At 63.2% G+C, this 56,543-nt stretch carries 55 protein-coding genes and 1 tRNA gene; 21 read left to right on the top strand and 35 right to left on the bottom strand.

The features are described 5' to 3' along the window. Positions 1-20: 20 nt before the first annotated feature. Positions 21-2,339, bottom strand: coding sequence for a DUF2298 domain-containing protein (locus tag Har1129_RS11275; protein ID WP_151100737.1), 2,319 nt, complete (start codon positions 2,337-2,339; stop codon positions 21-23). A 117-nt stretch (positions 2,340-2,456) separates the two neighbouring features. Here Har1129_RS11275 and Har1129_RS11270 point away from each other — a divergent pair, with 117 nt between their 5' ends. The 3 genes from Har1129_RS11270 to Har1129_RS11260 all read left to right on the top strand — a co-directional run bounded on the left by Har1129_RS11270 (position 2,457) and on the right by Har1129_RS11260 (position 3,855). After that, positions 2,457-3,224, top strand: coding sequence for a glycosyltransferase (locus Har1129_RS11270; RefSeq protein ID WP_151100736.1), 768 nt, complete (start codon positions 2,457-2,459; stop codon positions 3,222-3,224). Continuing rightward, on the top strand, positions 3,221-3,706 hold the full coding sequence (locus Har1129_RS11265; protein WP_191906157.1) for a GtrA family protein: 486 nt from the start codon (positions 3,221-3,223) through the stop codon (positions 3,704-3,706). The genes Har1129_RS11270 and Har1129_RS11265 overlap by 4 nt, the downstream gene beginning before the upstream one ends. A gap of 74 nt (positions 3,707-3,780) precedes the next feature. Then, positions 3,781-3,855: transfer RNA gene (locus Har1129_RS11260), tRNA-Met, on the top strand. Between the two features lie 324 nt (positions 3,856-4,179). On the opposite strand, the gene Har1129_RS11255 is transcribed toward Har1129_RS11260, so the two are convergent. From Har1129_RS11255 to Har1129_RS11155, 21 genes are all read right to left on the bottom strand, one after another. Further along, the gene (locus Har1129_RS11255) at positions 4,180-4,656 is read right to left on the bottom strand and encodes a hypothetical protein (protein WP_151100735.1); all 477 of its coding nucleotides are present in this window, start codon (positions 4,654-4,656) and stop codon (positions 4,180-4,182) included. A gap of 92 nt (positions 4,657-4,748) precedes the next feature. Next, positions 4,749-5,318 (bottom strand): hypoxanthine/guanine phosphoribosyltransferase, encoded by a 570-nt coding sequence (gene hpt, locus Har1129_RS11250; protein WP_151100734.1) that lies wholly within the window; start codon positions 5,316-5,318, stop codon positions 4,749-4,751. Positions 5,319-5,362: 44 nt separating this feature from the next. Next, complete coding sequence (locus Har1129_RS11245; protein ID WP_151100733.1) at positions 5,363-7,276, bottom strand: hypothetical protein; 1,914 nt, start codon at positions 7,274-7,276, stop codon at positions 5,363-5,365. Continuing rightward, a complete protein-coding gene (locus Har1129_RS11240; protein ID WP_151100732.1) occupies positions 7,273-7,761 on the bottom strand; it encodes a hypothetical protein in 489 nt (162 codons plus the stop codon). Before Har1129_RS11240 ends, Har1129_RS11245 begins: the two co-directional genes overlap by 4 nt. A 90-nt stretch (positions 7,762-7,851) precedes the next feature. Further along, positions 7,852-8,367 (bottom strand): type IV pilin, encoded by a 516-nt coding sequence (locus Har1129_RS11235; protein WP_151100731.1) that lies wholly within the window; start codon positions 8,365-8,367, stop codon positions 7,852-7,854. 264 nt (positions 8,368-8,631) lie between these two features. Continuing rightward, on the bottom strand, positions 8,632-9,213 hold the full coding sequence (locus tag Har1129_RS11230; RefSeq protein ID WP_151100730.1) for a hypothetical protein: 582 nt from the start codon (positions 9,211-9,213) through the stop codon (positions 8,632-8,634). A gap of 112 nt (positions 9,214-9,325) precedes the next feature. Continuing rightward, positions 9,326-9,781, bottom strand: coding sequence for a type IV pilin (locus Har1129_RS11225; RefSeq protein ID WP_151102136.1), 456 nt, complete (start codon positions 9,779-9,781; stop codon positions 9,326-9,328). A 136-nt stretch (positions 9,782-9,917) separates the two neighbouring features. After that, positions 9,918-11,744 carry a Na(+)/H(+) antiporter subunit D gene (locus Har1129_RS11220; RefSeq protein WP_151100729.1) on the bottom strand — a complete coding sequence of 609 codons (1,827 nt, stop codon included), beginning with the start codon at positions 11,742-11,744 and terminating at the stop codon, positions 9,918-9,920. Beyond that, entirely contained in the window at positions 11,744-13,432 is a 1,689-nt protein-coding gene (locus Har1129_RS11215) for a cation:proton antiporter (protein ID WP_151100728.1), read from the bottom strand. The genes Har1129_RS11220 and Har1129_RS11215 overlap by 1 nt, the downstream gene beginning before the upstream one ends. Further along, positions 13,429-14,928 (bottom strand): monovalent cation/H+ antiporter subunit D family protein, encoded by a 1,500-nt coding sequence (locus tag Har1129_RS11210; protein ID WP_151100727.1) that lies wholly within the window; start codon positions 14,926-14,928, stop codon positions 13,429-13,431. The genes Har1129_RS11215 and Har1129_RS11210 overlap by 4 nt, the downstream gene beginning before the upstream one ends. Continuing rightward, positions 14,921-15,277 carry a cation:proton antiporter subunit C gene (locus Har1129_RS11205; RefSeq protein ID WP_151100726.1) on the bottom strand — a complete coding sequence of 119 codons (357 nt, stop codon included), beginning with the start codon at positions 15,275-15,277 and terminating at the stop codon, positions 14,921-14,923. Before Har1129_RS11205 ends, Har1129_RS11210 begins: the two co-directional genes overlap by 8 nt. Then, a complete protein-coding gene (locus tag Har1129_RS11200) occupies positions 15,277-15,750 on the bottom strand; it encodes a Na(+)/H(+) antiporter subunit B (RefSeq protein WP_151100725.1) in 474 nt (157 codons plus the stop codon). The genes Har1129_RS11205 and Har1129_RS11200 overlap by 1 nt, the downstream gene beginning before the upstream one ends. Then, positions 15,747-16,292 (bottom strand): DUF4040 domain-containing protein, encoded by a 546-nt coding sequence (locus tag Har1129_RS11195; RefSeq protein WP_151100724.1) that lies wholly within the window; start codon positions 16,290-16,292, stop codon positions 15,747-15,749. Before Har1129_RS11195 ends, Har1129_RS11200 begins: the two co-directional genes overlap by 4 nt. Continuing rightward, a complete protein-coding gene (gene mnhG, locus Har1129_RS11190) occupies positions 16,289-16,609 on the bottom strand; it encodes a monovalent cation/H(+) antiporter subunit G (RefSeq protein WP_151100723.1) in 321 nt (106 codons plus the stop codon). The genes Har1129_RS11195 and mnhG overlap by 4 nt, the downstream gene beginning before the upstream one ends. Next, complete coding sequence (locus Har1129_RS11185; RefSeq protein ID WP_151100722.1) at positions 16,606-16,881, bottom strand: cation:proton antiporter; 276 nt, start codon at positions 16,879-16,881, stop codon at positions 16,606-16,608. The genes mnhG and Har1129_RS11185 overlap by 4 nt, the downstream gene beginning before the upstream one ends. Further along, positions 16,874-17,917, bottom strand: a complete 1,044-nt coding sequence (locus tag Har1129_RS11180) for a monovalent cation/H+ antiporter subunit E (protein WP_255518359.1) — start codon at positions 17,915-17,917, stop codon at positions 16,874-16,876. Before Har1129_RS11180 ends, Har1129_RS11185 begins: the two co-directional genes overlap by 8 nt. Before the next feature lie 151 nt (positions 17,918-18,068). Beyond that, positions 18,069-19,235 (bottom strand): bifunctional phosphopantothenoylcysteine decarboxylase/phosphopantothenate--cysteine ligase CoaBC, encoded by a 1,167-nt coding sequence (coaBC, locus tag Har1129_RS11175; RefSeq protein WP_151100721.1) that lies wholly within the window; start codon positions 19,233-19,235, stop codon positions 18,069-18,071. A gap of 51 nt (positions 19,236-19,286) precedes the next feature. After that, the gene (locus Har1129_RS11170; protein WP_151100720.1) at positions 19,287-20,852 is read right to left on the bottom strand and encodes a hypothetical protein; all 1,566 of its coding nucleotides are present in this window, start codon (positions 20,850-20,852) and stop codon (positions 19,287-19,289) included. Next, positions 20,849-22,174, bottom strand: coding sequence for a DUF58 domain-containing protein (locus tag Har1129_RS11165; RefSeq protein ID WP_151100719.1), 1,326 nt, complete (start codon positions 22,172-22,174; stop codon positions 20,849-20,851). Before Har1129_RS11165 ends, Har1129_RS11170 begins: the two co-directional genes overlap by 4 nt. Next, positions 22,171-22,914 (bottom strand): hypothetical protein, encoded by a 744-nt coding sequence (locus Har1129_RS11160; protein ID WP_151100718.1) that lies wholly within the window; start codon positions 22,912-22,914, stop codon positions 22,171-22,173. The genes Har1129_RS11165 and Har1129_RS11160 overlap by 4 nt, the downstream gene beginning before the upstream one ends. After that, a complete protein-coding gene (locus Har1129_RS11155) occupies positions 22,914-24,023 on the bottom strand; it encodes a DUF4129 domain-containing protein (protein WP_225307802.1) in 1,110 nt (369 codons plus the stop codon). Before Har1129_RS11155 ends, Har1129_RS11160 begins: the two co-directional genes overlap by 1 nt. A gap of 100 nt (positions 24,024-24,123) precedes the next feature. On the opposite strand from Har1129_RS11155, the gene Har1129_RS11150 reads away from it, so the two are divergent. Beyond that, complete coding sequence (locus tag Har1129_RS11150) at positions 24,124-25,185, top strand: M48 family metalloprotease (RefSeq protein WP_151100716.1); 1,062 nt, start codon at positions 24,124-24,126, stop codon at positions 25,183-25,185. Here the strand turns inward: Har1129_RS11150 and Har1129_RS11145 are convergent. After that, entirely contained in the window at positions 25,177-25,917 is a 741-nt protein-coding gene (locus tag Har1129_RS11145; protein ID WP_151100715.1) for an NAD(P)/FAD-dependent oxidoreductase, read from the bottom strand. The two genes, Har1129_RS11150 and Har1129_RS11145, sit on opposite strands and share 9 nt — an antisense overlap. 155 nt (positions 25,918-26,072) lie before the next feature. Here Har1129_RS11145 and Har1129_RS11140 point away from each other — a divergent pair, with 155 nt between their 5' ends. The 6 genes from Har1129_RS11140 (at position 26,073) to Har1129_RS11115 (ending at position 31,362) form a co-directional block, all read left to right on the top strand. Next, on the top strand, positions 26,073-27,287 hold the full coding sequence (locus tag Har1129_RS11140; protein ID WP_151100714.1) for a proteasome-activating nucleotidase: 1,215 nt from the start codon (positions 26,073-26,075) through the stop codon (positions 27,285-27,287). 127 nt (positions 27,288-27,414) lie between these two features. Continuing rightward, positions 27,415-27,996 (top strand): DUF420 domain-containing protein, encoded by a 582-nt coding sequence (locus Har1129_RS11135; protein WP_151100713.1) that lies wholly within the window; start codon positions 27,415-27,417, stop codon positions 27,994-27,996. A 61-nt stretch (positions 27,997-28,057) separates the two neighbouring features. After that, on the top strand, positions 28,058-29,281 hold the full coding sequence (locus Har1129_RS11130) for an HD domain-containing protein (protein ID WP_151100712.1): 1,224 nt from the start codon (positions 28,058-28,060) through the stop codon (positions 29,279-29,281). 21 nt (positions 29,282-29,302) lie between these two features. Next, a complete protein-coding gene (locus Har1129_RS11125; protein WP_151100711.1) occupies positions 29,303-30,319 on the top strand; it encodes an amidohydrolase family protein in 1,017 nt (338 codons plus the stop codon). A gap of 41 nt (positions 30,320-30,360) precedes the next feature. Next, the gene (locus tag Har1129_RS11120; protein WP_151100710.1) at positions 30,361-30,810 is read left to right on the top strand and encodes an SHOCT domain-containing protein; all 450 of its coding nucleotides are present in this window, start codon (positions 30,361-30,363) and stop codon (positions 30,808-30,810) included. A gap of 72 nt (positions 30,811-30,882) precedes the next feature. Continuing rightward, positions 30,883-31,362, top strand: a complete 480-nt coding sequence (locus Har1129_RS11115; protein ID WP_151100709.1) for a universal stress protein — start codon at positions 30,883-30,885, stop codon at positions 31,360-31,362. Between the two features lie 20 nt (positions 31,363-31,382). Here the strand turns inward: Har1129_RS11115 and Har1129_RS11110 are convergent, their stop codons facing one another. The 4 genes from Har1129_RS11110 to Har1129_RS11095 form a co-directional block, all read right to left on the bottom strand. Further along, a complete protein-coding gene (locus Har1129_RS11110; RefSeq protein ID WP_151100708.1) occupies positions 31,383-32,330 on the bottom strand; it encodes a biotin--[acetyl-CoA-carboxylase] ligase in 948 nt (315 codons plus the stop codon). A 63-nt stretch (positions 32,331-32,393) separates the two neighbouring features. Continuing rightward, positions 32,394-34,238 carry an acetyl-CoA carboxylase biotin carboxylase subunit gene (locus tag Har1129_RS11105; protein WP_151100707.1) on the bottom strand — a complete coding sequence of 615 codons (1,845 nt, stop codon included), beginning with the start codon at positions 34,236-34,238 and terminating at the stop codon, positions 32,394-32,396. A 139-nt stretch (positions 34,239-34,377) separates the two neighbouring features. After that, entirely contained in the window at positions 34,378-34,683 is a 306-nt protein-coding gene (locus Har1129_RS11100) for an acc operon protein (protein WP_151100706.1), read from the bottom strand. 2 nt (positions 34,684-34,685) lie between these two features. Beyond that, positions 34,686-36,236, bottom strand: coding sequence for an acyl-CoA carboxylase subunit beta (locus tag Har1129_RS11095; RefSeq protein WP_151100705.1), 1,551 nt, complete (start codon positions 36,234-36,236; stop codon positions 34,686-34,688). A 141-nt stretch (positions 36,237-36,377) separates the two neighbouring features. Between Har1129_RS11095 and Har1129_RS11090 the strand changes: the two genes are divergently transcribed. Continuing rightward, positions 36,378-37,001 carry a uracil-DNA glycosylase family protein gene (locus Har1129_RS11090; protein WP_151100704.1) on the top strand — a complete coding sequence of 208 codons (624 nt, stop codon included), beginning with the start codon at positions 36,378-36,380 and terminating at the stop codon, positions 36,999-37,001. A 55-nt stretch (positions 37,002-37,056) separates the two neighbouring features. Here Har1129_RS11090 and Har1129_RS11085 read toward each other — a convergent pair whose 3' ends face one another. Then, a complete protein-coding gene (locus tag Har1129_RS11085; RefSeq protein ID WP_151100703.1) occupies positions 37,057-37,848 on the bottom strand; it encodes a winged helix-turn-helix domain-containing protein in 792 nt (263 codons plus the stop codon). A 224-nt stretch (positions 37,849-38,072) separates the two neighbouring features. Here Har1129_RS11085 and Har1129_RS11080 point away from each other — a divergent pair, with 224 nt between their 5' ends. After that, complete coding sequence (locus Har1129_RS11080; RefSeq protein ID WP_151100702.1) at positions 38,073-39,053, top strand: DMT family transporter; 981 nt, start codon at positions 38,073-38,075, stop codon at positions 39,051-39,053. A 140-nt stretch (positions 39,054-39,193) separates the two neighbouring features. Continuing rightward, complete coding sequence (locus Har1129_RS11075) at positions 39,194-39,511, top strand: RPA12/RPB9/RPC11 RNA polymerase family protein (RefSeq protein ID WP_151100701.1); 318 nt, start codon at positions 39,194-39,196, stop codon at positions 39,509-39,511. A 203-nt stretch (positions 39,512-39,714) separates the two neighbouring features. Here the strand turns inward: Har1129_RS11075 and Har1129_RS11070 are convergent, their stop codons facing one another. The 3 genes from Har1129_RS11070 to Har1129_RS11060 form a co-directional block, all read right to left on the bottom strand. Beyond that, positions 39,715-41,052, bottom strand: a complete 1,338-nt coding sequence (locus Har1129_RS11070) for a sodium-dependent transporter (protein ID WP_151100700.1) — start codon at positions 41,050-41,052, stop codon at positions 39,715-39,717. Between the two features lie 113 nt (positions 41,053-41,165). Beyond that, the gene (locus Har1129_RS11065) at positions 41,166-41,876 is read right to left on the bottom strand and encodes an SDR family oxidoreductase (RefSeq protein ID WP_151100699.1); all 711 of its coding nucleotides are present in this window, start codon (positions 41,874-41,876) and stop codon (positions 41,166-41,168) included. Between the two features lie 90 nt (positions 41,877-41,966). Further along, positions 41,967-42,923 carry an NADPH:quinone reductase gene (locus Har1129_RS11060; protein ID WP_151100698.1) on the bottom strand — a complete coding sequence of 319 codons (957 nt, stop codon included), beginning with the start codon at positions 42,921-42,923 and terminating at the stop codon, positions 41,967-41,969. A gap of 400 nt (positions 42,924-43,323) precedes the next feature. On the opposite strand from Har1129_RS11060, the gene Har1129_RS11055 reads away from it, so the two are divergent. Then, positions 43,324-45,525, top strand: coding sequence for a methyl-accepting chemotaxis protein (locus Har1129_RS11055; RefSeq protein ID WP_151102134.1), 2,202 nt, complete (start codon positions 43,324-43,326; stop codon positions 45,523-45,525). 2 nt (positions 45,526-45,527) lie between these two features. After that, positions 45,528-46,238 carry a sensory rhodopsin II gene (gene sop2 / locus Har1129_RS11050; RefSeq protein WP_151100697.1) on the top strand — a complete coding sequence of 237 codons (711 nt, stop codon included), beginning with the start codon at positions 45,528-45,530 and terminating at the stop codon, positions 46,236-46,238. A 183-nt stretch (positions 46,239-46,421) separates the two neighbouring features. On the opposite strand, the gene Har1129_RS11045 is transcribed toward sop2, so the two are convergent. Together Har1129_RS11045 and Har1129_RS11040 are read right to left on the bottom strand one after the other, a co-directional pair. Continuing rightward, on the bottom strand, positions 46,422-46,754 hold the full coding sequence (locus Har1129_RS11045) for a hypothetical protein (protein WP_151100696.1): 333 nt from the start codon (positions 46,752-46,754) through the stop codon (positions 46,422-46,424). Positions 46,755-46,897: 143 nt separating this feature from the next. Beyond that, the gene (locus Har1129_RS11040; RefSeq protein WP_008310442.1) at positions 46,898-47,857 is read right to left on the bottom strand and encodes a transcription initiation factor IIB family protein; all 960 of its coding nucleotides are present in this window, start codon (positions 47,855-47,857) and stop codon (positions 46,898-46,900) included. A gap of 265 nt (positions 47,858-48,122) precedes the next feature. Between Har1129_RS11040 and Har1129_RS11035 the strand changes: the two genes are divergently transcribed. Then, positions 48,123-48,647, top strand: coding sequence for a hypothetical protein (locus tag Har1129_RS11035; RefSeq protein WP_151100695.1), 525 nt, complete (start codon positions 48,123-48,125; stop codon positions 48,645-48,647). Continuing rightward, a complete protein-coding gene (locus tag Har1129_RS11030) occupies positions 48,644-49,369 on the top strand; it encodes an RNA methyltransferase (protein ID WP_151100694.1) in 726 nt (241 codons plus the stop codon). Before Har1129_RS11035 ends, Har1129_RS11030 begins: the two co-directional genes overlap by 4 nt. A 3-nt stretch (positions 49,370-49,372) precedes the next feature. Here Har1129_RS11030 and Har1129_RS11025 read toward each other — a convergent pair whose 3' ends face one another. Next, on the bottom strand, positions 49,373-51,847 hold the full coding sequence (locus Har1129_RS11025) for a bacterio-opsin activator domain-containing protein (RefSeq protein ID WP_151100693.1): 2,475 nt from the start codon (positions 51,845-51,847) through the stop codon (positions 49,373-49,375). 299 nt (positions 51,848-52,146) lie between these two features. Between Har1129_RS11025 and Har1129_RS11020 the strand changes: the two genes are divergently transcribed. Together Har1129_RS11020 and Har1129_RS11015 are read left to right on the top strand one after the other, a co-directional pair. Beyond that, positions 52,147-52,635 (top strand): HTH domain-containing protein, encoded by a 489-nt coding sequence (locus Har1129_RS11020; RefSeq protein ID WP_151100692.1) that lies wholly within the window; start codon positions 52,147-52,149, stop codon positions 52,633-52,635. Between the two features lie 56 nt (positions 52,636-52,691). Next, positions 52,692-53,111 carry a hypothetical protein gene (locus Har1129_RS11015; RefSeq protein WP_151100691.1) on the top strand — a complete coding sequence of 140 codons (420 nt, stop codon included), beginning with the start codon at positions 52,692-52,694 and terminating at the stop codon, positions 53,109-53,111. Here Har1129_RS11015 and gatE read toward each other — a convergent pair. After that, entirely contained in the window at positions 53,108-54,979 is a 1,872-nt protein-coding gene (gene gatE, locus Har1129_RS11010; RefSeq protein WP_151100690.1) for a Glu-tRNA(Gln) amidotransferase subunit GatE, read from the bottom strand. The two genes, Har1129_RS11015 and gatE, sit on opposite strands and share 4 nt — an antisense overlap. 88 nt (positions 54,980-55,067) lie before the next feature. On the opposite strand from gatE, the gene Har1129_RS11005 reads away from it, so the two are divergent. Then, positions 55,068-55,847: a hypothetical protein gene (locus Har1129_RS11005; protein ID WP_151100689.1), complete on the top strand. Its 780-nt coding sequence runs from the start codon at positions 55,068-55,070 to the stop codon at positions 55,845-55,847. A gap of 141 nt (positions 55,848-55,988) precedes the next feature. Then, a complete protein-coding gene (locus Har1129_RS11000) occupies positions 55,989-56,489 on the top strand; it encodes a GNAT family N-acetyltransferase (RefSeq protein WP_151100688.1) in 501 nt (166 codons plus the stop codon). The last annotated feature ends 54 nt before the right edge of the window (positions 56,490-56,543 follow it).

The following is a 56,543-nucleotide window of genomic DNA, read 5'->3' as shown; positions in this document are numbered from 1 at the left end:
GGCACGTCGCTGTTTTTGTCTCAGATGTACTCCGAGTGGACCCTGTAGATGGTGACGCCGCCAGCCTCTTTTGCCACGGTCACGCCCTGTAACTGGTCGACAGTCACCTCGTCGTAGCGGGCCCGTTCAGCGGGACCGACGTAGACGTAGCGCACGTCGTACGCTTTGAGAAGACGGCGCTGCTCGGTCGCGTCCCCGGTGTAAATAGTCTCTACGTCGTCGACGCGGCGATCGTACACCGTGTCGTTGCGGTACTGGGCCTCGTGGGTCCAGCCGGCGACGGTCGGCAGTCCGGTCAGACTCGACGGTGCACTCGCACCCTCGCCATCGCCGGCGTCCCACTCGTAGCTTGCGGGTGCGGCGGTGACGATAGTTGGCCGTCCAGTCGCTGTCTCATCGAGCCACCGAATCGCCTCAGCTTCTTCGGGATGGTCGTCGTTGAGATACGCCAGCCCGTCCAACGTTGGGTCGCCCGCAGTCTCGACGTGATTCGAGAGCGCGAACACGCCGTACAGCGACGCCGAACAGACCAGCAGGGCGACGAACGCACGGACACCGATACTGGTCCACGCTCGCGAACGGTCGTCGACCGGCCGCCAGCGGGTGAGCAGCCACGCCAGCACGGGGCCGGCGGCGACCCCCCAGAACACCCACACCTGCATATACGTCTTGAAGACGGTGTTCATCCGGCCGATGTTCTCCCTGACGAAGACGAACTCGACCAGCAGGACCAGCCCTGCCCCCGCCAGAATCAGCACGGCTTCGAAGCCGACAGGCCGGTCGCCGCCGTCAGCGAGTGCTGGGACCGCGTCGACGGTTCGGGCCAGTGTCGGTGAGCGCGCGAACAGCCACGCTCCAATCAACAAGGGGGCGAGCAGACCGACGGCCGCGATATCGAGTGTCGCCGCCAGTGCCGCCGTTCCGACGGCCACGAGGCCAACGATGCGGGCCGTACTCTGCCCGACGGCGTGCCCGGTCTGGGCGTACAGGTACAGCCAGAACGGCCCGACGAACAGGCCGTGGACGGCCAGCAGTTCCAGTAGCGAGGTCCGGTCGGGCAGGACCGCGATCTCGCGCCCGCTCGCCGGGCCGAGCCAGAACGGGAGCGACCAGAGCAGTCCCAGTACGAGAACGACGGCAGCGACGGCCAGTCCCATCCCGATTCGGACACCCTCTTGGCTCGGCCCGTTCAGCCGGAGCCGCTGTCCGACGTGCTTCGGCAGGAGCGTCGTCGGGTCGGCAGGCGCGACGGTGACTGTCAGCAGGGCCAGCCCGCCCATCGACGGGAACGACCACGTGTTGGTGACGGCCACGATGCCGGCAACGGCCGGAAGCGCGCCGAACAGCAGCGCGAGCCGCCGGCGACGTTCGGCGGCCGGCGTCTGGTAGTAGCTGAAACAGAGTGCGGCGGCCAGCAACAGGAAGCCGGTACTCATCATATGGGCGTGCATATCCCCGTTGAGCCAGGCGAACAGCGGGAACTCATCGATAACCAACGCAGCGCCGGGCTCGTACGTGCCGAAATCAGCAGCGCTGTCCTCGATGACGCGGCTCGCGTCCCAGTAGCTGAACGAGTCCGGGCCCGCTGCGAGCCCGTCCAGCTCGTACCCGGCCCGCTCGACGACCGTTTGGCCCAATCCATCGGGCAGGAGCCAGAGGATGAACTTAGCGGGTGTCGATAGGTTACTGGCAAAGCCGATACAGAATACCGTGAGGCCGCCGGCCAGTCGCTGTGGGAGACCGCGCTCGTCCGCGACAGCGCCCGCCAGTCCGTACGCCGCCGTGACCAGCGTCGCGTAAAAGCCGGCCAGCGCGAGATTGTACGCGAACTGTCCCGCAGTCCCCGTTATTCTGGTGAGAATCGCCGCAATGAGGTGGCCGCCGTAGTAGTACGCGACCGGTTCGCCGGCGAACCACATGTCCTCTAGCGGGAGGCTGTCGGCCCGCACGAGTGACTGCAACAATCCGAAATCGAGGAACTTCTCGCCGCCGATCGGGATGATCGCTGGGTCGAGCGCGCGAACGCCGACGAGGAACAGGAACGCGACTGAGAACACGCCAGCTGTCTCGGCGTACGCGCGGGCGGTCGGTCCGCCGTCAAGCCGCCAGACAGCTACCACACTCGTTGCGAGAACGATGACGCCGAGCCAGACACCCACGGCCAGCGAGAAGCGACCGACAAAATAGGTGATCACCCACAATATTGAGACGGCGACCGGGACGCCGAAGGCGACCCCGCGGTCGGCAAAGCGAGGGAACAGCAGTCCTGCGACAGTCCCGCCAGCGTACAGTAACAAGAGGTAGAGGGCGAGCCAAGTGGCGAGGAGCCCGTATTGCATCAGTGAAGGGACCGGTTCGCTGGCCTATACACTTTTTCGTTGCTCGCGGGGTTATCAACTGATCAGGGACCCGAAGCTTCGAACTGTTTTTACTTCCGCCTGTCCGACTACTCGCCAATGTCGCCGACCGTCGGGGTTGTCCTCCCAGCCTACCGTCCCGACATGGACCAGCTTGGGGCCTATATCGCTGCTATCGACGATTCGATAGCGCCACAGACTATTGTCGTAGAGCTCGATTCGCCCCGGGACGGTGTTCCTGCTCAGCTCCGCTCGCTTCCAGTCGAAGTGCACACCGTACCTTACCGTCGCGGGAAGGGCGCAGCAATCACTGCCGGGTTCGAGCGGCTGGAAACCGACGTACTGGCCTTTGTCGACGCTGATGGGTCGACACCGGTCCGCTCGCTCGAACGGATACTGGACCCGGTCACCGACGGCCGGACAGACCTCGCCGTGGGCTCCCGCCGCCACCCGGACGCGACGGTCGCTACCCATCAGACGTTCGCCCGACGGTTCCTCGGCGACGGCTTCGCGTGGCTCGCCGGCCAGTTGCTCGACGCGAAGCTGTATGACTACCAGTGCGGTGCGAAAGCCATCGACGCGGCCGCTTGGAAGCGCATCCGTGACCATCTGTACGAACCCGGGTTCGCGTGGGACGTCGAACTGATAGCCATCACCGCGGCGCTGGACCTGTGTATCGAGGAGGTCCCCATCGAGTGGGAGGACAAACCCGGCTCGACGGTCTCGCCGATACGAACGTCGATAGACCTGCTTGAGGCATTGCTAACCGCTCGCCATCGGTCGAAGCAACTGCGCGATGACCGTTTCCACGCGGCCTTGGCCGAGCATCTCGACGAACCAACTGCCCTTATCGAGAAAGACCGATGATCGACATCGAACAACAGGTTCGTCGGGTCGTTCCGGACCGGTTCGAAGCACTGGTGTCCGGCGTCCGCTTCGGGCAGTTCGTCTCCGTCGGCGTCGTCGGCGCAATCAGCGACAACAGCGTCCTCGCTGTGCTTGGACTGGTATTCGGCGTGAGCGATATGTGGGCTAAAGCCGCCGGCGTCGAGACGGCGATTCTCGTGATGTTTCTGGTCAACGAACACTGGACGTTCGCTGGTCAGGGTGACGTCGGCCGTCGTTCGTTCGCCACGCGGCTCGGGAAATCTCATCTGGTTCGGTCCGGCGGCGTCGCGGTCCAACTGGCCGTGTACTGGCTCCTCACGCAGTGGTTGACGATAGAACTCGTCATCGCTGGAACGGACCTGTGGTTCATCGCTGCGAGTCCGCTCGCGATTGGGGTCGCAATGCTGGTCAACTACGTCGCCGAGAGCGTCTTCACGTGGCAAGTCCACGCGGACGAGTGAGCATGGCGCGTTACTAACTCACGGACGGCACTCGAATCACAACCCTTAATGAGGGGACCGAACTACGAGATAGTAGCGGGATGGGATAGCCAGGAGATTCCGGCGGGCTCATAACCCGCAGATCGGTAGTTCAAATCTACCTCCCGCTATATTCTGTCGCTCACAAATCCGTGAGCGATTGTTATTACAGAGTAGATTTGAAGTAGAACACGAGCGACCAGCGGGAGCGACGTGGGCGTAGTTCAAATCACCCTCCCGCTATCATTTTGCCGAACTCACTTCTCCAGCGGGGCGTTTTATCGCCGAATGACGCTGAATTCGGCAATTATCGTCCAGTGGATCTGAACGAGACACGTCGTGTGCAACGAAGCGAGCACGGCTTGACGCAGTTCAAATCCACCGCTCGCTGTACTTTTGCTTCGAACTAATCGTGAGTAGCAAATTTAGCGCATCGGTGACCGCTCTCGGCAGGCTCATTCCCGTCGTTCACCGCTACTCCGATACCCGTCTCTGGCCGCTGTGAGTGTTCGGTACACTGTGGCGACCAATGCAACGGCGAGCAGGACGCCGAGTACCTGTACAGGCGTGTTTCGCGTCTCGACTGCCCACGGGAGCGCTAGTACAAGAACTCGGGTAGAGACAACGAATCCAGCGACAGTGGTGACACCGACCAATAGATATCGGCCACTGCGCTGCACTGGGCCACCGCGGTCAATCACGGCGAGTCCGTGCCGCTGGACCAGTGCCCCTTCAAGTACCATCCAGAGCGCCAGTAACACGGCGACGGCGACGCCGACGATGCCGAGCACGTTCGGAACCGCAATCTCCAGAACTCCGACAATAATTGTGGCTGCGCCGACAAGTAATCCGAGCGTCAGCGGTCCCAGCAGGACAAGTGAACTGAACAGTGCCGCGAAATCCCCTGTAAGGGAGCGAATGGAGGGAGACACAACAGGAAGTGTCAGCTCAGGCTTTTGTAAGCCTACTGGTGACTACTGGCGGCTCGCCCGCGACTCGCTACAGAAACCGATCAACAGCCGCCCTAGTCGTCGCCGTGCTCGTCGACGATGGTGACCTCGCCGTCGATGACCTGAACGTTGATCAGCGTCTTGGCGTCGTAACCCGCCTCGTCGAGCTTGTTCGTCCCGTCGGCTTTCTTGATGACACAGACGATGTCCCGGATGTCCGCGCCGATGTCTTCGAGCGCGCCCGTGAGTGCAGCCAGCGTCCCGCCGGTCGAGAGTACGTCGTCGAGAACGAGCACCTGATCGCCCTCGTACACGTCGTTGACGTACATTTCGCTCTCGGAGTAGCCGGTGACCTGTGACAGCGACACTTCCCCGTCAAGACCGTACTGTCGCTTGCGGACGACGACGAGCGGGATGTCGGTCATCAACGAGACGGCCGTCGAGATGTGGATGCCCATCGCCGCCGGTGTGACGATCTTGTCGACGTCGTCGAGCTCCGCCTTCCGAATGATTTTGATGACGATTTCACGCAGCAGTTCCGGTCGAAGCATCGGGACCCCGTCGCTGATGGGGTGGACGAAGTAGTGATACCCTTCCTTCTCAATGATCGGCGCGTCGAGCAGGGACTGCTTGAGTCGGTCCATGCCGTCGGTACTACAAGCCCGTACTAAAATTCTCCGTCACCGACTCAGTAGAGCGCCAGTAGCTCACCGAGCGCTCGCATCATCGGCAGGAGGTGCGTATCGCCCAATGCGTAGTACTCGACGCTCGTCAGCAGTAGAAACACAGCCGCCACGCCCGTTGCAGCACCGAGAAGCACTGCACCGGCCTTCCCAGTCACTCCTTTCGAGCGACCAGACAGTGCCCAGACCCCGAGCGGGACGGCTATCCCGAGCCCGAGAAGCGCGTGCAACTGGAAGGCTTCGCCGGTGCCGTTCACCGTCAGTGCGGCGAAAGCGAGGGTCAACTGTCCACCGATTAACACCGTGCCAGCAACGGTCCAGAGGAACAGATGCTGATTGTCAGTGAGGCTCTTTCGTACCGCTGGGAGCCGCATGCACAGATACACGCCGAGTGGATAGAGCGGGAACAGATACCGGGCAGTGACCTGTGCATGCAGGGGCAAGCGGCTGCTGTACAGCAGGACGACACCGACGAACGCGGTTATCGCGAATGCGTCCACGACGCGGTCGGCGCTGAGTATCCGGTCAGCTACCGACGACGGCAGACGCAACCGTCGGACGACAGGGAGCGCACCGAGCATAGCAACGAGCACCGGCGCGGATTCGAGCAGTGAGAGATTGACAGACTCCTCACCGGCGTTATCAAGTGCGCCGCTCGCACTTCCGGACCGGACGAACGCGTGATACACGTCGGCTGGCTGCTGGTGGAGCGTTTTGAATCCCGAACCGAGCTCGCCGCCCAGCAGCAACAGCGGTCGCATCCCGCTTTCAGCGATACCGAACAGGGGTGCAAACAGTGCGAGCAAGTCACTGGGCCCACCACTGCCGCCACTGCCGCCACCGCTCTCCCCACCGCCCGCACCGCTCGCCATATCTCCACCGAGGGAGCCGCCTCTGGAGATAAGCCTTGGGGGCTTGACTGGGGACCCGGAAATAGCGACGTTGGTAATAACAAAGGGGAGGAGTGACAATGCGAAGACAACGCCGATTCGAGCGAGCGTTCTGGGGCTGTTGTCCGGGGCCGTCGGGATATCGACCAGCGCGAGGGCGACACACAGCAGCAGTGCCTCTGGAGCGTGCACCCACGCGTACAGTCCCACCAGCGCATAGGCGAGCGCGCGGAAGGTCTGTCGCTGCGTGATAACCGGCCCATCTGCCGCCATACGGCTTCGACAGAGACAGTACGCGATACAGACGACCACTGTTCCGGTGACGACGTGGCGCTTCGGCACCGTCGCCCAGAACGCCAGCGGCGTTCCCGCTGTAAGTACAATAGCGCTCAGGAGACCCAGCTGACGCGTCTGTACCCGACTGAGAAGCCGGTAGAGGAACACTGGCGCGAACGCCGCGATGAGGAGATGCGTCAGTTGTAACGCGTATAGATGGATTCGACCAGCGTCGAGGGGCTGTGCCAGCGCGACGTTCAGCCCGAACAACCCGAGAACCGCGACGCTGCCGCCGTAGAGAACCCAGCCGTTGTCGGCGTAGTAACTACACTGGACCACCAGCGCCAGCAGCGCAAGCGACCAGAGTGCGACCAGCGCGATACGGAGTTCGACGACGGCAGTGAACAGGTCGAGCACGAATACGACTGGCAACGAGAGGACGATGACGCCGTAGTTGCGTGCGAACCGCTGGCCGCCGTAGCGGTTCGCCCCCGGCGTATCGAGTCCGGGACTGTACACCGCCTCGGTCATCGCCAACTGTCCGTTTGAGAGGCTGTACAACCCGTTTGCCAGCGTGTAGGAATCAGTAATCAGGAACGCCGTCCGCCACAGCAGCCCGAACAGTACGACCGTCGCGAGAAACACAGTCAGGCCAAGCCGGTCGCCGAACAGTGTAGAATACACCGTCTGGCGCGTGTTCGACAGCGCGGGTGTCCGCCGGCGCAACCGCCCGACGAACTCTGTCGCTGTCATTCGACCACCGATATCGTGACGTTACGCGTCGCCACCACGCCGTGGCCCGAACTGTCGCGCTTGCTGATTGTTACTGTGCCGTTGTACTGATCGCGCTTTATCTCCCCGTCGGTGAACGTGTCCGACGCCAGCGTTAGTTCGTAGGCGTTACCGGTCGATTCGTCCAGAAAATGGTTCGTCGTCCGTGCGTAGCCCAGTTCCTCGATTGTGAGTTCGTAGACGAGTGTCGGCCGTCCGGTCAGATTCGAGAAGTGGACGTGGGCCGGCGGCGAGTCGAGATAGTAGTTTGCTGCGCCGTAGGACCCTTTCTCAAGCGTTACTTTCTCGGGCATTTCGACCTCTGAAACGGTGACGTTGCCAGTTTCAAGGGCGACCGGCTCTGGCTCCGTTGCCAGTGTCACGCCGGGAACGAGCGGGCCGGAGAGTAGTGTGACGCCGAGTATTATGGCGATTACACTGGTAATAACTGCCCGCATTCTTTCCATTGTTACCAGTCACTAGATATCTGGGGATAAAAGTATCGTGGCGCAGTGCTGTAGCTTGTTGCCTTAATAAAAACAAGAATAGAGACGCAGTTATGCGTCAGGCCCGCTGTCGGAACCCAGTGTGGCGGACGAATCGCCTTCAGGCGGTTCATAGACGACATTGAGATCATAGTTGCTATACACACCAACATCCAGAGTTGAGCCGGCTGAAACCTCACTATCTACGGCGCCATAAGCCGACGTACTGGACCATGCTTCATCATCGGCATCGTAGTCTGCCTGATCTGGGCTGGAGTCTAAGCCTTCAGTTGAGAGGTCTGAATCTGTTACCATGTTTTCTCCACGGATATACAGACTACCAGCCTCAATGGTATCGCCACCATCGTGCGAGACCGTTAGGAGACCAGAATCTGAATTTGAACCTGCACTTGCGTCGTACTCGAAACTGAAACTAGCCTGCGGCGTCGCCTGCTGCGCTTGGTCACCGAGACCAAGCACGAAGGAGGCGATAACGGCCGCGAGGATGACTGTGATTGCGACCATCAGGATGACCCCGATGACCGGCGACACTGCGTCGTCGTCGTGGATGAGTTGTTTGATATCCATAGTTGTTCGGCGCACACCGCGAGCGTGACCCGAGTAGTTACATCCTATACGCCGAAGGATGTCCTTACCGGCTCGCGGGGGTGTGCTGACTCAATCACATGAGATGTGCCCACTTATACTCCCACTACGTTTTAGCCGTTCAATGTCTGATTGAAATGCTTCAAGGCCGACTGTACAGCCGAAATTCTGTTTCAGGCTGGCCCAGAAATTTCGGATTTCGAATCTCAAAAGAAACAACGCAACAAGTGAAACGAACCGCACGCTTCAGTCGTCGGCTTCTGCCTCTTGTGCCACATACTCGGTGAGAGTCATTTCTTGCCCGACGTAGGTGTGATAGCCCGCGGAAACACTGAGCACGACCGCGATCAGCGTTGCCCAGACTAGCGGCGGAATTACCGTGAACGGATAGACGCCGACCCAAAGGATCGTCACGATAGCCAGACTGACCGCACCAAGCGAGAGGTAGTACTCGCGCCAAGGGAACTCGCTTTCGGGCACGATTTCGAGATATACGGTGAGTTCTTCGGTTTGTGCGGTCCGGGATACCATTCCACTCTCGTCGTCGTAGTCGACGATACCCGCGTCGTGCATCCGCGGGAGATGTGATTGCTGTAACGTGGTGTAGACGCGCTTTCGCTGCGCGCTTGTGACATCGGTGTTAGGACAGTCGTACTCCTGAGCAGCGACATGTGACGCGAGGTCACCGAGCTGTACCGGCCCGTCGTGTTCCCGGAGATACTGGAGCGTGTAGCGACGCCGTTCGTTCTGCAGAACGTCGAATATTTCCCCTTTCGACAGGTCGTCGTCTGACACAGCGGAGTCCGACCGTTCAATCTGTTCACTCATATTATGCTCTCCGATTTCCCCCACCCATCACAGGGAATACAGCGAAATCAGGGTGTCCATCAGTTATAAACTCACGGATTTTGCTGCCGGAAAAAATGATGGCTACGTGAATTTATGCGCTTGGTCCGGACGCAGTTGCGAGCGTCGCAGAGTTGTCGCCATTTGGTGACTGGTAGACTACATTGAGCGTGAAGCTGTCACCGGTTACTCCAACATTAACTGAGTTACCAGCAACTACTTTACTGTTACTCCCACTGGCTTGACCAGCCGGCCACACTGGGTTATCTGCATTATTAACCTGACCTACGTTCGTGTCGATATCCCCCCTGAAGTAGAGATTACTCGCTTTAATTGAGTCTCCGCCTTCATGAGTCACAGTTACAATCTCGGTGCCATCATAATCTGTACTAAAGCTCGCCTGCGGTGCCGTGTTGCTGACCTGATCGCCCAGCCCGAGGACGAACGTCGCGATAACGGCCGCAAGGATGACCGTGATTGCGACCATCAGGATGACCCCGATGACCGGCGACACAGCATTGTCGTCGTTGAAGAATCGTTTGAGTTCCATGGTTATGTCCGCACGCATCAACAGGTCGCCCTGTTATGCCGTGCTTATCGAATCGTGGCTACGGAGATATATAAGTCTGCACCCGGATTATCAGAGACTGTAATCGTTGCACTCATTGACACCTATATTTAGGGCTTCAACATCCGGTATAGTGTGTAATTATCACGATATATCTTGCAAATAACGAAAGGGCCAGCAGCGTCACCGTCACGAATACTGCGAGAATGAGGATGCTGAGTCCGATGCCAGCCCGCATTGGATGTACGAGGCTGTCGTCGTCGCGGAGTCGCGCAAGCACGTCGTTCGGTGCGGTCACTGTCCGTGTGACGACACCAGTGGCCTGCACCGCTGCGCGGTCCACAGCAGCATACAGTTCGGTCACGCCGACAACGAGTCCACGAGAGCCGTAGAACACGGCCGGATTGTACAGTTTATCGACATCTGGAACGCGGCCGAGTTTCGACAGGGGTTTCTTTGTTACCGCGAAGCCAAGCAGTCCAAGGACAGCGAGAGTGACCCCCTCGATGAGGTGTGGCACGGTGTAGGTCTCGTAGACGTGACCGACGACGGCGTCGCTGGTCACGTCGAACGGAAGGATGGCGAACAGTGCCGTGTCGTACACACCGTAGATAACACAGAGCGCGGCTACAGACACCATTGCGACACTTTGCAGGCGGTTCGCGTCCGGCACGCTGCCGTCATACGTGCCATGGAAGAACGCGTAGTAGCCGAACTTGATGAACGACATGAATGTGCCGATGCCACCCAGCAGCAGCATCCATTCAAGCGTATAGAACTCACCGAGCGGGAGCGGTCCCTTGCCGAAGGTGTAGTGACTTCCGGAGATGATGATGCCCTTGCTGACGAAGCCGTTGAAGCCGGGGAAACCGGCGATTGAGAGCGCAGCGACGGAGAACGCACCTGCGGTAATCGGCATCTCGCGGGCCAGACCGCCGAGCTTCTTCAGGCTTTCCGTGCCGGTCCGGTAGATGACGACACCAGCGGTCATGAACAGGAGGCCCTTATAGAGGATGTGGTTGAATACGTGGGCGAACGCGCCAGCCTGAGCGAGTGAGGTCCCGATGCCGACCCCGGCGACCATGTACCCGACTTGGGACTGGATGTGATACGAGAGGAGCCGCCGCATGTCGTTCTGGAACAGTGCAAACAGTGCGCCGAAGATTGCCATTCCGCCGCCCATGTACGCGATGGCCTCGTGGCCGTTAGGGAACGCGCGGTACATCCCGTAGACGCCGGTCTTTGTCGTGAACACACAGAGGAAGACGCTGGCGGCGATGTGTGGCCGCGGATAGGTGTCGGGTAGCCACGCGTGCAGGCCGATGAAGCCGACGTTGACTCCGATACCGATGGCGGCCAGTGCGGCGGCCAGCCCGGACGTGATACCGGCCGTCTCCGGACCGCCCGGCACTGACGCGAACAGGAAGGTTTCCACTTCGACGTAGTGACGGAGGATAGCGGCCATCAACAGCGTGCCACCCAGTCCGTGCAGGAGTGCGTACCGGAAGCCGGCCCGGACCGCTTTGCCGCCGTAGTGCCACACTAGCAGCGTGCTGGTGACGGCCATCAGCTCCCAGAAGAAGATGAGCGTCAGCCAGTCACCGGCGAACACGGCCCCGAAGCTGGTCGCCACATACGAGAGGGCGTAGCCGGTCTGTGTCGTGTCGGCCTCGCTGGCGTAGGAGTAGAGAACGGCGACAGCGGCGATGAGTCCGAAGATGATGCCCATCAGCCGGGAGAACGGGTCGACGTTCAGCAGCACGGCGTCGAACCCGAGGAACTGGGTCTGGAGGTGTGCGCCCTCGGGCACCATGACGGCCCACGGCACCGCCAGCGCCGGCACGAGTGCGCCGACGGCGTGTCCAGCACGCCGCGGGAGCCGTGAGACCACGACTGCCAGTGCGAGCAGGACGACGACCGGCGGCACCATCGTCAGCGTCGACATCAGGCGACCACCCCCGGGAGATTATCGACAATGGTGTCGACGATTCGCAGGAAGACCGCGGTGTACGGCATCGTCCCCAGCAGGAGCGACAGCGTGGCCGCAGTCAGTATCGGCCCGAGCATGAACCACGTGCTTTCACCGCCGCGCCAGCTGCGGTCGTCCCAGCCGCCTTCGGGCGGGCCACCGTGGTGTTCGTGATCCTCGTGATGCTTGCCGAGGTGGTCGACGTGTTGGGGCTCCGGTACCTCGCCCTCGTCGGCGTGGTCGCCGGCAGCGTCCGACTCATGGTCTCCACCGCCGTCGGCTCGGACTCCGTCCCGCCCTCCAAGTGGCCCCTCGATAAGTGGCTTTTCGTCGTGGCTCTCCGGCGATTCGAAGTACGCTTGGTAGACGATAGGCCAGAAGTATGCGATGTTGAGGACGCCCGAGACCAGTAGCGCAGCGGCAAAGACGAGCCCGCCATCGAGGCTCAACGCCCCGATGACGAGGTACCATTTGCTGACGAACCCGGCCACGAGTGGGATACCGGCCATCCCGGCCGCGGCGACGGCGAAGGCGGCCATCGTCAGCGGCATCCGCTTCCCGATGCCAGCCATGTCGCTGATGTCGTCAGTATGCGTTTCGACGTGGATCGCGCCGGCACAGAAGAACAGCGTGAGCTTCATGAACGCATGCGCGGGGATGTGGAGCAAGCCACCGGTCAGGGCCTGCCCGTGGAGCAGTCCCAGCCCCAGCACGATATACGAGAGCTGGCTAATCGTCGAGTACGCCAGCCGGCGCTTGAGGTTGTCCTGTCTGAGCGCGATGATACTCGCGGTCAGGAGCGTAAAGGCCGCAATCGCAGCGAGCGGGAGGCCGACGCCGAGCTGTTCCATCGTTCCGGTCCCGTACACGTCCAGCACGACGCGGGCGATGCCGAACACGCCGCTCTTGACGACTGCGACGGCGTGCAACAGGCCCGACACCGGCGTTGGTGCGACCATCGCGTCCGGGAGCCAAGAGTGGGCCGGCATCAGCGCGGCTTTGACGCCGAAGCCGGCTGCAAGCAGGGCAAACGCCGCCCGCGCCAGCGTCGGGTCTGCCGTCGCAAGGTCTTCGAGACCGCCGGGCGTGAACGCGGTCGTCCCAGCGAGGACGAACACGAGGACGGTCCCGCCCAGCACGGCGACGCCGCCGCCGAAGGTGTACGCGAGGTACTTCCGGCCGGCGGCGCGGGCCTTGTCGGTCTCGTCGTGGGTGACCAGCGGGTACGTCGACACCGTCAGCAGTTCGTAACAGACGAACAGCGTCAGCAGGTTCGACGCGAACGCGACGCCGACGGCCGACGCGAGGCTGGCGGCGAAGGAGGCGAAGTAGCGCGTCTGTGCGTGTTCGTCCAGTCCGCGCATGTAGCCGATACTGTAGAAGCTCGTAACGATCCACAGTAGGCTCGCGAGCAGGCCGAAGAGGAGGCCGAGTGGGTCGACGTTGAACGCCAGTTCGATGCCGGTGGCGAACTGTCCGATGACGAACTCGTACTCTGTCCCACTCAGGACGCCGGGGACCATGCTCGCAATAATACCGAACTTTGCGAACGCGACAGTCAGGGTCACCCCCTCTCGCAGATTTGGCCGGCCTTTGAGCGAGAGAATCACAGGGATAGCCACCGCCGAGACGAGTATTGCTAGGATGGGTCGGAATTCAGTCATTGGTTTAGAATGGGTAGAAGCGTTTCTCGAAGCACCTGTTCAAGCGCCGGGACGGCTGCGGTCAGCGCGACCGCGAGAACGGCTGCGATGACGACGACGGCAACCATCCCGAACGAGACCGCTTGTCCGCTCCCGTCCGTGACGGGGGCCTCCCCAGACGCATCCTCCGAGTGGATGGTCGCTTCTGCGAAGTAGAGCCGCTCGACGAGGCGGGCGAAGTACGCGAGCGTCAGCAGCGTACTCGCAAGCAATACGGCCACGACCGGCCAGCTCCCTGCGTTGACCGCGCCGAGGACGATGTACCACTTGCCGACGAAGCCGATTGCCGGTGGAACCCCGACCATCGCCAGCGAGAGCACGGCAAAGGAAAACGCCGTGAGCGGGACGCGGCTCCCCATCCCGGCGTAGCCGTTCACAGTTGTCGCGCCCGTCTTGCGCTCGATGATGCCCGTCGCGGCGAACAGCCCGCCTTTCATCACTGCGTGACCGAGCAGGTGGACGGTTGCGCCGACGACGGCAAGCGGGGTTGCGATGGCGAACCCGGCGACGACAAGACCGAACTGCGACACCGAGGAGTACGCGAGCATCCGCTGGACGCTGTCCTGCGAGACGGCGAGCGCGCTCCCCGCAATGATGCTCACGCAGGCCAAGCCGACCAGCGCCCAGCGGGCGACTGGCACGGCCGTCAGGAACTCCACGGTGAACACGGAAAACAGCAGGCGAGCGAGCGCGTACGCCGAGACTGTCGAGACGAGCGCGGAAATGAACGCGCTTACCGTATCTGGGGCGTTCGCGTAGGCGTCGGGCTGCCAAGTGTGCAGGGGGAACAGGGCCACCTTCACCGTCAGCCCGCCGACCATCAGCCCGAAGGCGGTCAGGACCAGCGTCGAGTCGTAGGCCGCCATCGAACCGAGCTTCTCGGCGAGGTCGGCCATGTTGAGCGTGCCCGTTGCCGCGAGCAGGTAGCCGATGCCGAGCAGATACAACGAGGCCCCGACGGTCCCGATAATGAGGTACTTCAGCGCCGCGACAGCGGCACTGGCGTCCCGGCCGCTCGCCACGAGGCCGTACGCCGCAAGCCCCGTGATTTCGAGGAACACGTAGAGATTGAACACGTCGCCGGTGATCGTCATACCCGTCAGGCCGGCGACCAACAGGAGGTACAGGCCATAGAAGGGGTTCGAGTGCGGGCCGGCCTGCCGGGCGTACGCGAGCACGCCTAGGGACACGACGGCCACGAGCAGGGCAACGGCCCCCGAAAGCCCGTCGACGACGAGTTCGATACCGTACGGGGCGGCGAAACCACCGACCGCGTAGGAAACGGTCCCGCTCGCGCTGACGGTCCACGCGAGCAGGCCGGCCAAGCCAGCCTGTCCGACGAGCGTCAGCGTCGCGATGGGCCACCCGGCCCGGTCGCTCACGAGGCTGGCGACCAGCGGCACCGCGCCGCCGACAATCGGCAGGACCACCAGCAACACAGGGAGTTGTTCAATCATAGTAGAGCTGTTTGAGTTTGTCTTCGTCCAGTGTGCCGTACTCGGTGTAGATGCGGATGATAAGCGCCAGTGCCACGGCGGTCAGACTCACCCCGACGACGATAGCGGTCAGGATGAGGACGTGTGGTAGCGGGCTGACGTAGGGGCCGCCACCCTCCTCGATTATCGGCGGGTTTCCGCCGGCCCTGAACGCAAGCGTGATGAAAAACAGGAAGATGCCCGTCTGGAAGATGTTCATCCCGATGACCTTCTTTACGAGGTTCTGGGACTCGATGAGCATGTAGAGGCCGATACCCAGCAGGAGCATCACTGCGAAGTAGTTGTAATGTGAGTTCAGCAGTTCAAACATTAGCTCTCATCCTCCGGTGAGTCGACGGCGTGGCCGAACCCGGCCGCAAGCAGGAAAAAGAGGCCGATGGCGACGCTGGCGACGATGCCACCGATGCCCAGTTCAACGAGTTCGATGCCGTACGCGGTCGCGTGCGAGACGAACTGTTCGTACAGGTGATATTCGAGGAAGTTCCCCCCAAGGAGAATCGTTCCCAGCCCGATTGCTGCGAACGTGAGCACGCCGCCGGACGCGAGCGCTGCGACGACGCGGACATCGAGCCACTCACGGGCCGCGTCGATGCCGTAGGCGAAAGCGAGCATCATCACGACTGAGCCAGCGATGACCCCGCCCTGAAATCCGCCGCCGGGGGAGTTCGCCCCGTGGAACATCACGAACAGGGCAAAGGTGAGCACGAACGGCGACACCACGCGGACCGTCGTCATGATAATCGTGCTCTCGACGTACAGCCCAGTTCGCTCGTCGCTACTCATGCGAACACCTCCTGCCTGAGGACGGTCAGTGCCGCGACCCCGGCTGAGAAGACCACGACTGCCTCACCCAGCGTATCGAATCCACGGTAGGCCGCGAGCACAGCAGTTACCGCGTTGTGGACCTCCGTGTCTGCGTACGCGTTGTCGATGTAGTACTGTGTCACTTCGCCGCTGACGACTGGGTTTGCCGCGCCCTCTGCTCCAACAGCGGGCAGTGACGGAACGGTCGCAATCATGACGACGACGAACGCGCCGACCAGCACGACGGTCCGGACGCTGATCGACTCGAACAGGCCGTTCTCCTGTGGCCGAACGGTGTTTGCTAGCGCCAAGATGAACAGGATCGTCATGATGCCGGCCCCGACAGCCGCTTCGGTCAGCCCCACGTCGGGGGCCTCAAGCATCACCCAGATAATGGAAATGCCGAGGCTGTAGGCGGCAAACGCCATCAGCGACGCCAGCACGTCACGGAGTACAGCTGCGCCGATAGCACAGCCCAGCACGAATACCAGCAACAGTCCCTCGATGAGCGAGAGCGTCATGACTCTCCCTCCTCATCGCCGGCAGTCCACGGCTCGATACCCTGATCCTGTGCCGCCCGGGCGATGGCGTGGGCGGCGGTGGGGTTCGTCAGAAACATGAACACAAGCAGGAAGACGGCCTTGATGGTCGCGAGGTCGGTCTGAATCGCGAGCGCGGCAGCAGCGATAGCGAGGACGGCTCCCAGCGTATCGCTTTTCGACGCCGCGTGTGTGCGAGTGTACACGTCCGGCAACCTGACGATGCCGATCGAGGCGACGCCAGCGAAGAACGCACCCACCAGTGCGAGCGCGACGATACCCCACTCCAGCGGCGTCATAGCACACCCCCGTGCTCGACGTTGAACTTCGAGAACGCTATCGAGAGCAGGAAGTTCAGCAGGGCGTACACGAGCGCGATATCGAGGAACAGCGGCTTATCGAGCGCGCCGGAGACGAGCGCGATAGCGATGACGGTGTTCGTCCCCATCACGTTGACTGCGATGACTCTGTCGTGGTCCGTCGGCCCCGCGAACACGCGGTACAGCGACACGATAGCGAACAGGACGAACGCGCTGGCGATCGTAAGTAGCGCCGCCTCGAACTCAATCATCATCGGTCACCTCCGGGTCGCCGATGTCGCTCTCGATGGGGTCGTTGTCGTCCCCTTGCCCTCGTTCGCGCGGCGAGGGAATCGCGGCTGCCTCCCGGCCGTAGAAAACGAACCGGACGGCCCTCTCAAGGCCGCCCTCGAATAGATCTTCGCGCGCCCCGCCAGTGAGCGAATGGATATCGAACGCCTGCTCGGAGACGCTGACCGTGAGTGTTCCGGGCGTCAGCGTGATGCTGTTTGCCAGCGTCGTCACCGGCCCGTCCCCCCAGATTGCGGCCTCCAGTTCGACCATTTCCGGGTCGATTGGTAGTGACGGGTGCAAGACGACGTAGGCGATTTCGAGGTTTGCGACGGCGATCTCTTTGAGGAGGTACGGGATGTAGAGGGCCAGCCGAGCGGCCTGTCCCGGAACCCGAGTCAGCGACGGCTGGCGACTGAACGCGATTGGCGCAAGCAATGCAGTGACAATCGTCGCCGTTATCGCGCCAGTGAGGAAATCCAGCGGTTTGTACGAACTCAACAGCAAATAAAACAGGTACGACGCCCCGAAAATAGTGAGATACTTCGGGAGCGTCGCGGCGCGAGCGAGCGCGGTCGACCGCGCCGGCCGCTCGACTGGTGCGGTCTCGACCTCGACATCGCCCCGGACGAGTTCGACTTCGAGCGGCCGGAGCATCGGCGTCGTCCCACCCGGGTTGAACTCCGGATCGAGGACGACCCGCTCAATGCTGTGTTCGTCAGCGTAGGCCAGTATCGCGTCGGCGTAATCGCCGGGGCTGAACAGGTAGCGGTCGGCACCGATGACGCCCAGTTCAACGTCGAGATTCGACGGCGGGTCAGCGCCCAGATCTTCGGCGAGCCAGACCTCGATGCGGTCGAGCAGGTCCTTGGCTTGGCCGAGTTCCGTCTGAGCGTCGGGGTCGACGGCGCGCGTGCTTGCGACGGCGACGAGGTGCAGCGACACCCGCTGCTGTCCCTCTCTGGCCGCCGATTCGGCCTGTTCAACGGCGTAGGCGACGGTGTTCCGGACCGTCACCGAATCGGCTACTGGCACGAGCAGGCGACGGGGTGGTGGTACAGTCACAGTCTCTGTGTAGAAACTCCGAATAGCGGTTCGTCGGGCAGTACTGTCGTTATCGCACCGGAGCAACGGAACACGCAAAACTATTTCGTAATCGGTTACGCGCTCAGTCGCGACTGGACAGATGGTCACCGAGTTCGTCGGCGACACGAGCGCCGAGCCCCTCCTTTTTGCCGACGTACTCCGTCGCCGAGTCTGCGTCGACGAGCAGGGCACGCGTCTCGTCGTCGCCCATGACGCCCGCGTCGTTGGCGACCACGAAGGCCAGTCCGGCCCGCTCGCGTATCTCCCGGGCGCGTTCGACCAGCGTCTCGTCATCGCCTTCGGTTTCGACTTTGAACCCGACGATGGGGAGGGCCGGGTGGTCAGCCCGGACAGTGTCGATGAGTTTCGGCGTCGGTTCGAGCGTCAGCGTCAACTCTGCCTGCCCGCTCTTGATCTTCTCAGGGGCTTCCTCGACGGTGTAATCCGAGATGGCGGCCGCCGAGACCAGTGCGTCGGCCGAACCAGCGACCCGGCGGACGGCCTCGGTCATCTCCGCGGCGGATTCGGCCTGCTCGACGGTGGCGTACGGCACGTCCGGTCCGTCGTGGACGAGTGTCACGTCTGCTCCACGGGCGTAACAGGCCCGCGCGACTGCCCGGCCGGTCCGTCCCGAGGAGCGATTTGAGAGCGTCCGCACGGGATCGACCGACTCCGTGGTCGCGCCCGCGGTCACGACGACGTGCTCTCCCGAAAGCGGCCGGTCGCCCGTGGCCCGTGCGGTCGCCGTGACGATGGCCTCCTCAGTTGCGATTTTGGCCTTTCCCTCCTCGATTCGCGGGTCAACGAAATCGACGCCCCATGACTCGACGCGGTCGATAGCGTCCAGCACGCCGGGATGGTCGTACATCGGTTCGTGCATCGCTGGCGCGACGACGACCGGGACGTCAGCACCGAGAGCAGTCGTCGCACACGTCGTCACGGGCGTGTCGTCGATTGCCCCGGCGACCTTGCCGACGGTATTTGCCGTCGCCGGTGCGAGCAAGAGCACGTCCCCCCAGCCCGAGCGCCCGCAGAGTTCGACGTGTTCGACGCTGCCCGTGATTTCGGTCACCACCTCGTTGTCCGTCGCGAACGACAGCGCCCACGGGTGGATAATGCCTGTCGCGCTGTCGGTCATCACGGCCCGGACGGACGCGCCCTGTCGTCGGAGTTCGTGTGCGAGTTCCACCGTCTTGACGGCCGCGATAGACCCCGACACCCCCAGAACGACGTTAACTCCGGTCAGCATACCTGCCGGTTCGCGGTGCGGGGGTAAAAGCCCCTGTCTCTCCGGCGGGGCCTAGTCGCTGTCATTGACGGCCTGATCGCTCCGAGTACCGCTTCTGTCACTGCTGGTACGTGGCCCCCCATCGTGTGCGTTCAGTGCGAGGGTGAACGCGGCTATCGCCAGCAAGACCAGTCCGAGTGCGACCACCGAACTGAACGAGAGTTCGGCCGGTGTTGTCGGCACCGCGACCGGGATGAGCACGTATCTGACGAGCATGACGAGCAAGATTGCGCCGGAGAGGACGGCCGCCGTCCCAGTGACGTGGACGAACTCGCTGTCCGTCGTCTCGGCGTCCCGGCCCAGCTGGTGGCCGATGCTACTGGCGTGCGCACCGGCATCCCAGACAAGCAACGCCGCCGCGCTCCCGATGAGGACGAGTATCGGTGCGAGTCCGCGCTCCGCTCCGAGCACCGTCATGACGAACAGGAGACCGCTTCCGGCCGCGAACCCTGCCACCTGTCGGGACAGCAACTCCACACTCACTAGTTCGGCCAGCAGCGCGATGAGCCCCCGAAGGGCGACGACCGAAATCAAGATGCCGAGGAGGAGGACGGTCGCTGAGCCGTAGTGGCCGCCCCCGGTATACGTGGGGGCTACTTGACGGGTCACGCCGGCGGCTGTAAGGACCAGCGCGCCCAGCAGCAGTCCCACAGGGATCACGATACTGCCGGCCTGCCGTGCCAGTGACCGCCCGGGGTCGTCCCCGAGCCATTGCAGCAGCCACTGCCGGAGCCGTTCGGCGACAAGGATACCCAGCAAGGCTAGGAGTCCAACCGCGAGCGGAAGGTGAAGGGGGCCACTGAGGGCAAACCGAAGCGCCGGCCCGAGCACCGGGAGATTGTCGAGGAAGCGGTCGAACAGTCCCTGTGCTGTCGGGACAAACGCCACGAGCACCTGCAGGCCCACAGCGGCTTTGACGTAGCGGTCGATGTCCCACCAGCTCGTCCCCAGCAGCCGTAGCCGCCCAAGCGCCCGGTCCGTCGTCGCCGTGGCTGCCGGAATCCACGACTCCAGCGTCTCTGTGGCCCAGTCCAGCAACAACAGAGCGAGGAGGACCCCGGCCTGTAGCGTCACGAAGCCCACGAGCGGGTGGACCGAGAAGTCACCGACGACCCGGACGAGCACCCAAGGCAGCCTGACGGCGGCGGCGACGGCACAGACGATTGTGCTGCCGATGCCGACAAGCAGCACCACGAAACTCTCATCGAGCATGGCCGAGAGGTCGTCCGTTTCATCGGTCGGCAGTACCAGTCCGCTACTCGCGTCGATAACAACGAGTGTCGCGGCCAGCGGGAACCCGAGTGCCACAACGAGCGACCAGTAGTCGGGGGCCAACAGCGCGGTCCCACAGAACACGCCCGCGCCGATGATGATGGCGACGCTGCCGCCGGCGATGCGCGTGTGTGCGTCGCTACGGAGCGCCCAGACCCCGGCCGCGATACAGAGCCCGCCGACGAAGCCGGTCAGTACGGCTCTCGGCTCTCCGGTGGCGACGCCGAGACCGAGCGAGACGAGCACCGCGACTGTTCCGGCCAGCGCCGCGCTCGCCGCCGCCGGCCGACTGTCGAGCGCCGTCATGCCCACCGCTCCGTTGCATGAATGAGAGCTTTGGCGAGCGGTTCCGCTGGCGTCCAATCGACGACTCGAACCGTGCCTCGAAGGCCGTCGAGGCGAGCAGTTCGGTCGATTCGCTCGACGGTGCTGCCCGGGCTATCCCCAGTTGTCATGTCCGGGCTGACGACCGTGACCGCGTGCCCGTACGCAGCGAGCCGCTTTGCCGCATCGGCCGCCCGGTCGTCGAGTAGGGGCGTGCAGAACACGACCTGTGACTCGCTCGGAATCGAGCGGTCGAGCGTCGCTACTGCGTCACCGCCGTCGGTGATGCCGTACCGGTCCGCCGTTCCGGTCGGCGACTGCGTTCGCCGGGTTCGGGTGCCGGTGTTGAGGAGTGCTGAACCGCGGGACCGCGATGAACCGGTCGCAGCCCCACTCACGACCGTACTCAGGAACGCCTCCAATCGCTGTTCCTGTGCACGATTCGCCGACGGCTGTAGCGTCTCGCAACTGTCGTAGATGGCGGCACCGACGCGGTTATCCATCCCTAGGAGCGCCGAGCCGACCTGCCGGGCCGCGTAGGCACAGAACTGGACGGCGGTGGGCGCGTTCGCCTCGCCTGCAACGTGATGTCGACTATCCACGAGCGTGATGACGGTGGCCGCTCGCGTCTCCTTGAACTCGACTGTCGCCAGCTCGTTCGTCTTCGCGAGGCGGTTCCAGTCGACGCGGCTCATCGGGTCTGTGGACTGGTGCTCGCGGATGGCGTAGAAGGCGAGCCCGTTCCCGCCGGCGTTCGTCGGGACGCGCCCGGACTGTGCGAGCGTCTGGCCCGAGAGCGGGACGGTGTCGACGCTCGCACTGCACGACAGCGTCGTCTCGACGGGGACCTGTTCGGCGAACTCGACAGTCCCGGTCAGGTTCCGGCAGACGACCGCCACGTCGGTGAAGGCGTGGTCGCCGCGCCGGGCTTCGACGGTGTAGGTGACTGAATCCGACGCCCCGGCTTCGAGGTGGGTCCCGAACCGCGGGGACCCCCCCACGACTTCCAGCCGCTCCGGAACGCCGTCGAGGACGCGAACATCGGGCAGTGTCGCGTCTCCGCCGTTCGTGAGCGTCAGCGTTACGGTCACCTCCGAACCGGGGAGCGGGTCGGCCGGGTCGACGTGCCGCTCGACCGTGAGCGTCGGCTCAGGGTCACCGATAGCCGCCTGATAGGCCGCGTACACCAGCGCCACTGCCGCGACCATGAAAACCGTCGGGTTCCCAGTGACGATACCGACCCCGCCAGCCACCAGCGCGGCCGAGACGCCGACGTTACGCTGTGACGTTTCGCGCGTGTTCATGCCCGCTCACCCCGCTGGAGCCGCCGTATCTCGGCCGCCGCCGCCGCAACTTTCCGGTCGAATCCCTCGCCGCTGGCCCAGTCTCGTAACTGCATCTCGATTGGTGGATCGGGCGCGTCCGGGCCGCCGAGGAAGGCGGCCGCCCGGCGGTTGTCCGTCCACGAACCAGTACGGACTCCCCGGGCCGCTGCCTCCATCGACATATCCGCCGTTTCGACCAGCATCTGTCGCGCGGCCTCGCGGAGCCTGTTCCTGACCTCGGACGCATAGCTCGCTTCGAGGCCGTTGTAGGGGTCGACACGCCCGTCGATCTTTGCGAGTAGCTCGTCGATATCATCGCCGACCAGATCCCCGGATTCCGACTGCGTCGTTTCGGGTTCTAACAGCGCAGCAAGCAGCGCCGCCGGCTCGTCGTCGGTGTCGCGGTCGTGGTACGGGTCACGCGGCTGGCTCCCCTTCACCGGTGGAAGATCGGAGTCCTGTGTCCGTACGACAGTGTACAGGCCGAACAGACCGATTACAGCGGCACTGACACTTGCAACGAACTGGAGCTGTCTGGCCGTCCCGCTACCAACGTCCGGCAGAACTGAAGGGAAGGTGACGACGAACACTGCCCCAGCAAGCGCGGCGAGTCCTAGCAGGGTGTATTGGACGAACCTGCGTCCCGGTGTCGGGCGTTCGACACTGACATCGATGGTTACGCTGGCAGTTTCTCCCTGTTTGGACTCCGCGTCACTCATCAGTCGCCACCCCTGCTGAGGAGTTGTCTGAGGGCGTTACGAGCCGCCTCAGTTCGCTCTCCAGTCGCCGATTTCCCGCCGTATGTGACCTCTCGAAACTGGACGGTCAGCCGGCGAACGGGCTCGGCCGGCAGCCCGCTATCGATGGCCCGGCGGGCGTACTCTCCGGGCGTCGCTGTCTCAGGGTCCGGCACAGATACGCGGTCGGCAAGCAGTGCCCATGCCTCTTGTATCGACAGTGAATCGATGTCCGGCCCGTCGTCCGCTTCTGCCGTCGATTCGGTGGCCGTCGACTGGCTGGACTCTGCCGCCGACGAGCCAAACAGCGATGGGCTGTCGACACCATCTCGAACCGAGGCAAGGAACCCGCCGGTTCCACCGAAGCCGCTGAGGGCTTTGAACGGCGCGACCGAGAGCGACCCGAGGGCGCTCGGCAGACCGGCGACCCCTCGCAATGACATCGTGCCGACCGACCCGATGCCAGTCGCTAACCCCGTCAGGACGCCGCTAGAGACGGCACTGACGCCGGCTCCGACTCGTGAGAGCGCTGACGCTCCCGAGAGCAGCGCGGCGGTCGTTACCTGTGGAATCCGGCCGATAGCCCGGCCAATTGCACCGTCTGCGACCGCCCCGGCGACCGTGCCGACCAGTTTGTCGACGAGCGGATGCAGGAGGAGCCCGGCGTCTGTCGACCCGTCGTGCTCCGCGTTCGATGCCGCTCGGATGACCCCGACTGCGACGACGCCGAACCCGCCGATCAGCGCCAGCCCAAGCAGTTTCACTAGCACGGGCGACACACTGTCTCCGCCCTCGCTGGCTGCCGGCGTCTCTGTCGCCGTCTCCGTCGGTGTTGGCGTCGCTGTGGACTCCTGTTCGTCGCTCGGTTCCGTCGTTGTCTCTGAATCCGTGATTGTCGCTACCGGCGTCGGCCCACTGTCGACTTCGCCGGGTGCTGTACCGTCGGGCGTGACCGGCTCGTTCGCTTGGCTGTCGAGGGGGCCGCTCGACTCGAATTCGACGCCGAGCGCGCCGGGGAACAGCGCTGTGCCGAACAGGACAGCGACCGCACAGAGGAGGGCGAGGGCGGCACGAACCAGCTTTGTTGACACTACGAGACCGTTTCCGGCCGCAGAGTAAATATTTTCCTCACCCTTGGGCTGTCGGAGCAGAAAACCTTTCATTCGCGGTGGATCTAGCAGAACTAACCATATGCGGACACTGACACGCCGTATCCTGTGGACCCTCCTGCTCCTCCTCGCCGTCGATATCGCGGTGGTAGCCACCACGGCAGCGCTCTTGACGCCATGGCTTGTGCCGGTGCGGGACGCCGTCGCGACTGCCCTCCCGTTCGGTGGGGCATCGGCACGCATCGCTTGGTGGGTGGCCATTCTCGCCCCCGCGCTTGTGGCGTTCGTCTGGGCACAGCTTCGCTACACCAGAGCGCAGACGATGGCCGAAGTCGACGCCCGAATTGTCGGCCCCGATGAGTACCCCGACCTCCACGAACGGGTGCAACGCCTCGCGCAACTGGCCGACCTCACGCCGCCACAGATCGCCGTTGCGGACGCCGACGTGCCGAACAGCTTCGCCATCGGGACGCTCGGCGGCGCGACGGTCGTCGTCAGCGAGGGGCTCCTCTCGACGCTTGCGGGCGACGAACTCGATGCGGTGCTGGCCCACGAACTCATGCACGTCGCCAACCGCGACGCGACGGTCATGACGCTGGCCAGCTTCCTCCCGTCGCTGACCAACGGCGAGTACGACCCGCTTTCGGACCTGCGTCCGGGCGGGAGCCGATACGTAGTCGGGCTGGTCGCGCTCGGTCTCGCCTACGTGTTCAGCGCTCGGGTGCTTGACGCCCCGTTCGGAAGCCTCTCGTTCACGCTGGGGTTTCTGTTTCTCTTCGCGGTGACGGTCCTGTTCGGCGGCGTCGCGCTGGGCGTGTTCACCGCGCCCGTCGTCGTCCTCGGGCGCTCGCTGTCGCGCGCCCGGGAGTTCGCCGCCGACCGGGGCGCAGCGCAGTTGACCGGGGACCCCGCCGCGCTTGTCGCCGCGCTAGAAACTCTTGCTGGCGAGGGCGACGACCGTCCGGAGACAGACAAACGCTCCGCGTACGCGGGCATCCGCGGACTGTGCTTTCTCCCACACGGGTTCGGAACCGCGACGGCAACTGACTCACTGTCCATCGAAACGCGGTCACATCCGCCGACGACCGAGCGAATCGAGCGGCTGCAGTCCGTCGCGCGCTCGCTCGAAACAGGGTCAGTCTGAATCCTGATCGACGCTCGGGTGCATCGTCGGCTCGCCCGGCATCGGCTCCTCGAAGTACCGCTGCATGACTTCCAGCGACTCCTGTTCGCGCTGCTTACGCTCTGTCTCATCAATCTCCTCACAGCCCGGCGGGACCGGGCGGTCGCGGCCGGTGAAGTACCCTTCAGGCGCGGTCCAGTCGTGATAGAAGTCGACGTCGGAGTCTTCCAGCAGCGTGAGTCCGACCTGTGCGCCGTGGCCCGCGGCGACGATGGTCTGGTGGTGCTGCTCGGCCAGCCGACCAGCCGCGTACAGCCCCTCGATATCGGTTCGGCCCTGCTCGTCGGTTGAGATGAACTGTTTCGAACCACGGTCGACGAGCGAGATGTCCAGTCCCTCTAGATACGACGGGTCAGACCAAGACGCGGCGATGAGATACGTCGCGTCGTAGGACTCGCCGTCAGAACAGGATACCTCGAAGCCCCCGTCGACTCGCTCTACCTGCTCGGCCTCGCCGTCGATGAACCAGACCCCGGCCCGCCGTGCCTGTGCGCGCATCAGTTCGAGCAGGAGTCGCGGATTGATTCCGGCCGGGAATCCGGGATAGTTCTCCAGATGGGCGTTGCGGTTCAGTATCGACTCGCCGGTCGAGATAATTCGTGTCGACAGGTCGGCGCGAGCGGTGTAGATCGCCGCCGAAAGTCCGGCGACGCCCCCGCCCACGATGAGGACTTCTTCGCGGTCGGTTGGCATGAGCAGATGTTTCCGGTGGGGGCCAAGAAACGTGCCGGTTTGCGACCTACAGACGGGAAGCGGCCAGTAGCGGCCCCCTCCGGGCTCACGCCGGGCGATACAGTTTCTGAGACTACCCGAAGCCTCATAACGGTACACCTACTAAAGGCGTCGTAATGACCGACACCGTCGATGAGGTCGACATGCCGTACGACGATGACGCGTCTCAGCAACAGAAGATCGAGGCGCTGCAGGAGCGGCTGGAGGTGCTCGAATCCCAGAACGAGGAGATGCGCGACAAGCTGCTTGACGCGAACGCTGAGAACAACAAGTACCAGCAGAAGCTCGAACGGCTCACGCACGAGAACAAGAAGCTCAAGCAGTCGCCGCTGTTTGTCGCCACCGTCCAAGAGCTGTCCAGTGACGGCGTGATTATCAAACAGCACGGCAACAATCAGGAGGCCCTGACAGAGGTCACCGACGAGATGCGTGAGGACCTCGAACCCGACGACCGCGTCGCTGTCAACAACTCCCTCTCTATCGTCAAACAGCTCGACGACGAGACCGACGTTCGTGCCCGCGTCATGCAGGTCGACCAGTCGCCGGACGTCACCTTCGCCGACATCGGTGGCATCGAAGAGCAGATGGAAGAGGTCCGCGAGACCGTCGAGATGCCGCTGAAGAGCCCCGAAATGTTCGAAGACGTCGGCATCGATCCGCCGAGCGGCGTCCTGCTGCACGGCCCGCCCGGCACCGGGAAGACGATGCTCGCCAAGGCCGTCGCCAACGAGACCGACGCGACGTTCATCAAGATGGCCGGCTCCGAGCTGGTCCATAAATTCATCGGCGAGGGCGCGAAGCTGGTCCGTGACCTGTTCGAACTGGCCCGTCAGGAAGAGCCCGCCGTCGTCTTCATCGACGAGATCGACGCTATCGCAGCCAAGCGGACGGAGTCGAAGACTTCCGGCGACGCCGAGGTCCAGCGGACGATGATGCAACTGCTCTCGGAGATGGATGGGTTCGACGACCGCGGCGACATCCGCATCATCGCCGCGACGAACCGCTTCGACATGCTCGACCGCGCCATCCTCCGTCCCGGCCGCTTCGACCGCCTCATCGAAGTCCCGAACCCGGATGTCGAGGGTCGCAAGCAGATCTTCCAGATCCACACTCGCAGCATGAACGTCTCCGACGATGTGGACTTCGAGTCGCTGGCCGAGGAGATAACGGACGCCTCCGGTGCTGACGTGAAGGCCATCTGTACCGAAGCCGGGATGTTCGCCATCCGCGACGACCGGACAGAGGTCACGATGGCGGACTTCCACAACGCTTGGGAGAAGATCCAGCAGGAAGAGACCGACGACGAAGAAGTGTCGCGGACCTTCGCCTGAGCTCGGCGGCGCTGCTACCCAATTCTCGCTGTTTTCGAGTTCAGTAGCCACCGCTTCGGTTCGCAATCGTCCTGTCGTGCTCGCCCGTTTCAGAACACAGTTACCACTCCGGTCCTGACCTGTCGGTATGGCCGTCGCAGACACACTCCAGTCGCGTGCCCGCGCTCGTCCGCGGCTCGTCACCGCTGTCGTCTCGGTCGTTGGCTACGCGCTCGTGTTCGGCGCGTTCGGCGGCGTGTTGCCGCTGCCTGAGTTCTCGCGGCACACCGTCATCCTGCTCGGCGACGCAATCGCGGTCGTCAACAGCATCGCGCTCCTCACAATCATCGCCGGCGTCTACTTCATCAAGAGCGGTCAGGTACAGAAACACCGCACGGCGATGCTGACCGCCTTCTCCCTCATCATGGCCTTTCTGGTCCTGTACATCCTCAAGGTCGGCGGCGGCTTCGAGAAGGAAATCGTCGCCGAAGGGTTCGTCTGGACGGCGTACATCGTGATGCTCGCCGTACACATCTTGCTGTCCGCGGTGTCTGTGCCTGTTGTCGTTCACGCCGTCGTTCTCGGGCTGACGCACTCTCCGGCCGAACTCAGAGAGACGGTCCACGCCCGCGTGGGTCGCATCGCCGTCTCGGCTTGGGGGCTAAGCCTCTTTCTCGGACTCGTCACGTACGTGATGCTGAACCACATCTACGGCTGGGTTCCCCGCTAGTAGCGGTTTCCGCGTGTTCGGTGGCGAACGATTTTGCCGGCCGCCGCCGTAGGCCACGGCAATGACTACAATCAAGGACAGCGTCCACGACCACATCGAGGTTCAGGGCGTGGCGGCGGCGCTGCTCGATACGCCACCGGTCCAGCGGCTCCGACACATCTCACAGCTCGGCACGGTGACGCTCGTCTACCCCTCGGCGAACCACACCAGATTCGAGCATTCGCTTGGGGTCTATCACCTCGCAGACCGGGCGCTGTCCCATCTCGGCATCGAAGGCCAGCAGGCCGAACGGGTCCGTGCGGCGGCGTTGCTCCACGACGTGGGGCACTCGCCGTACAGCCACAACGTCGAGGCGCTCATTCACCGCCGGACCGGTAAGTACCACGACGACGTGGACGAACTGCTCGGTGACGGCCCGGTCGCGCGGGTCCTCTCGGAACACGGCCTCAATCCTGACCGCGTGGCCGGCCTTGTCGCCGGCGAGGGCGAGCTGGGCCAGCTCGTCTCCGGCGAACTGGACGTCGACCGGATGGACTATCTGGTCCGTGACGCCCACCACACGGGCGTTCCCTACGGCACTATCGACCACGAGCGGCTGGTCCGAGAGCTGAGCTTCGTCGACGGCGAACTCGTCTTAGACGAGGGGAACGTCCAGACGGCCGAGTCGCTCCTGCTCGCGCGGGCGCTGATGAATCCAACCGTCTACCAGCACCACGTCGCCCGCATCGCCAAGTCGATGCTGCGCCGCGGGACCGAGGAACTGCTCGCCGCGACTGGCACGACTGCCGAGACGCTTCGCCGGTGGGACGACAGCGACCTGCTCGTGGCCCTGCGACAGTGCGAGGCGACGGCGGCCTACGCCCGGCGGCTGAGCCGGCGGGACCTGTACAAACGTGCCGTCTGGGCGGAGTGGGGGGCCGTCCCCGACGAGGTGCTGGCGGCCGACCACGAGACGGTCGGAACGATGGAAGAGACTATCGCCGACGAAGCGAACGTCGGCAGTGACGCCGTCATCCTCGATATCCCGCCCGAGCCGTCGGTGACTGAGTCGAGCAGCCGCGTCCTCGTCAACGGTGAGGTCCGCCGCCTCGGCGAGCAGTCGACGCTGGTAAACGCTATCCGCGCCGCCCAGCGCGACCAGTGGCGACTCGGTGTCTACGCCCCCGAATCCGAGAGCGAGCGGGTCGGTGCGGCGGCGATTCGCGAACTGGGACTCGACCTCGATGGGTCCAGAGTGCGCGACGTGCGGACGGGTATCCATGCGACCCTCGATGAATTTAACTGAGAGAACGGGCGAACAGCAAGTATGATTCTCGAAGGGACGATTCTGACGGGGCGGTCGTTCGAGGCCGTCGAGGGTCGCGTCGTCGTCGAGGACGGGGAGATAACCGCCATCGAGGAGGCAGCCGTTGATAGCGACGACATCGTGGTGCCGTCGTTCGTCAACGCCCACACGCACATCGGCGACTCGATTGCGAAGGAGGCCGGCGAGGGGCTCTCGCTGGAAGAACTGGTCGCGCCGCCGGACGGCCTGAAACACCGCTTGCTCCGTGACGCCAGCAAGGACGAACTGGTCGCCGCCATGGCGCGGTCACTGTCGTTCATGGAACAGGCCGGGACCGGCGCGTTCGTGGAGTTCCGTGAGGGCGGCGTCGAGGGCGTCGAGGCGATACGCGACGCGCTGTCGGACTCGTCGCTCGAAAGCGTGATTCTCGGGCGCGAGACGACTGACGCGATGGAACTGGCCGATGGGTTCGGTGCGAGCGGGGCCAACGATAGCGAGTTCGGGGCGGAACGGCGCGCCACCCGGGACGCCGGGAAACTGTTCGGCATCCACGCCGGCGAGGTCGACAGCTCCGACATCAACCCCGCGCTCGATCTCGACCCGGATTTCCTCGTCCACATGGTCCACGCGGAGTCGCTACATCTCCAGCGGGTCGCTGACAGCGAACTCCCGGTCGTCGTCTGTCCCCGGTCGAACATCGTCACCGATGTGGGCCGTCCGCCAGTCGAGGAACTGACCGAGCGGACGACAGTTGCGCTCGGGACGGACAACGTCATGCTCAACAGCCCCTCGATGTTCCGCGAGATGGAGTTCACCGCGAAGCTGTACGATATCTCGGCCCGCGAGGTGTTGCGGATGGCGACGGTCAACGGAGCCGAAATCGCGGGGCTTGGCGGCGGTCTCATCAAGACCGGCCAGCCGGCACGGCTGCAAGTCCTCGACGGGGATTCGGATAACCTCTCCGGGGCGCGAAACCCTGTCCGCGCCGTCGTTCGCCGGGCGGGGACAGACGACGTTCAACGGGTCGTCCATCCGTGACGGAATAATTCTTATCACTGCGGGAATAGTACACACAGGCGATGCCCTCCACCACCGATCGTGCTCTGAGCACACCGCTGAAAGTACTGCTGTACGGTCTGCTGGGCGTCGTCTCGCTAATCGTCGTCCTTGCGGCCGTACGGCTCGTCTTCGGGCTGTTCTTTGGGCTTGTGGGTCTGCTGTTCGGTATCATCTCCTTGGCCGCTACGATTGGGGTTCTTGTGGCTATCGGGTATGCCGTGTACTGGCTCGTGTCGAGGGCTGTTGGGCGAGACGAGCAGGCGGCGACCACTGACGTGACACAGGCTACCGACGCAGTGGGTGTGACCAGCACCACCGAGACGGACCCCGTTGAACGACTCTCCGAGCGCTACGCCAACGGGGAGCTAACCGAGGCCGAACTGGAACGACGGCTCGAACAGGCGCTCGACGAACCGTCCGTGGACGGGTCCGAAATGGGCGGCGTCGAACGGGACCGAGAGCTGAACTGAGCCGTATCCTGACTGTCTATAGTGTGGTATCCATTACCAACCTATATCCCATCAGACAGTCAATAGTACAATATGTACAACAGGATACTGGTACCGACGGACGGTTCACCGGGAACGAGAGATATACTCACACATGCTAAGACACTCGCAGCGGCCCACGACAGCGAGATTCACGCGCTGTACGTCGTCGATACCGGTCGGTTCTCGACGCTCCCACACGAACCGACGTGGGAGAGCGTCACCGACTCGCTCCACCGCGAGGGCGAGATGGCACTGGACATGGTGGAGCGCCTCGTCGCCGATGATGTGACTGTCACGCGAGCGACGGCCGAGGGAAGCCCAAGCCGAGAAATCGTCGACTACGCGAATCAGCACGCCTGTGACCTCATCGTGATGGGGACGCACGGACGGGGCGGCATCGACCGCCTGCTACTGGGGAGCGTCGCCGAACGGGTCGTCCGGTCGGCTCACATCCCGGTCGTCACCGTTCCGGTAGAGACAACGCTGCAAGATGTCTCGGAGGACGAGCAGCCTGCCGGCGTCCCGCAGTGATGTGTCTCCTGCCGTCGAGTTCACTCCGTAACCGGGCGGAGATGCTCACAGTCCCCCGCTGAAACGATCTCTGTACCGGATTCTGTCTCGATGACGAGCGCGCCCGGGAACTGGATGTCCACGGCTTCGCCCTCGATGGAGCCTCCCGGCGTCTCGACCCGGACCCGTTGTCCCAGCGTCGTCGCATACTCGCGCCACGCCTCGACGACCTGCCCCGTGTCCTGTCGCAGCGCGTCGAACTCTTCTAGCAGTCGCTGCGTGAACAGTCGCCGGTCGACCGGTTCGCCGCGTTCGGCCGAGAGGCTCGTCGGGTTCGCTTCCTCGGGGAGGTCCGCAGGGTCGACGTTCGCGTTGATGCCGATGCCCACGGCCACCCAAGAGACGCGGTCAGCCTCACCTTCCATCTCGGTGAGGATCCCGACCAGCTTACGCTCCCCGTCGTCGTGGCGGACGAGCACGTCGTTGGGCCACTTGATACTGGCATCGACGCCGGCCTCGCGGGCCGCTCGCGTTACTGCGACGGCCGCCGCAAGCGTGAACACCGGCGCGTGAGCCATCGGGACGTCGGGCCGGAACAGCACCGAGAGCCAGACCCCGCCGCTTGGCGAGTGCCAATCCCGGTCGAGCCGTCCCCGCCCGCCGGTCTGTTCGTCGGCCAGCACCACACTGTCCGACGCGCCCTCCGCCGCAAGATCTCGGGCCCGTGCATTCGTACTCGGGATGCTGTCGTGATACTCGACGGCGAAGGGCGCATCGAGGCCGTATTCGACCGCGCTTGCCCCGAACTCCGGAACCGAACCGAGGGCGTAGCCTGCGTCGTCGCTCCGTATCTCGAACCCTTCCTCGCGAAGGGCTTCGACGTGTTTCCAGACTGCGGAGCGAGAGATATCCAGTTCGTCGGCGAGGGTCGGCCCCGAGACGGGGCCGTCCGCCAGTGCGTCGAGTACCCGGTGGCGTGTCTCGTTCATACACGGGGCTTCGACCGGCCGGAATAAAAGGTGCCTGCAGAGCGTAGTGGTCAGTCCGCTAACTCACCCAACCACGAACAGCAAGTCGCCCATGTCGACGGATTCGCCCTCGCTGACGGCCACGTCATTGACAGTGCCGCCGCGTTCGGCGACGATGTCGTTTTCCATCTTCATCGCTTCGAGCACACAGAGCACGTCACCGGCCTCGACCTCGTCGCCTTCCTCGACGTTGACCTCCAGAATCGTCCCCTGCATCTCCGCGGTGACTTCCTGCCCCTCGGCGGTGGAGGCACTGCCGCCGCCGCTGTCGGAACTGCTGCCACCCTGTGGCCGCTGTGGCTGGCTCCCGCCGTCAGCGTCCACGTCCCCGACGTTGATTGGGGGCGCGCCGCGCTCTTCGAGGTCGACTTGGAAGCGCTTGCCGTTGACCTCGACAGTAAATTCGCGCTCGACGACCTCCTCGTCATCGTCGCCGCCGGATTCAGTGACCGTGCCCCACTTCTCCTGCGCTTCCTCGACGCGCGTTCGGTCGAGTTGCTCGTCGAGGTACTTCGTGGTGTGCGTGCCGCCGACGAACTTCTCGTCGGTGAGCATCAGGCGGTGGAACGGAATGACGGTTGGGATGCCGTCGATGTCGAAGTCCTTGAGCGCCCGCTTCCCGCGCTCGATACACTCCTCGCGGTCCCCGCCGTAGGTGATGAGCTTCGCGATCATCGAGTCGTAGTCGGTGACGAGGTCGTCGCCCTGCCGGAGCGCGTCGTCGAGGCGAACGCCGATGCCGCCCGGCGGGTCGTACGTGTCGAGGCTGCCACCCGTCGCGGGCGCGAAGTCGTCGGCGGCGTTCTCGGCGTTGATGCGGAACTCCATCGCGTGGCCCTCGATCTCCACGTCGTCTTGATCGAAGGTAATCTCCTCGTCCATCGCCACCCGAAGCTGCCACTTGACGATGTCAATACCGGTGATCTCCTCGGTGACGCAGTGCTCCACTTGGATTCGGGTGTTGACCTCTAGGAAGTAGAAGTTCGCGTCCTCACCGAGCAGTTCACCCTGCTCGCGGTCGGTGTCCTCTTCGACGAGGAACTCGACGGTCCCGGCGTTGTAGTAGTCCGACTCACGGACACCGCGGCGGGCAGCATCGCCGATTTGCTCGCGGAGGGCGTCGTTCAGGGCCGGCGAGGGGCCTTCCTCGATGACCTTCTGGTGGCGTCGCTGGAGCGAGCAGTCACGCTCGCCCAGATGCCGGACGTTGCCGTGGTGGTCGGCGATAATCTGAACCTCGATGTGGCGGGGATTCTCCAGATAGCGTTCGAGATACACCGAATCGTTCGAGAAGTACGCCTCGCCCTCCCGCTTTGCGCTTTCGAGTTGCTCCTCGGCTTCCTCGGGGTCGTGGACGATTTTCATCCCGCGGCCGCCACCACCGCCCTCGGCCTTGATTGCCACTGGGAAGCCGTTCTCCTCCCCGAACTCGACGACTTCCTCGGGGTCCTCGACCGGGTCGGTCGTTCCGGGGACGATAGGCACGTCGGCCGACTGCATGATTTTGCGGGCCTTCGTCTTCTCGCCCAGTGCCTCCATCGACTCGCTCTCGGGGCCGACCCAAGTGATACCCTCCGTGTCCTGTACGCGCTCGGCGAAGTCGGCGTTTTCGGCGAGGAAGCCGTACCCCGGATGGATGGCGTCCGCGTCCGCCTGTTTGGCAGCGTCGATAATCGCTTCCTGATCGAGATAGGAGTCGGCGGCTCGGGCCGGGCCGACGTTGTATGCCTCGTCCGCGTACCGGACATGGCCGGCGTGCTTGTCGGCGTCAGAGTAGACGGCCACTGTACCGATGCCCAACTCCTCGCATGCGCGCATCACGCGCACCGCAATCTCCCCGCGATTAGCGACGAGCACCTTATCGAACATACGCGCCCATACTGAGAGTCGGCCCATAAAACTATGCGCAGATAGCGGCAATCTTACATATATAATCATGTTAGTATGGGACATGCCCGCAAATCCAGACAGGGCGTCGCCGTTCAACTGACAGAAGAACTATCGGCGGTTAGAACCGTTCGGTCCGGCCGGCGGCGCTCCAAGGGTCGGTTGGCGCGTCCGAACGGACCCGAACGGACCGCTTTTGCGTGGCTTCGACGCGCCCGGAGAAGGACCACTGCTTGCCGTCCCAGGAGTCCTCGCTGTCTGCTGCCGCGGCCGCTGCGGCCGCTGCGGCCGCGCGCTGGCGGTCAGTGAGGTGTGCGCCGACAGCGACGGCGATGGCAGCCGCCTCGTCCGTCGAGGCGTCGTCGAGCTGTGCAGCGATCTCCGCGACCAGTTCGGCATCGACAGCCGAGTCTGTGTCAGCGGCCATCGTTACAGCGGGATGTTGCCGTGCTTGCGGTCGGGCTGGTCCTTGCGTTTCCCCCGGAGCAGGTCCAGATCGTTGATGAGCCGCGGGCGGGTCTCTTGGGGTTCGATGACGTCGTCGACGAAGCCGCGCTCGGCCGCCGTGTAGGGGTTCGCGAAGGCGTCGCGGTACTCGTCGATGAGTTGCTGCCGGCGGGCCTCCACGTCATCGGCGTCCTCCAGCTCGTCGTCGTAGAGGACGTTCACCGCACCCTTCGGCCCCATCACGGCGATTTCGGCGGTGGGCCAAGCGTAGTTCATGTCCGCGCCGATGTGTTTCGACGCCATCACGTCGTAGGCCCCGCCGTATGCCTTCCGCGTGATGACGGTCACCAGCGGGACGGTGGCCTCGGAGTAGGCGTACAGGAGCTTTGCGCCGTGATTGATGATGGCGTTGCGCTCTTGATCCTTGCCGGGCATGAACCCGGGCACGTCGACGAACGTGAGAATCGGGATGTTGAACGCGTCACAGAACCGGACGAAGCGAGCGCCCTTCCGCGAGGCGTTGATGTCGAGCGTCCCGGCGTTGACCCGCGGCTGATTGCCGACGACGCCGACGCTGTGGCCGTCCATGCGGGCGAACCCGATGACGATGTTGCGCGCGAAGTCCTCGGCGACCTCGAAGAAGGAGTCCTCGTCGACGATGCGGCCGACGACGTCCGTCATGTCGTAGGGCTTCTGTGGCGCGTTGGGCACAGCCGTCTTCAGTTCCTCGTCCCGGCGCTCGGGGTCGTCCCATGGTTTGACCCGTGGCGGGTCCTCGACGTTGTTCTGGGGGAGATACGACAGCAGGTAGCGGATGTCGTCCATCGCGTCCTTCTCGTCGGCGGCCGTGAAATGGGCCACCCCGGACTCGGAGGCGTGGGTCTTCGCGCCGCCGAGTTCGTCGAAGCCGACCTCCTCGCCGGTCACCGTCTCGATGACATCGGGGCCGGTGATGAACATGTGGCTGGTCTCCTCGACCATGTAGATGAAGTCCGTGATCGAAGGGGAGTACACCGCGCCGCCGGCACACGGCCCCATAATGGCCGAAATCTGTGGGACGACACCGCTGGCCTGCTGATTGCGGTGGAAGATGTCGGCGTAGCCCGCCAGCGAGTCGATGCCCTCCTGAATCCGCGCGCCGGCGGAGTCGTTCAGGCCGATGATGGGTGCGCCCGTCTCGATGGCCTTGTCCATCACCTTACAGACCTTCTGTGCGAACGCCTCGCCCAGTGACCCGCCGAAGACGGTGAAATCGTGGGCGAAGACGTACACCCGGCGGCCGTCGACTTTCCCGTAGCCGACGACGACGCCGTCGCCGGGTACCTTCTTCTCGGCCATGTCGAAGTTCGTCGAGCGGTGTTCACGGAGCGAGTCGATCTCGACGAAGGTGTCGTCGTCGAGGAAGTAATCGATGCGCTCACGCGCGGTGAGTTTCCCGCGGTCGTGTTGCGCCTCGATTCGTTCCTCGCCACCACCCCGCTCGGCTTCGGCTTTCCGTTCTCGAAGGTCCTCGACACGGTCATCGTGGCTCACGCGATATCACTTCTCCCGGACCGGAGCATATCCGACTCCTTGCGGGCATCCGAGAAAAGCGTTATCAAACTTAACCATTATTTCTCGTATTCGATATCCGAAACCGGCGGAGTTTTGAGCGACGGCCTGTTGCTACCGGGCGTGAAGAACGTCACGGCCCGCCAGCACAACCCCTTCGGCTTCGATGCGCCGTGTGAGCCGTTCGTGCCGGGGTACGGCGACGCCAACGCCCACTTCCACGTCATCGGTGACCACCCCGGCGTCCACGGTGGCGCGACATCCGGCATCCCGTTTACCGACAACGCTGCGGGCGAGCGTCTCCAGCGGGCCCTCGTCGCGGCCGGACTGCTGGCCGAAGCCGGTACGCCGCCGACTGTCGAGAAGACGTATCTGTCGTATCTGTACATGTGCGGCGGCGACCCGCCGACAGAGACGGACTACGACGACTTCGAGCCGCTGTTCGACACGGAACTCCGGGCCATCACCGCCCACGTACTCTTGCCCGTCGGCGAGCGCGCCACCCGACACGTGTTCGCGAACACGACATCGGAGCCGACCGAGTCGATAGACATGGACGCACGCCACGCGACCGAAGTCGTCGGGAGCGGCTGGCTTGTCTTCCCTATCAAGGAGCCCGCGGAGTGGACTGACGACGATGAGGAAGCCCTCGTCGACGCGCTGACGGCGCTGTTGGAAACGGACTATCGCCGGGAGGCGGACCTCGGCCGGTTCATGCCGGGCGAGGACCCGTATCTGGTTCGGTAACTGCGCCTCAGCTGCTCTCTCTAGCGGTACCGTTCCGGCGACTTGCAACACAACGTTACAGCGACCGCTCGGCCGAGAGCGGGTCCGCGGACTCCCAGTAGGTGTCGAACGTCTCGACGGCCCACTCGTGAACGGCTGGCGCAGTCGATTCGAGCGATGCCTGCAGGACGCCGTTGCCGTCGCGCAACAGCAGATGGACCACATCATCAGCGATCATTACGGCGAGTGGCACGCCGTCGTTCCGAACCCGGAGTGACGCGTCCGGTTCGGCACGTAGCGATTCGAGTTGGCTTCGGAGCCGGTCGTCCGCCGCCAGCGCGTCGATTGCGCCGGGCGAGAACACGCCTGAAAACCGCTGTTCGCCGGCGCTGACACGCTTCTGTACGACCCGGATCGCTTGGTCGTTGAACGCGTGGGAAAACGTCCGGACCGTCTCGGCGTCTCGAAGCAAGTCGAGCAGTCGCTGGACCGGCGCGTTCGGACGTGTCTGGCTCGGGACGGTGATTGTCGCGTCGGCCAAGTGCTGCAGATCGAAGTCCATCGCATCAGTTGGAAGATACTGGACGATGTCGCGCAGTCGCCGCTCGGTTTCGAGGCTGTCGAGCAGGTCGGTAAAGCCGTCGGCGACGATGCGGCCCGTCGCCGTCGCGACGTACTCGCCACCTGTCCGGCGAATCCACGACCGCTCTTCGAAGTCAGCGATGATACGCCCGAGCGTCGCCTGTGACGCGCCGGTTTCAGTTGCGAGTTCCCCGCGTGAGTGTGGCTCCGCCGCTAGGAGCCGTAGCACCTCGACCCGGTTCGACGAGAGCGCGAGGAACTCGATCTCTTCGAGCGCCGATTCCATACCGCCGCGTTAGGGAGTCCATAGTAAAGCGCTTTCACAGTGTGAAATAATTTCACACCGTGAACATCCACCACGGGTGTTCGGCAGTTTCGCATTATGTAAGATTTTCTAAACGGGACTATAATCCCCAATCCCATACTGTAGAGTACGATGACTCCGGTTTCTCTACACGTTCTCTCCGTCGGTCGTGCGGTCATATCAGAATTAGAATCAGAGGTGGCGGTATGATTTCGCGCCGGACCCTCGCCCTCGCTGCGGTCGCCAGCGTTTTGCTCGGCGGAACCTTCGTCGGCGCGAAGGCTGGCCTGTCGTATCTCCCGCCGCTTCTGTTTGTCGCCCTGCGGTTCGACATCGCCGCTGTCGTGCTCCTCAGCTACGTTGTCGTGACGCGGTCCCGGGATGACCTGCTCCCGCAAACCCGCGGCGATGTGCTGGCGATCCTCTCGACGGGCCTGTTCGCGCTTGGCCTCGCAAACGCACTGATATTCGTGGGCCAGCAGTCCGCCACTAGCGCGGTCGCCGCCATCATCTTCAGCCTCAACCCGATACTGACGCCGGTGTTCGCCGCTCTCCTGCTCTCCGACGAACGGCTTTCGGCTCGGGGCGGCCTCGGGATGGTTATCGGCCTGCTCGGCGTCGGCCTCGTCGTCAGCCCCGACCCGGCGATGCTCCTGAGCGGGGGCATCGGGAAACTCATCCTGTTCGCTGGCGCGACCAGCGCCGCGCTGGGCAGCGTCCTCATCAGGTGGTCCGGCGGCGGCCTGTCGAGTACGGTCCGGACCGCGTGGGCGCTCCCCGTCGCCGCCGCGTTCTGTCACGCGCTGAGCGTCGGCATGGGCGAGTCGCTTGCCACGGCGGTCTGGTCTCCGACCGCGATAGCGGCCCTGCTGTACGTCGGTATCTTCGCTGGGGCAATCGCTTACATCGCCTACTTCGGTCTGCTCGATGTCACTGGCGCAATTCAGGCCAACCTCATCTTCTACGTCGTTCCCGTCGTGTCGACGCTCGGCGGGTGGGCCGTACTCGGCGAGGCAATCACTCCGACCGCAGTGGCGGGCTTTCTGACCATCTTCACCGGGTTCGCGGTGCTTGGCAGCGAGTCGGTCGATATCCACGCGCTACTCTCGGACACCGCTGACGAGGCTGACACCGTGTCCGAGAGTCTCGGCATCGCGGACGAACCGCGCGGGTTCGAGTCCGACTGAGGCGGTCTGCTATGGTGTCATAGCTCTGGACCCGCTTACAGTCTACACTGGTCAGGACAGTCAGCATGCGCGGCTGCCTGCAACTCACGACAGATCGGAACTTAACACATATATCCGACAACCGTGTATTCGCACTTTATATGCAATTCTGTGACGAGTGTGGTTCGATGATGCACACGGAGGGCGATACATGGCTGTGTCGCTCCTGTGAGAACGAGGAGTCGCGGGACTCGCAAGCGGAGGCGGCGATGGCGATTCAGAACGGACAGCGCGACGACGGGGCACCCGCTGTGGCCGACGCGACCCAGCGCTCCACCGAGACAATGCAGGAGTCCTGTCCGGCGGACGGCTGTGACAGCGACCGGGCTTACTACGAGATGCTGCCGAAGCCGGGCGGTTCCTACGAGGTTCGACTGTTCACCTGCATCGAGTGCGGCCACAAATGGCGCGAGTCCTGACTTCCGGTACCCCAACCCACTCAATTCGCCGTCCTACTGTCCTGTTTATGCAGACTGCCACGGCTGAAAACGCACCCGTAAAACGTTGTCTGGATTCCTGTCAGACTACGTGACTATTTTCCGCGACGACTGCCTACACCGGTCGGTCACCAAAACTGTGGCAAAGGCGGTCCGAATCCGCGAGAAACCGATGGCCGTGTCGCTTATATCGGCGGGATGATCGCCGGGTCCTCGGCGAGGAACAGCGTCTGCAGTCCGAGAGCCAGCGTCAGGATGACGCCGAGGATGACCACCGTTCGGACCATCCAGAGCCAAGTCGGACCGAACGCTCGAAGCCCACCCGTCCCTTGTCGGAGCTCGGCAACCGCATTGGAGGAGAGAACCCAGCCGACGAACACTAGGATGAGCAGCACCGACAGCGGGAGGAACAGCTTGTACGCGAGCGTGTCGAACCAGCCGAACCACGCTAGGTCCCAGGCTGATGGGAAGCCCAAGGCGAACAGCACAACCCCAAGCATTGCTGACAGCTGCACCCGCGAGTATGACGTGTTGTCAATGCCGTAGGAGACTGCAACCTCTAGCAGGCTGATCGCAGAGGAGATCGCCGCGATGAGGACAACGCCGAAGAACACGACGCCGAGGAGTCGCCCCCCGGGGAGCTGTGGGAACGCCGACGCCATCGCGACGAAGATGGCCGACGGGCCGCTGGTGTCGGGACTGACGTTGATCGCGAAGAGGATCGGGAACACGACAAGCCCAGCCAGCACACCGACGAGCGTGTTCGTCACGACGATGATACCACCATCAACAGGGAGGCTTTCGTCGTCACCGATGTACGACGAGTAAGTAATCATGGCTGCCATCCCCAGCGAGAGGGTGAAAAACGCCTGTCCAACTGCGAACGGGATCAGGTCACCTGCGTTTGCCGCCAGCGTCGAGAAGTCCGGTGAGAGGAAGTAGCTGTAGCCTGCCCCGGCTCCTTCGAGTGTGGTGACCCAGGCCGCCATCCCGACCATGAGGATCACAATACTGGGAACCATCACCTTTGTCGCCTTCTCGATACCGTCTTCGACACCCACTGCGACGATGCCGACACAGACTAGCAGGAACAACGCCTGCCCGACGACGGCCTCCGGACCACTGGAGATGGCACCGAAGTACTCCGCGGAGTTTCCGAAGTATGCCCCCGTCGCACTGCCGAGGATATACCGCATGACCCACCCTCCGACGACGTTGTAATACGAGAGAATCCAGAACCCGGTAAAGACGCCCAGGCCACCGACGACCCGCCACTGCTTGAACCCGAGTTCCGCGAACGCGTCGACGGCATTGCGGTTCGTTCGCCGCCCGATGATGAATTCTGCCAGCATTGCCGGGAAGCCGATGAGCAATACGGCGACGAGGTAAAAGACGAGAAACACTGCGCCGCCGTTTGTCGCGGTCTTGAACGGGAACTGCCAGATGTTTCCGAGGCCGACTGCGCTACCGATTGCTGCGAGAATGAACCCGAGCCGTGAGGCCCACGTTTCTCTGTCACTCATTGTGATGCGGCATATTCTTTTGGGGTATAAAAACCACCGTGATTCAGGTTCGCAATACCATCCGATAATATCAGGACACAGACAGTATTCACGAGGCTGGATAGCAATCGGGGTCAGACCTCGCCGTACACCGGAACGGCCGCACCACTGGTCACGGCTGCGGCGTCGGAACAGAGGAACAGCAGTACGTCGGCGATGTCTTTCGGGTCGACCCACGTCTCGAAGTCGGCGTCGGGCATCATCTCGCGGTTCATCGGGGTGTCAATCACACTCGGCATGACAGCGTTTGCTCGCACTGTCCCGGCGTTCTCTTCCGCGATGGTCTCGGTCAGGAGTCGGACGCCGGCTTTCGACGCCCGGTAGATGCCGTCGCCGTCACCGCCCTGAAGTGATGTCCGTGCAGAGACGGAAACGATTGAGCCCTCGCCCTCCCGCAAGTGCGGAATCGCGTGTTTCGACGCCAGAAACATCGTCTTCAGATTCACATCGAACAGGAAATCGAACGTGTCCGCGTCCGTCTCGTGAATCGGTGTGTCGCCGCGCCACGTCCCGACGATGTTCAGCAGGTAGTCCAGTCGGCCGTGTTCGTCGATGACTGTCTCGATGGTCTCGGCAACGGCGGCCTCGTCGCTGAAGTCTGCCTGGTAGAAATCCACGCTGTCGGGGTCTGACAGCAGGAAGTCCTCGGTGTTCGGTTCGATGATGTCGCTCCCACAGACGGTCGCTCCGGCTTCGAGGAAGGCGTTTGCGACCGCACTCCCCAACGCTCCGCCGATGCCCGTAATCAGTGCCACCTCGCCGTCGAAATTAAATTCCACTGACATGCGTATGCTAACGGATGGCAATGGTATAAAGGCCCATTCCCGAGAATTCGCAGTCGGAGAACTGACGGTGGCCCTATCGCGCCGGCTGGGCTACGGGGTGACGACGAGTTTGCCGAGGAAGCTGTCGTTCAACACGGCTTCGTGGGCGGACGGGACTTCGTCGAGGTCGTACCGCCGAGCGACGACGGGCGTCAGATCGTTATCGGCCATGAGCGTCGCGAGCCGGCCAAGCACTGCGCCGAAATCGGGCGTGTTGAACATCGAGACGTGGTGGACGCTGAGGGCCTTCGCTCGACAGCGCGGGACGTTCTCGAAGGTCGCCGCGGGGTCAGTGTTGCCGATGGCGGCGATTCGAGCGCCCTGCGCAGCCACCTCGGCGTCAAAGGCGAGGTAATCGTCGAGACGGTGGTCGAGAATCACGTCCGGCGCGCCCGCGCCGCCCACTGCGTCGGCGAGGTCGTCCCGGGCGTAGTCGAACACGTCGTCCGCGCCGAGGTCGGCCAGTTGGTCGTGGTAGGTCGGCGACGCGGTCGTGGTGACCTGCGCTCCGTTCGCCGCAGCCAACTGGACCGCAACGTGGCCCACACCGCCGCTCCCGCCGTGAATCAGCGCCCGCTCGGCCGGCTCCAGCGAGCAGGTGTCGACGAGCGTCTGCCAAGCGGTGACGCCGACCAGCGCGGCGGCCGCCCCCGCTTCGGCTGACACCCCCTCGGGGAGGTGCGCCAGATGTGACTCGGGAACGGTGACATACTCCGCGCAGGTCCCCTGAAGCCAGTTTCCCAGCCCGGTCGCGAACGCCCGGTCGCCCTCGGCGAAGGTAGCGACGTTCTCTCCGGTCGCAACGATGGTCCCGGCACAGTCGGAGCCGGGTGTCCAGGGCAGTTCGCCCGGTTCGTAGCCGCCAGTCCGGAAGTACGTATCGACCGGATTGACCGCGGCTGCCTCGACTTCGAGCAGGACCTCGTCGGGGTCTGGTGTCGGTCGTTCGATGTCGTCGACGCGGAGCACGTCCGCCCCGCCGTATTCGTGGAATCGTACAGCACGCATTGGGATATGCGTCAGGTGGTATCGGGAAAACCTTTCCCCACGGACTGAGCGGGCCCGAATACGGGTGCCAACATATCGTGGGACGTGGAGTGATATCACCGGTAGCGAACGAGTCAGGCCGGTCCGTACATCGGTGACTGCGGAAGGTGTCCTCCGAACAACAGAACTAACCAGCGGTAGCCGTGCTGAGGCGATGGGTTTCCACAATTAGCGGCAGTGTTTATCATCGGTGAAAATTGCGCAACAACCCTTTATTAGCACGTTTGCGTAGCACCGGATGATGGAACCAGATAGGGACTCGCCGCTCCCGAGTGTTATCGCTGGCAGTTACGCTGCTAGGCTCGGGTTAGCGCTTTCATTCGCGATAATTATCATTATCGCTGCTGGAGTCCTGACAAGCGTGCAGGCGTCCGCCACTCTCGAAGAAGACGTGGCGGACGACATCACAGCGCTGTCAGAGACGCAGGCCGCACAGCTAGACGATTGGCTGACAACATCGCGCCGGGATGCCCGGTCAGTATCGCGACTCCCCGTATTCACCGACGGAACCAACACGGAGAAACAGCAACGACTGGAGGCGTTACGGTCTAACGAGGAGCTGCCGCCCGGTGTCGTCGCAGTGCACTACTTCGACACTGAGACCAACGAGATCCGCGCCAGTTCGAACCGGGATTTCATCGGGGTCAACGCTGCCGAGCAGGGGGCGCCGTTCGCTACGGACCCGCCGCAGTTCGACAGTCCCGACGACACCCACGTGACGGAGCCGTTCTCCGTCTCGGTCGTTGACCACCCGATAGTTGCTGTCGTTTCACCAGTCCCCGGAGACGAGGACAGAGCGCTCGTGTATATGGTAGACCTCCGGGAGAAGGCCGACCAGATATCGAACCAGCGCGATGGGTCATTTACGACGGTCGTCAACACTGACGGCGAGTTCGTTTCACACCCTAACCACTCGATGATCGGGTCGACGGCTCCGATTTCCCAGATGGACTCGGACCCACTGGGCACGCTTGAATCCGGACAGAGTGCATTCCACGAAACAGAGAGTATGTTGATGGGGCTGACCCGCCTCGAATCGCAGGACTGGGTCGTTATGGTCCATTCTGACCCGGAGGTCGCTTACGCTCTGAGCGACCAGATCAACTCCGACCTCATCGGGCTTATCCTACTTGCCGTCGTCAACCTCGGGCTCATCGGGGTCACGATTGGTGGGAACACGATCGCCTCGCTGCGGCGGCTTTCAGTGAAGGCCGAAGCGATGGCGGGGGGCAACCTCGATGTCGATCTCGATACGTCGCGAGAAGACGAGTTCGGAACGCTGTACGCGGCCTTCGACAATATGCGGACGAACCTCCGGACACAGATATCCGAAGCCGAAACTGCCAAGCAGGAAGCCGAGGAGGCCAAAGAGCAGGCACAGGCGGCCCGCGAGGACGTCGAATCCGAACGCAACGAGATGGAGGCGCTGACCGGCCACCTCGAACTCAAGGCCCAGCAGTACAGCGACGCGCTCGACGCCGCCGCCAACGGCGACCTTACCGCACGGGTAGACACCGACAGTATGAACGACGCGATGGCGGAGGTCGGTGAGGACATCAACACGACGCTGGACGCGCTCGAAGACACTATCGCCGACATGAAGGCGTTCGCGGCGAACGTCATCCAGTCAAGCGACCGTGTCAACTCGAACGCGGAACGAGTCGACCGGGCCAGCAAGCAGGTGTCGAAGTCGATAAACGAGATTTTCGAGGGCACGACTGAGCAAAACGAGGGGCTTGAATCGGCGGCCGCCGAGATGCAGAACCTCTCGGCGACCGCCCAGCAGGTCGCCTCCTCCGCTCAACAGGTTGCTGATACGTCCCAGTCAGCCGCTGACGTCGGCGAGGACGGCCGCGAAGCCGCCCAAGAGGCTATCGCGGAGATGAGCGCCATCGAGGACGAGACCGGCGAGACCGTCGAGGAGATCAACGCGCTCGACGACGAACTCGACGAGATCGGCGAGATCGTCGGTGTCATCACGAGCATTGTCGAGCAGACGAACATGCTCGCGCTGAACGCCTCCATCGAGGCCGCCCACGCCGACGGTGACGGTGAAGGCTTTGCCGTCGTCGCAGACGAGATCAAGGGTCTCGCAGAGGAGACCAAGGAGGCCGCCGCCGACATCGAACAGCGCATCGAAGCCATTCAGGAACAGGCCGGCGACACGGTCGAAACGATGGAATCGACCAGTACCCGGATCACCGAAGGCGTCTCGACAGTCGAGGAGACCGTCGACGCGCTGGAGACAATCGTCGAGTACACGGAAGAGGTCGACACCGGCATTCAGGAGATCGACCGGGCGACCGAGGAGCAGGCCCGGACTGCACAGGACGTGATGGGGACCATCGACGACCTGACGACGATCAGTCAGCAGACGGCGACGGAAGCCGATACCGTGGCCGGCGCGGCACAGGACCAGTCCGCGTCTATCGACGAAGTGTCGGACTCCGCGACGGAACTCCGACAGCGTGCTGACGACCTCGAATCGCTACTGGCTCGCTTTACGGTCGAGAGCTCGGCCGGCACAGACGCCGACAGCACGGCTGCGGTGGGGGACGACTAACAATGGCAACGATAACGACTTGGTTCACGCTGGGACTACTGGGTGAACTGCTCGGGACGGCGGTGCTGGCGTACGGCTACACGCTCGTCCCCGAAGAGGTACGGAAGCGGTATCTGCTGCTGATCGCGATTCCGGGTATCGCAATCGTCGCCTACGCTCTGATGGCGCTTGGTTTTGGGTCGATACAGAGCGATGGCCACACGGTGTACGTGATTCGGTACATTGATTGGCTGTTGACGACGCCGCTCAACGTCTGGTTCTTGGCGCTACTCGCCGGCGCGAGCCAGAAGGACACGGTGAAACTCGTCGTCCTGCAGGCGTTGACTATCGTCTTCGGGTTCGCCGGCGCGGTCACGCCATCGCCGGTCAACTACGCGTTGTTCGCGGTCGGCGCGACACTGTTCGGCGGTGTCATCTACCTCCTCTATCGGAATATCGCGGTGGCTGCGAAGTCGACCCTGTCCGACATCGAGATCAGCCTGTACCGCACGCTCCGGAACTTCGTCGTCGTTCTCTGGCTGGTGTACCCGGTCGTGTGGCTGCTCGGTGCGGCAGGACTGGGACTGATGGATGTCGAAACTGCGACACTCGTGATTGTGTACCTCGACGTGGTCACGAAAGTCGGCTTCGGCGTCATCGCCTTGCTGGCGATGATAGACCTCGGCTCAGTCGGTGACACTGCCGAGGAGTCGACGGCGGTGGCAGGGGACTAGCGAGAGCCTTCGAAGGCTCTCGAAAATGCGAGCGGAGCGGGAGCGGAGGTCCCACAGGCAGTCGGACGGTATCGCCGCCCGACGACGGGGCGGAACGACCCGCGAGCAGTGAACGCCGCTCGGCGTTGCGAACGGCCTCGTTTTGTGTGAGTGATACGCTTATCCGACAACAGCGGTGGCCAGTCAGGGGCTCTCCTTACTGACGGTCCCGCTGGTCTCTGCCTCGTCAGTCGCGTCGGCTGCCTCGGTCTCGTCTACGGTATCGAGTGCTTCCGGAAGCTGGTCTTTGATCAGCCAGAACGTCAGCCGGTAGACACCGTAACCGAGCAGGACGAACAGCAACAGGTCGATGAGATAGAGTTCGAGGAACTCCAAGAGCGAGATCTCGCTGAGCGCGAGGTCGCCGGACAGGATGAGAAACTCCAGTGTGGCGACGACAAACAGCGCGGGTGCAAAGAGGACCACCAGTCCGATGACGAGCAGTGCGAGCCGTTTCTGTGATGGGGAGACAGGCATACCGACAGTTCGCTGTCCAGACAGATAGCTCTACACGTTGCTTGTTACCACACCTGTAACGACCGCCCGAGTCGTGCTATCGTTGGCAGCACCACATAGTAAACGGCGGCTATACTACGGTAGAAGAACGCAACCGCGCCCAGTCAGTGGATGCCCATCGCTTCGATCTGCTCCTGATACCGGTTCCGGATGGTGACTTCTGTCACCTGAGCCACGTCAGCGACCTCGCGCTGTGTCTTCTTTTCGTTACAGAGCAGCGAGGCGGCGTAGATGGCTGCGGCGGCGTAGCCGGTCGGTGATTTCCCCGAGAGCAGGCCCTGCTCGGCGGTCGTGTCGATGATTTCGTTGGCCTTGGACTGGACTTCCTCGGAGAGTTCCAGTTCGGAGGCAAACCGCGGGACGTACTGCTTGGGGTCGACCGGTTCCATCTTCAGTTCGAGTTCCTGAGCGACGTAGCGATACGTCCGCCCGATTTCCTTCTGCTCGACCCGAGAGACATCCGAGACTTCTTCCAGACTGCGGGGGATGCCTTCCTGTCGACAGGCCGCGTACAGGCAGGCCGTGGCGACGCCCTCGATGGAGCGACCGCGGATGAGGTCCTCGTTGAGCGCCCGTCGGTAGATGACCGAGGCAACCTCCCGGACCGACCGGGGGACACCGAGTGCGCTCGCCATGCGGTCGATCTCTGACAGCGCGAACTGCAGGTTCCGCTCGCCGGCGTCCTTGGTTCGGATGCGCTCCTGCCATTTCCGGAGGCGGTGCATCTGGCTCCGCTTCTCCGAGGAGAGCGACCGACCGTAGGCGTCCTTGTCCTTCCAGTCGATCTGTGTGGTCAGCCCCTTGTCGTGCATCGTCTGGGTCGTGGGGGCTCCGACGCGTGACTTGGACTGGCGTTCGGAGTGATTGAACGCCCGCCACTCCGGCCCGCGGTCGATGTTCTCGTCCTCGATGACGAGGCCACAGTCCTCGCAGACGAGTTCACCACCGCCGTCGCTAGATATGGACTCCGACTCACACTCGGGACAGGTCTGCTGGCCCGTGCTCTCGGACTCCTCCTCGCGTTCCTCCTGGTCAGAATCCCGCTGGCGCGTCGGCCGTTCCATGTGTTCTTTTACGGAGAAAAGCCAATCACTTATAAATGTTTGGGCGACACCGACGGTTTTGCCTGATTTTGATGCCAGCTGTGAATGCTAGATGGAATAATCATGTTGAATTTAGCTAGAACGGTCTATGTTTCGGGCGAGCGATGGGTGTAACCGACCGGCACACCCCGTTCTCGCTCTGCGACGATGATGGAGCGCGGACGGACTGGCCTCGGGTGCCCGGCATATCGCGCTCTTTTAGTCCGGGACTCTCCGACTTTGAGCTATGAGCAAGGTCAATATCGGACTCCGTGGCTGGCGCTTCGACGAGGACGTGCTCGGGCCGGACGGACGGGTCCGCCCCCTCAAGACGATGGAACCGGAGATCCGTCAGCGATTGCTGGTACTCGCAGAGCGGGTTGTCGACCCCTGTGACGCCTGCTGGCTGATTCACGGCGACGAAGACATCGAGCAGTGCAACGTCGCGGATGCTATTTACGGGGAGCCGATGGGCGAGGTGGTCGTCTGTTCGGACCACGAGACGGACTTCATCTACTGGTTCCGTGAGGAAGGGGGTGAGGCCTACGCTGGCGATCCGGACCTCGCATCGGCCTTCCACGAGTGGTTCCTCGATGGGAACCGCGCCCCCGAGTCGTACGTCGGCCTCGAACACGTCGACGAGGACCCGACAGCACTGCCGGAGGCCCCCGACAGGGACGAAGCGATTCCGGGACTCGAAGAGGAGGTCGAGCAGATGGACGAGGCGGACCTCGACACGATTGATATGGACCTCAGCGATCTGGACGTATGATATCGGTCGCCGTCGTCGACGCGGAGACGCCGGGTAACGTCGGCACCATCGCCCGGTCGATGAAGAACTTCGACCTGTCGGAGCTGCTGTTGGTCGATCCGCCGGAGTTGGACCCTGACGGCGAGGCATACGGCTTTGCTGGACAGGCCCGTGACGACATCCTCCCGAACGCCCGGACAGTGACGTTCGACGAGATCGTCGAGAATTACCACACCGTCGCCTGTACGGCGACGACCAACGAGGACCCGGCCAACCACGTCCGGTATCCGGCGACGACGCCGGCCGACTTGGCTGACTCGCTCCGGGACGTCGAGGGCGACATCTGCGTCGTCTTCGGCCGCGAGCGGGTCGGACTCTCAAACGACGAGCTCGCACGGCTGGACGTCATCTGTTCTATCCCGGCCAGCGCGTCGTACCCGGTGTTGAATCTCGGACAGGCGGCTACCATCGTTCTCTATGAACTCCGCGAGCTAACTGTCGACGAGACCCAGCATCCCGAGGAACTGCACACCCTCGCCGAGACGCCGGCCGTCGAGGGATTACACGAGGAGTTCGACCGCTTCCTCGGCACTATTGGTCACCCCGAAGAGAAACAGCACAAGGCCCGGCGGCTGTTCCGGCGGGTGCTCGGGCGTGCGCAACCGACCGGTCGAGAGACGAAGACGCTTCGCGGCCTGTTCCGGCAAGCCCGACAGCGCATCGAGCGGGCCGAAGACGATTAGGATTCAGTCGAGTTTCTCGGATCCGGTTCCCGAGCCGAACAGCGCGCCGATGACGGCGTCGTGGGCCTTCCGCAGACGGTAGTGTAAGGTCGGCGCGGAGATATCGAGTGTCTCAGCCAGCTCCTCGGCGGAACTCCCTCGCGGCCAGTCGTAGTAGCCGCGTGCATAGGCAGTCTTGAGCGCGGCGGCCTGTTTCGGCGTCAGCCGGTCGCGTATCTGTGTCTGGAAGTCCGTCACCGTCGAGACCGGCTGATCGACGTACTGCTTGCTCCGCAGTTCTGTCCCGGGCGCTACCTCCTGAATCGCCTCAACGACGGCGCGAACGTTGATATCCGGTGCCATCTCTGTTGCGAACCGCAGGTCACCGTCCGCTGCGACGGCCCGCCGCACGGCCCCGCCGTAATCTGTGAGCGTGTCAAACGGCGATGCGGCTATCTCGTTGAGCGTGACTTCGAGCAGAGGTGCTCGGTTCTCCGCCGCCGTTTCCACGACGGCACAGGACTCGACCGACGGCACCTCAGTGAGCGCCTGACACACCCGGTCAGTGTCTCCACCGCTGACGCGAACGTAGTGGAGGCAGCTCCCGGAACTGGTCGGGACGCGCCGTTCAAGCGTGAACGAACAGTCCAGCATCGCGGAGAGGCTGGCGAAGATATCGTCGGAATCCGGCGTCAGGAACTCTAGCTCGACGGTCGTCGCCGCCAGCAGTGACTGCTGACTGTGGACGCGCTGGATGGAAAGCGCGATGAGTCGCCCTAGATCTGCTAGGATGTCCGATTCACGACAGCCAATCGTCGCTTCGGTCGATGCATACACCATCAACACGCCGTATGTGGTTTCGCCAGTAGTCAGAGGAACTGCCGCGACGGAGCAGCGGTCTGCGATTAGTGGCCGGTCTCTCTTGGTGTCCGAGGGCGTCGACAGGTCAGCGATATCCTCGACGACCTGCACCTCGCCGGTGTCGATGGCGTCTCTGGCGAGGCTGTGCTCGCCGGGGGAAATATGCTCCGGCGTTGCTGTGTCAATCCCGGCGGCGGCACCCAGTGCTATCCTCGTGGCACTCCCGCGGCTCCCGGCCCACACGGCTTGGTACAGGTCCGACTCGGTGAGATGTGTACACACTGCCGATTCGATTTCCTCGCGGGTCTGTGTGTCTTGGAGCGCCTTCGCTATCTCTCTGCCCAGTACGTTGAGTCGCTGTGCCTGTTCGAGTTCATCACGCTGTCGTTCGAGCTCGGCTTGGCGCTCTTTGTGAGCGGTGATATCTCGAGCGACGAAGATGACGGTATCGAGGTCGTACGCGCGACTTTCGAGCGGCGCGACTCGCGCCTCGAACCACCGCTTGCCACCGGGAACTTGCAGACTGTACTCCACGGACTGAAACAGCCCGGTTCGGAGGGCCGTACGAACGGTCTCCAGTAGCGAATCCGCAGTGTCGTCGGGGAAGAATTCGTGTAGCGTCTGGCCGACAAGCGTGTCCGTATCGTCTACCGTCAGCATCGTCTCGGGGTCGGTCAGGCAGTCGAGGAACCGCCCTTCCGCATCAATGATGAAACTGGGGTCTGGGAGGGCAGTGTTCAACGCATTGCGCTGTTCCGTGTGGCGCTGTCGTTCGAGTTCGTAGCCCGCCCAGTCCGAGAGCAACCGGACGAACGTCAGGTCCCACTGCGTGAACACCGTCTCGCGCGGTTCCAGCCCATAGAAGCAGAACGTCCCGTACACGGCCCCGTCGACAACAACGGGTGCGCCGATGTAGCTCGCAATTCCCCACTCCGGGTCAGCGAGGTCTGGCGCTTCTGCTTCAACATCGCTGATCGCGAGCGGTTCTCGGTGTTCGACGACGTGTCTGCAGTTCGGGAGGGACTCGATGCTGGCCGTTCTGCCCGCTTCGAGGTCGACAGTCGGGGGTGCGGTGACCGCCTCGAACACGTATTCGTCGCCGTGGGTCTGGGAGAGCGTCCCAAACGACGTTTCGAGCGTCTCACAGCCGAGTTCTAGCAGCGCGTTGAGCTGTTCCGTGAACGTCCGGTTCGCGTCGGTACAGATGTCGTTGGCCGCTTCGAGCGTCGCCTCTCGTTGCTTCCGCTGTGTGATATCGATATGTGCGATAGACGCATACGTCGCCCCATCGATGGTGAACGGGGCGACGTACAACCGGAACCACCGTTTCGTCGACGGGGTGTGACACGGGTATTCGAGTTCGAACGAGGATTGCTCGCCGGCGAGAACGGCCCTGATTCCGTCGGCTGCCTGTTGCCCGGTCATGGCGTCCGCCATGTCGGCGATGTCAAGGTAGTTCACGCCCAGCGTCTTCGGTGTCAGCTCTGTTCCGTTTGCCCGGCCGAACTCGCTCCACGCCTCGTTCGTCGAGAGAATCACCCCGGACGCATCTACAATCGCAACCATGAGGGGTAGTGTATCGATGGCTGGCCCGTACAGGGCTGGGACATCATGGCCATCCATGATACTCGGGACCATGCGCTCAGTGTGTCGGCAAGCTACTTAACGGCCGGTGTCTAGTTAGAATAGTAATATTTGGTTGGGACACACGCCTACGGTGAATACTGTGGAGAGACGGGACTTGGGGGCGATATTCGGGCTGGTTTGAACGAACACTTGGCAGAACAACCACCAGATATTCACATACTAACCAATTACCGATCCGCCCGGATATATCATCCATGACGCCGACTCACCCCGGTTTATTCTAGGGGCCTAGAGAGAGTGCTTAGGACAGTTACCGCTGTAGCGGCCCACAGGACACTCACCACCGCACTATGGATTCCACTGCCAACCCAGTTCGCGTCGAACTGTTCGTCCGGTCCCTTTGTCCGGAAGATGCACTGCAACAACAGAGCTACGTGCTTGACCGGTTACAGGCTCTCGAGGAGGCGGGCCGTATCGAGGACCTGTCGATAGTTATCTGGGGTCGCCGGATCGAACCGCGACTCGCACAGCGGACTGCGGAGGGTCGACACCTGTTGGAGCAGCTTTCCATGTTTAGACAGTGGGAGCGCGACACTGACGCCTCGCTTGACGCTTTCGACTGGCAGCACCCAGTGACGAACATGGTTTCCGACGAGTCGGTCAGCGTCATCACGCTGCCGACACTTGCCCTCGCCGAATACGTTGGCGATGACCTCCAGCACGTCGCCCCCTGTACGCGGAATGGAACGGTTCACCGCGTCACCGACCGTGTTAGCCGCCTTACCGATACCGCAGACTTGGCCGACGAACTTGAACATGAGCGTACTGTGGTACAGTAGCGTTCGAACTGCTCCGAAATGATCCCCTAACGTCCCCACCCAGCAACACAACTAAAATGAACACGCAACACACCGAAATCCCGGACTCGCTGCCACTGGACGACCGGCTGTCGCTCCTGTCGTCGCACTACCGGCGGTACCTCCTGTACGGGCTTTCACAGTACACGACGCCAGTTTCACTGGCCGTGCTCACGGACACAGTGACCGAATTCGAACACGGAACACCGGCCGAACAGTCCCGCGACGAGCGACTCCGGATTTATACAGCCCTCTATCACAACCACCTTCCGCGGCTAGTCGATGCCGGTGTCGTCCGGTACAACCAGTCGGAAGATATCGTCGACATTGGGCCGAACGCGCCAGCGCTCGTCCCGCTGCTTGAGTCGACAATCGAACACGACCTGTCGACGAGCGGTGACGGCCTGTCATCGAACACCGTCGATATCGCTTCCTTACACCCCGAACGGAGCAATTAAGCCCGCTTCTGTATCTCCGAACGCAACACGTCACTAACTGTATCGCCGTCGGCCTTGCCCCGGAGCGCGCCCATGCACTCGCCCATCAGCGCCGAGAACGCCCCCATACCTTCCTCAGCGATCTGGTCCTCGTGGCGCTCGACGACGCCGACAACGGCGTCCCGGACCTCCGACTCGTCGACGCCACCCAGTCCCTCCTGTTCGACGGCTTCCTCGGCCGTCAGCGACGGGGTCTCGGCGAGTGCTGTCAGCAGGTCCTCCATTCCCTCACGCGGTACGTCCCCACCGTCGACCAGCAGAATCGCTCCCTGCAAGTGCTCGTCCGTGAGGTTCTCGACAGGCACATCGTCGCGGCGGAGTTCGGTCAGCGTCGACTCCAGCGTCCCGGCGGCCAGCGTCGGGTCGACGCCCTCACCCGCCACCAGCGCCTCGAACAGCGGCCACTGCTGGCCGTAGGCGACCTGCTCGGCGAGGCCGGAACCGAGGTCGAACTCGCTGACGTATCGGTCGACCTTCTCGGTGAGCAGTTCCGGAGTTTCGACTTCGGTTACGTCCGGCTCGACGGGTGGCACGTCCGTCTCGGGGTACATCCGCGCCGCGCCGGGGAGCGGCCGAAGGTATCTCGACGTGGCGTCCTCGTTCGCATCGCGGGTCTCCTCGGGCACGCCTTCGAGCGACGTTTCGGCCCGCTCGGCGACGGCATCGATAGCCAGTTCGGCGGTCTCCGGGTCGTCGGCGACGATGGCGACGGCGTCCTCGGGACCCGCCCCGACGGCGTCCCGCAGCGCCTCGACTTCCGCCTCGGTGACGCCGTAGGCCGGGAGTTCGTCGGTGTGGAAGATGCCGCCCGCGCCGTGGCGCTTGGCGTGGTCGGACAGTTCCGTCCCGAGCCGCCGGTCCGGCTGGATTTCGCGGCCGACGAGCCCGTCGAACCCTTCGAGCAGAAGCCCCTGAACCGTCCCGCCCGAGGAGAGCGCGCCTTCGATGACGCCAGAGTCCGTGTCCTCGAATACCCCAGTTACGTCCTGTGGCTCGCCGATTGCGGCGTCGCGCTCGGCGAGTTCCTCGGCGATGTCGAGCAGTTCGACCTGCCGACGGACCTCGTTGCGGACGAGGTCGTCGATGTCGTCGAGGCTCTGGACGCCCTTCAGTTCGATGCGCGCGCCCTCCTCGATGGAGACATTCACGTCCTGCCGGATGGTCCCGAGGCCGCGCTTGACCTTACCCGTCGAACGCAGCAGCATCCCGATTCGCTCGGCGGCCTCGCGGGCCTGCTCGGGCGAACTGATGTCCGGCTTCGTCCCGATTTCGATCAGCGGAATGCCGAGGCGGTCCAGCGAGAAGCGGACCCCGTCGTCGGTTTCCTCGACTCGCTGGCAGGACTCCTCCTCCAGTAGCATGTCCTCGATACCGACCGGGCCGGCGCTCGTCTCGATGGCCCCGTCGTTAGCGACCAGCATCGAGCGCTGGAACCCAGTGGTGTTCGAGCCGTCGACGACGATCTTTCGCATGACGTTCACCTGATCGACGACGGACATATCCAGTAGCTGGGCGATTTCCAGCGTCGTCTCCATCGCCTCGCGGTCGACCCGATGGGGTGGTTCGTCGTCCTCCTCGACGAGACAGGTCGTGTCGTAGGCCAGATACTCGAACTCCCGGTCGACCATGCTTTCCTCAAGCGCCGCCTCGTCGATCTCCCCGAGCTCGCTCTTGGTCGGGTGCAGATAGCGAGTAAAGGAGCGCCCGCTCTCTTCGGGTTCGCGGATCGTTGTCGGACAGTCACAGAACAGTTTCGTCGCGGTATCGAGTTGCTGATGGATCTCCAGACCGGCGACGAGCCCCAGCTCCTCGTAGTCGTACTCAGTCATTGTCGAGGTGTCCGGGACCGGGGGCCAAAAAACGCACCCTTCCCGCCCTCGCCGCCGTGCTTTTGGCCGTGTCTCCCTCACTGTCAGTATGCGCTGGCTGTCGACAGCTGCGGTGGTCGTCCTTCTCCTGACAGCCGGCTGTAACGCCTTTGTCGGTGCTGACACCGTCGACCGGGGCACCGTCACGCCGGCCCCGGTCCCGACAGCAGCGGAGTCGGACACGGCAACGACGCTGGACCCACCGCCCGGCGTGACTATGGAACGGCTCGAAAACGTCGCGCTCCTGTCGGCCGCCCACCGGCAGGCGCTCAACGGCACCACCTACACCCTGAACGAACGCTACAGCGAGTTCGCAATCGGGAACGACAGCAGTTCCGTCCGGCGCGAAGAGACTGTCGCCGTCGAATCACCGACGCGGTACCGTGACGAGATGGTCAGAGTGACGACCGACTCGAACGGGACCGTCGAGCGGTACGAACAGTCGACCTATGCCGATGGCTCCAACTGGTACGAGCGACGGGACGGCGGCACCGTCGAGCGCCAGCGTGGCGAGGTCCGATTCAGTCGCGACAAGTACGCCTACCGGACGGCGTTCTACTTGAATCGCTACGCTGTGGTCAACCAGAGTGCTACGGCCGTCGTTACGAGCGACAGCAGTCGGGCCTACCGGATTCGCGGGTCCGGTGGCGAGATTCCGACCACAGAACGGTTGGCGGCGTTCCGAATCGAACTGCTAGTCGAACCTGATGGCCTCGTCCGCCGATTCAGCGTCTGGTACCGTACCGAAGCCCGTATTGTCGAATACAGCTTCTGGTACGAGGATATCGGCGAGACGACAGCAGAGCGGCCGGCGTGGCTCACCGAATGACTAGCAATGAGTGACAGACTGTGGATCAAGAATGGCTAAGAGTCGGTTCAGCCGCTCGAACTCGACTGTCATGGCGTGACCTGACATTTAACCCTCCTCGGGCGGGGAAAACATATCACAGACTATGACATATGTTTGCATATGACAGTCAGACTGGCAACTCCGGGCGATGTAACGGCCATCAATCAGGTGGCGTCGGCGGCTTGGGAGACGGATTACCCTCGCCTCACTCAGGAAACAGTTGAAGACGGCGTCGGCGACTGGTATTCGCCCGAGCAAATCGAATCGGAACTGGTCGAATCACAGACTCTCCTGCTCGTCTTCGAACGCGAGGAGCGCGTCGTCGGGTTCGCACACGCGACGTGGCACGAAACCGATCGCGTGGGGTATATTCTCCGACTGTACGTCCATCCAGACTACCGCCGGGAGGGAATTGGCCGGGCCCTACTAGAACGGACCTGCACGGAACTGTTCGAGCACGATATCGACCGGGTCAACGCGATGGTCCTCTCGGCGAACGAACCGGGGGCCGAGTTCTACGAGCAGTTCGGGTTCGAGTTCGTCGACGAAAGCGAGACCGAAATCGGCGGGGAGCGCTATCCCGAGAGCCGTTACGTCCTCAACGACGAGCCACAGGTCTGAGAGCGGGACGACTGCCAGCGTCGCTGCCGCGCTCGGGCACACTCTCGCGTGCCT

Origin of the sequence: Haloarcula sp. CBA1129 (genome assembly GCF_008729015.1) — an archaeon.
In the GTDB taxonomy this organism is placed as follows: Archaea; Halobacteriota; Halobacteria; order Halobacteriales; family Haloarculaceae; genus Haloarcula.
The sequence above is the reverse complement of the archived record's forward strand: the minus strand, read 5'-3'. Positions and strand labels throughout refer to the sequence as shown.

Coding starts and splice junctions, on each gene's coding strand:
- Har1129_RS11275 (WP_151100737.1), bottom strand. CDS start 2,339: ATGCAATACGGGCTCCTCGCCACTTGGCTCGCCCTCTACCTCTTGTTA.
- Har1129_RS11270 (WP_151100736.1), top strand. CDS start 2,457: ATGTCGCCGACCGTCGGGGTTGTCCTCCCAGCCTACCGTCCCGACATG.
- Har1129_RS11265 (WP_191906157.1), top strand. CDS start 3,221: ATGATCGACATCGAACAACAGGTTCGTCGGGTCGTTCCGGACCGGTTC.
- hpt (WP_151100734.1), bottom strand. CDS start 5,318: ATGGACCGACTCAAGCAGTCCCTGCTCGACGCGCCGATCATTGAGAAG.
- Har1129_RS11245 (WP_151100733.1), bottom strand. CDS start 7,276: ATGACAGCGACAGAGTTCGTCGGGCGGTTGCGCCGGCGGACACCCGCG.
- Har1129_RS11240 (WP_151100732.1), bottom strand. CDS start 7,761: ATGGAAAGAATGCGGGCAGTTATTACCAGTGTAATCGCCATAATACTC.
- Har1129_RS11235 (WP_151100731.1), bottom strand. CDS start 8,367: ATGGATATCAAACAACTCATCCACGACGACGACGCAGTGTCGCCGGTC.
- Har1129_RS11230 (WP_151100730.1), bottom strand. CDS start 9,213: ATGAGTGAACAGATTGAACGGTCGGACTCCGCTGTGTCAGACGACGAC.
- Har1129_RS11225 (WP_151102136.1), bottom strand. CDS start 9,781: ATGGAACTCAAACGATTCTTCAACGACGACAATGCTGTGTCGCCGGTC.
- Har1129_RS11220 (WP_151100729.1), bottom strand. CDS start 11,744: ATGTCGACGCTGACGATGGTGCCGCCGGTCGTCGTCCTGCTCGCACTG.
- Har1129_RS11215 (WP_151100728.1), bottom strand. CDS start 13,432: ATGACTGAATTCCGACCCATCCTAGCAATACTCGTCTCGGCGGTGGCT.
- Har1129_RS11210 (WP_151100727.1), bottom strand. CDS start 14,928: ATGATTGAACAACTCCCTGTGTTGCTGGTGGTCCTGCCGATTGTCGGC.
- Har1129_RS11205 (WP_151100726.1), bottom strand. CDS start 15,277: ATGTTTGAACTGCTGAACTCACATTACAACTACTTCGCAGTGATGCTC.
- Har1129_RS11200 (WP_151100725.1), bottom strand. CDS start 15,750: ATGAGTAGCGACGAGCGAACTGGGCTGTACGTCGAGAGCACGATTATC.
- Har1129_RS11195 (WP_151100724.1), bottom strand. CDS start 16,292: ATGACGCTCTCGCTCATCGAGGGACTGTTGCTGGTATTCGTGCTGGGC.
- mnhG (WP_151100723.1), bottom strand. CDS start 16,609: ATGACGCCGCTGGAGTGGGGTATCGTCGCGCTCGCACTGGTGGGTGCG.
- Har1129_RS11185 (WP_151100722.1), bottom strand. CDS start 16,881: ATGATTGAGTTCGAGGCGGCGCTACTTACGATCGCCAGCGCGTTCGTC.
- coaBC (WP_151100721.1), bottom strand. CDS start 19,235: ATGCTGACCGGAGTTAACGTCGTTCTGGGGGTGTCGGGGTCTATCGCG.
- Har1129_RS11170 (WP_151100720.1), bottom strand. CDS start 20,852: ATGACGGCGCTCGACAGTCGGCCGGCGGCGGCGAGCGCGGCGCTGGCC.
- Har1129_RS11165 (WP_151100719.1), bottom strand. CDS start 22,174: ATGAACACGCGCGAAACGTCACAGCGTAACGTCGGCGTCTCGGCCGCG.
- Har1129_RS11160 (WP_151100718.1), bottom strand. CDS start 22,914: ATGAGTGACGCGGAGTCCAAACAGGGAGAAACTGCCAGCGTAACCATC.
- Har1129_RS11150 (WP_151100716.1), top strand. CDS start 24,124: ATGCGGACACTGACACGCCGTATCCTGTGGACCCTCCTGCTCCTCCTC.
- Har1129_RS11145 (WP_151100715.1), bottom strand. CDS start 25,917: ATGCCAACCGACCGCGAAGAAGTCCTCATCGTGGGCGGGGGCGTCGCC.
- Har1129_RS11140 (WP_151100714.1), top strand. CDS start 26,073: ATGACCGACACCGTCGATGAGGTCGACATGCCGTACGACGATGACGCG.
- Har1129_RS11135 (WP_151100713.1), top strand. CDS start 27,415: ATGGCCGTCGCAGACACACTCCAGTCGCGTGCCCGCGCTCGTCCGCGG.
- Har1129_RS11130 (WP_151100712.1), top strand. CDS start 28,058: ATGACTACAATCAAGGACAGCGTCCACGACCACATCGAGGTTCAGGGC.
- Har1129_RS11125 (WP_151100711.1), top strand. CDS start 29,303: ATGATTCTCGAAGGGACGATTCTGACGGGGCGGTCGTTCGAGGCCGTC.
- Har1129_RS11120 (WP_151100710.1), top strand. CDS start 30,361: ATGCCCTCCACCACCGATCGTGCTCTGAGCACACCGCTGAAAGTACTG.
- Har1129_RS11115 (WP_151100709.1), top strand. CDS start 30,883: ATGTACAACAGGATACTGGTACCGACGGACGGTTCACCGGGAACGAGA.
- Har1129_RS11110 (WP_151100708.1), bottom strand. CDS start 32,330: ATGAACGAGACACGCCACCGGGTACTCGACGCACTGGCGGACGGCCCC.
- Har1129_RS11105 (WP_151100707.1), bottom strand. CDS start 34,238: ATGTTCGATAAGGTGCTCGTCGCTAATCGCGGGGAGATTGCGGTGCGC.
- Har1129_RS11100 (WP_151100706.1), bottom strand. CDS start 34,683: ATGGCCGCTGACACAGACTCGGCTGTCGATGCCGAACTGGTCGCGGAG.
- Har1129_RS11085 (WP_151100703.1), bottom strand. CDS start 37,848: ATGGAATCGGCGCTCGAAGAGATCGAGTTCCTCGCGCTCTCGTCGAAC.
- Har1129_RS11080 (WP_151100702.1), top strand. CDS start 38,073: ATGATTTCGCGCCGGACCCTCGCCCTCGCTGCGGTCGCCAGCGTTTTG.
- Har1129_RS11075 (WP_151100701.1), top strand. CDS start 39,194: ATGCAATTCTGTGACGAGTGTGGTTCGATGATGCACACGGAGGGCGAT.
- Har1129_RS11070 (WP_151100700.1), bottom strand. CDS start 41,052: ATGAGTGACAGAGAAACGTGGGCCTCACGGCTCGGGTTCATTCTCGCA.
- Har1129_RS11065 (WP_151100699.1), bottom strand. CDS start 41,876: ATGTCAGTGGAATTTAATTTCGACGGCGAGGTGGCACTGATTACGGGC.
- Har1129_RS11060 (WP_151100698.1), bottom strand. CDS start 42,923: ATGCGTGCTGTACGATTCCACGAATACGGCGGGGCGGACGTGCTCCGC.
- sop2 (WP_151100697.1), top strand. CDS start 45,528: ATGGCAACGATAACGACTTGGTTCACGCTGGGACTACTGGGTGAACTG.
- Har1129_RS11045 (WP_151100696.1), bottom strand. CDS start 46,754: ATGCCTGTCTCCCCATCACAGAAACGGCTCGCACTGCTCGTCATCGGA.
- Har1129_RS11040 (WP_008310442.1), bottom strand. CDS start 47,857: ATGGAACGGCCGACGCGCCAGCGGGATTCTGACCAGGAGGAACGCGAG.
- Har1129_RS11035 (WP_151100695.1), top strand. CDS start 48,123: ATGAGCAAGGTCAATATCGGACTCCGTGGCTGGCGCTTCGACGAGGAC.
- Har1129_RS11030 (WP_151100694.1), top strand. CDS start 48,644: ATGATATCGGTCGCCGTCGTCGACGCGGAGACGCCGGGTAACGTCGGC.
- Har1129_RS11025 (WP_151100693.1), bottom strand. CDS start 51,847: ATGGTCCCGAGTATCATGGATGGCCATGATGTCCCAGCCCTGTACGGG.
- Har1129_RS11020 (WP_151100692.1), top strand. CDS start 52,147: ATGGATTCCACTGCCAACCCAGTTCGCGTCGAACTGTTCGTCCGGTCC.
- Har1129_RS11015 (WP_151100691.1), top strand. CDS start 52,692: ATGAACACGCAACACACCGAAATCCCGGACTCGCTGCCACTGGACGAC.
- gatE (WP_151100690.1), bottom strand. CDS start 54,979: ATGACTGAGTACGACTACGAGGAGCTGGGGCTCGTCGCCGGTCTGGAG.
- Har1129_RS11005 (WP_151100689.1), top strand. CDS start 55,068: ATGCGCTGGCTGTCGACAGCTGCGGTGGTCGTCCTTCTCCTGACAGCC.
- Har1129_RS11000 (WP_151100688.1), top strand. CDS start 55,989: ATGACAGTCAGACTGGCAACTCCGGGCGATGTAACGGCCATCAATCAG.